Annotated in this window: 53 protein-coding genes and 1 pseudogene (2 of these 54 cut by a window edge); 31 read left to right on the top strand and 23 right to left on the bottom strand. The window is 72.6% G+C overall.

Going from position 1 to position 57671, the window contains the following annotated elements; all coding sequences use genetic code 11:
• Nucleotides 1-1021 carry the 3' portion of a bifunctional [glutamine synthetase] adenylyltransferase/[glutamine synthetase]-adenylyl-L-tyrosine phosphorylase gene (locus ACFQ46_RS14635; RefSeq protein ID WP_380260133.1) on the top strand. The gene continues 2144 nt to the left of window position 1, outside the view, so only the last 1021 of its 3165 coding nucleotides appear in the window; its start codon lies off the left edge, out of view; its stop codon occupies nt 1019-1021.
• 1 nt (nt 1022) lies between these two features.
• Here ACFQ46_RS14635 and fgd read toward each other — a convergent pair whose 3' ends face one another.
• Nucleotides 1023-2012, bottom strand: a complete 990-nt coding sequence (fgd, locus tag ACFQ46_RS14630; RefSeq protein WP_380260132.1) for a glucose-6-phosphate dehydrogenase (coenzyme-F420) — start codon at nt 2010-2012, stop codon at nt 1023-1025.
• A 121-nt stretch (nt 2013-2133) separates the two neighbouring features.
• Here fgd and ACFQ46_RS14625 point away from each other — a divergent pair, with 121 nt between their 5' ends.
• The 3 genes from ACFQ46_RS14625 to ACFQ46_RS14615 all read left to right on the top strand — a co-directional run bounded on the left by ACFQ46_RS14625 (nt 2134) and on the right by ACFQ46_RS14615 (nt 4211).
• A complete protein-coding gene (locus ACFQ46_RS14625; protein ID WP_380260131.1) occupies nt 2134-2346 on the top strand; it encodes a hypothetical protein in 213 nt (70 codons plus the stop codon).
• Between the two features lie 72 nt (nt 2347-2418).
• Nucleotides 2419-3441, top strand: coding sequence for an acetamidase/formamidase family protein (locus ACFQ46_RS14620; RefSeq protein WP_380260130.1), 1023 nt, complete (start codon nt 2419-2421; stop codon nt 3439-3441).
• An 11-nt stretch (nt 3442-3452) separates the two neighbouring features.
• Entirely contained in the window at nt 3453-4211 is a 759-nt protein-coding gene (locus tag ACFQ46_RS14615) for an SDR family oxidoreductase (RefSeq protein WP_328295590.1), read from the top strand.
• 19 nt (nt 4212-4230) lie between these two features.
• On the opposite strand, the gene ACFQ46_RS14610 is transcribed toward ACFQ46_RS14615, so the two are convergent.
• From ACFQ46_RS14610 to glnA, 4 genes are all read right to left on the bottom strand, one after another.
• Nucleotides 4231-5085, bottom strand: coding sequence for a hypothetical protein (locus ACFQ46_RS14610; protein ID WP_380260129.1), 855 nt, complete (start codon nt 5083-5085; stop codon nt 4231-4233).
• Nucleotides 5086-5143: 58 nt separating this feature from the next.
• Complete coding sequence (locus ACFQ46_RS14605) at nt 5144-5950, bottom strand: right-handed parallel beta-helix repeat-containing protein (protein WP_380260128.1); 807 nt, start codon at nt 5948-5950, stop codon at nt 5144-5146.
• Between the two features lie 77 nt (nt 5951-6027).
• Nucleotides 6028-6921 carry a discoidin domain-containing protein gene (locus ACFQ46_RS14600; protein WP_380260127.1) on the bottom strand — a complete coding sequence of 298 codons (894 nt, stop codon included), beginning with the start codon at nt 6919-6921 and terminating at the stop codon, nt 6028-6030.
• 224 nt (nt 6922-7145) lie between these two features.
• The gene (glnA, locus tag ACFQ46_RS14595; RefSeq protein WP_380260126.1) at nt 7146-8570 is read right to left on the bottom strand and encodes a type I glutamate--ammonia ligase; all 1425 of its coding nucleotides are present in this window, start codon (nt 8568-8570) and stop codon (nt 7146-7148) included.
• 162 nt (nt 8571-8732) lie between these two features.
• Here glnA and ACFQ46_RS14590 point away from each other — a divergent pair, with 162 nt between their 5' ends.
• Nucleotides 8733-9149 carry an RDD family protein gene (locus ACFQ46_RS14590; RefSeq protein ID WP_328295595.1) on the top strand — a complete coding sequence of 139 codons (417 nt, stop codon included), beginning with the start codon at nt 8733-8735 and terminating at the stop codon, nt 9147-9149.
• A gap of 89 nt (nt 9150-9238) precedes the next feature.
• Here the strand turns inward: ACFQ46_RS14590 and ACFQ46_RS14585 are convergent, their stop codons facing one another.
• From ACFQ46_RS14585 to ACFQ46_RS14575, 3 genes are read right to left on the bottom strand one after another with little or no spacing between them, the layout of a single operon-like run.
• Nucleotides 9239-9970 (bottom strand): DUF4191 domain-containing protein, encoded by a 732-nt coding sequence (locus tag ACFQ46_RS14585; protein WP_380260125.1) that lies wholly within the window; start codon nt 9968-9970, stop codon nt 9239-9241.
• 37 nt (nt 9971-10007) lie between these two features.
• Nucleotides 10008-11009, bottom strand: a complete 1002-nt coding sequence (lipA, locus tag ACFQ46_RS14580; protein WP_328295597.1) for a lipoyl synthase — start codon at nt 11007-11009, stop codon at nt 10008-10010.
• A gap of 21 nt (nt 11010-11030) precedes the next feature.
• Nucleotides 11031-12407, bottom strand: coding sequence for a serine hydrolase domain-containing protein (locus ACFQ46_RS14575; protein WP_380260124.1), 1377 nt, complete (start codon nt 12405-12407; stop codon nt 11031-11033).
• Nucleotides 12408-12457: 50 nt separating this feature from the next.
• Between ACFQ46_RS14575 and ACFQ46_RS14570 the strand changes: the two genes are divergently transcribed.
• Both ACFQ46_RS14570 and ACFQ46_RS14565 read left to right on the top strand, forming a co-directional pair.
• The gene (locus ACFQ46_RS14570) at nt 12458-13390 is read left to right on the top strand and encodes an LLM class F420-dependent oxidoreductase (RefSeq protein WP_380260123.1); all 933 of its coding nucleotides are present in this window, start codon (nt 12458-12460) and stop codon (nt 13388-13390) included.
• Nucleotides 13391-13553: 163 nt separating this feature from the next.
• Nucleotides 13554-14444 carry a glycosyltransferase family 2 protein gene (locus ACFQ46_RS14565; protein WP_380260122.1) on the top strand — a complete coding sequence of 297 codons (891 nt, stop codon included), beginning with the start codon at nt 13554-13556 and terminating at the stop codon, nt 14442-14444.
• 43 nt (nt 14445-14487) lie between these two features.
• On the opposite strand, the gene lipB is transcribed toward ACFQ46_RS14565, so the two are convergent.
• The gene (gene lipB, locus ACFQ46_RS14560; protein ID WP_380260437.1) at nt 14488-15135 is read right to left on the bottom strand and encodes a lipoyl(octanoyl) transferase LipB; all 648 of its coding nucleotides are present in this window, start codon (nt 15133-15135) and stop codon (nt 14488-14490) included.
• Between the two features lie 95 nt (nt 15136-15230).
• Here lipB and ACFQ46_RS14555 point away from each other — a divergent pair, with 95 nt between their 5' ends.
• From ACFQ46_RS14555 to ACFQ46_RS14545, 3 genes are read left to right on the top strand one after another with little or no spacing between them, the layout of a single operon-like run.
• Nucleotides 15231-16613 carry an amidohydrolase family protein gene (locus ACFQ46_RS14555; RefSeq protein WP_380260121.1) on the top strand — a complete coding sequence of 461 codons (1383 nt, stop codon included), beginning with the start codon at nt 15231-15233 and terminating at the stop codon, nt 16611-16613.
• Nucleotides 16610-17119, top strand: coding sequence for a nucleoside deaminase (locus ACFQ46_RS14550; RefSeq protein WP_380260120.1), 510 nt, complete (start codon nt 16610-16612; stop codon nt 17117-17119). The genes ACFQ46_RS14555 and ACFQ46_RS14550 overlap by 4 nt, the downstream gene beginning before the upstream one ends.
• Nucleotides 17120-17126: 7 nt before the next feature.
• Nucleotides 17127-18653, top strand: a complete 1527-nt coding sequence (locus ACFQ46_RS14545; protein ID WP_380260119.1) for a PucR family transcriptional regulator — start codon at nt 17127-17129, stop codon at nt 18651-18653.
• A gap of 192 nt (nt 18654-18845) precedes the next feature.
• Here ACFQ46_RS14545 and ACFQ46_RS14540 read toward each other — a convergent pair whose 3' ends face one another.
• The gene (locus ACFQ46_RS14540) at nt 18846-19355 is read right to left on the bottom strand and encodes a hypothetical protein (RefSeq protein ID WP_380260118.1); all 510 of its coding nucleotides are present in this window, start codon (nt 19353-19355) and stop codon (nt 18846-18848) included.
• A 116-nt stretch (nt 19356-19471) separates the two neighbouring features.
• On the opposite strand from ACFQ46_RS14540, the gene ACFQ46_RS14535 reads away from it, so the two are divergent.
• From ACFQ46_RS14535 to ACFQ46_RS14515, 5 genes are read left to right on the top strand one after another with little or no spacing between them, the layout of a single operon-like run.
• On the top strand, nt 19472-20962 hold the full coding sequence (locus ACFQ46_RS14535; protein WP_380260117.1) for an aldehyde dehydrogenase family protein: 1491 nt from the start codon (nt 19472-19474) through the stop codon (nt 20960-20962).
• Nucleotides 20959-22392, top strand: a complete 1434-nt coding sequence (locus tag ACFQ46_RS14530; RefSeq protein WP_380260116.1) for an NtaA/DmoA family FMN-dependent monooxygenase — start codon at nt 20959-20961, stop codon at nt 22390-22392. Before ACFQ46_RS14535 ends, ACFQ46_RS14530 begins: the two co-directional genes overlap by 4 nt.
• On the top strand, nt 22389-22889 hold the full coding sequence (locus ACFQ46_RS14525; protein WP_380260115.1) for a thiamine pyrophosphate-binding protein: 501 nt from the start codon (nt 22389-22391) through the stop codon (nt 22887-22889). The genes ACFQ46_RS14530 and ACFQ46_RS14525 overlap by 4 nt, the downstream gene beginning before the upstream one ends.
• On the top strand, nt 22886-23518 hold the full coding sequence (locus ACFQ46_RS14520) for a thiamine pyrophosphate-dependent enzyme (protein WP_380260114.1): 633 nt from the start codon (nt 22886-22888) through the stop codon (nt 23516-23518). Before ACFQ46_RS14525 ends, ACFQ46_RS14520 begins: the two co-directional genes overlap by 4 nt.
• A gap of 1 nt (nt 23519) precedes the next feature.
• Nucleotides 23520-25061: a GMC family oxidoreductase gene (locus ACFQ46_RS14515; protein ID WP_380260113.1), complete on the top strand. Its 1542-nt coding sequence runs from the start codon at nt 23520-23522 to the stop codon at nt 25059-25061.
• 43 nt (nt 25062-25104) lie between these two features.
• On the opposite strand, the gene ACFQ46_RS14510 is transcribed toward ACFQ46_RS14515, so the two are convergent.
• Nucleotides 25105-25833, bottom strand: coding sequence for a Type 1 glutamine amidotransferase-like domain-containing protein (locus ACFQ46_RS14510; RefSeq protein WP_380260112.1), 729 nt, complete (start codon nt 25831-25833; stop codon nt 25105-25107).
• Complete coding sequence (locus tag ACFQ46_RS14505) at nt 25823-27178, bottom strand: NAD(P)/FAD-dependent oxidoreductase (RefSeq protein ID WP_380260111.1); 1356 nt, start codon at nt 27176-27178, stop codon at nt 25823-25825. The genes ACFQ46_RS14510 and ACFQ46_RS14505 overlap by 11 nt, the downstream gene beginning before the upstream one ends.
• A gap of 66 nt (nt 27179-27244) precedes the next feature.
• Here ACFQ46_RS14505 and ACFQ46_RS14500 point away from each other — a divergent pair, with 66 nt between their 5' ends.
• Nucleotides 27245-28963, top strand: coding sequence for a protein kinase (locus tag ACFQ46_RS14500; RefSeq protein ID WP_380260110.1), 1719 nt, complete (start codon nt 27245-27247; stop codon nt 28961-28963).
• Nucleotides 28964-28966: 3 nt separating this feature from the next.
• Here the strand turns inward: ACFQ46_RS14500 and ACFQ46_RS14495 are convergent, their stop codons facing one another.
• From ACFQ46_RS14495 to ACFQ46_RS14475, 5 genes are all read right to left on the bottom strand, one after another.
• A complete protein-coding gene (locus ACFQ46_RS14495; protein WP_380260109.1) occupies nt 28967-29857 on the bottom strand; it encodes a TIGR01777 family oxidoreductase in 891 nt (296 codons plus the stop codon).
• A 76-nt stretch (nt 29858-29933) separates the two neighbouring features.
• The gene (gene sucB / locus ACFQ46_RS14490) at nt 29934-31748 is read right to left on the bottom strand and encodes a 2-oxoglutarate dehydrogenase, E2 component, dihydrolipoamide succinyltransferase (protein WP_380260436.1); all 1815 of its coding nucleotides are present in this window, start codon (nt 31746-31748) and stop codon (nt 29934-29936) included.
• A gap of 64 nt (nt 31749-31812) precedes the next feature.
• Nucleotides 31813-33192, bottom strand: coding sequence for a dihydrolipoyl dehydrogenase (gene lpdA / locus ACFQ46_RS14485; RefSeq protein WP_380260108.1), 1380 nt, complete (start codon nt 33190-33192; stop codon nt 31813-31815).
• A 203-nt stretch (nt 33193-33395) separates the two neighbouring features.
• A complete protein-coding gene (locus ACFQ46_RS14480) occupies nt 33396-33806 on the bottom strand; it encodes a hypothetical protein (protein ID WP_380260107.1) in 411 nt (136 codons plus the stop codon).
• A gap of 334 nt (nt 33807-34140) precedes the next feature.
• Nucleotides 34141-35640, bottom strand: coding sequence for a leucyl aminopeptidase (locus tag ACFQ46_RS14475; RefSeq protein WP_380260106.1), 1500 nt, complete (start codon nt 35638-35640; stop codon nt 34141-34143).
• Between the two features lie 22 nt (nt 35641-35662).
• On the opposite strand from ACFQ46_RS14475, the pseudogene ACFQ46_RS14470 reads away from it, so the two are divergent.
• A pseudogene (locus tag ACFQ46_RS14470) lies at nt 35663-36265 on the top strand (GNAT family N-acetyltransferase); the annotation flags it as partial.
• A gap of 29 nt (nt 36266-36294) precedes the next feature.
• On the opposite strand, the gene ACFQ46_RS14465 reads toward ACFQ46_RS14470, so the two are convergent.
• Nucleotides 36295-37545: a nicotinate-nucleotide--dimethylbenzimidazole phosphoribosyltransferase gene (locus ACFQ46_RS14465; protein WP_380260105.1), complete on the bottom strand. Its 1251-nt coding sequence runs from the start codon at nt 37543-37545 to the stop codon at nt 36295-36297.
• 199 nt (nt 37546-37744) lie between these two features.
• Here ACFQ46_RS14465 and ACFQ46_RS14460 point away from each other — a divergent pair, with 199 nt between their 5' ends.
• The 8 genes from ACFQ46_RS14460 to ACFQ46_RS14425 all read left to right on the top strand — a co-directional run bounded on the left by ACFQ46_RS14460 (nt 37745) and on the right by ACFQ46_RS14425 (nt 46634).
• Complete coding sequence (locus ACFQ46_RS14460; RefSeq protein ID WP_380260104.1) at nt 37745-39004, top strand: GAF domain-containing protein; 1260 nt, start codon at nt 37745-37747, stop codon at nt 39002-39004.
• Nucleotides 39005-39096: 92 nt separating this feature from the next.
• Nucleotides 39097-40620, top strand: a complete 1524-nt coding sequence (locus ACFQ46_RS14455; RefSeq protein ID WP_380260103.1) for an aldehyde dehydrogenase family protein — start codon at nt 39097-39099, stop codon at nt 40618-40620.
• A 114-nt stretch (nt 40621-40734) separates the two neighbouring features.
• Nucleotides 40735-41091, top strand: a complete 357-nt coding sequence (locus ACFQ46_RS14450) for a DUF779 domain-containing protein (protein WP_380260102.1) — start codon at nt 40735-40737, stop codon at nt 41089-41091.
• Nucleotides 41092-41149: 58 nt separating this feature from the next.
• Complete coding sequence (locus ACFQ46_RS14445; protein ID WP_380260101.1) at nt 41150-42196, top strand: Gfo/Idh/MocA family oxidoreductase; 1047 nt, start codon at nt 41150-41152, stop codon at nt 42194-42196.
• Between the two features lie 167 nt (nt 42197-42363).
• Complete coding sequence (locus tag ACFQ46_RS14440; protein ID WP_380260100.1) at nt 42364-43668, top strand: MFS transporter; 1305 nt, start codon at nt 42364-42366, stop codon at nt 43666-43668.
• An 87-nt stretch (nt 43669-43755) separates the two neighbouring features.
• A complete protein-coding gene (locus tag ACFQ46_RS14435) occupies nt 43756-44856 on the top strand; it encodes a quinone-dependent dihydroorotate dehydrogenase (protein WP_380260435.1) in 1101 nt (366 codons plus the stop codon).
• Nucleotides 44857-44893: 37 nt separating this feature from the next.
• The gene (locus ACFQ46_RS14430) at nt 44894-46414 is read left to right on the top strand and encodes an MFS transporter (RefSeq protein ID WP_380260099.1); all 1521 of its coding nucleotides are present in this window, start codon (nt 44894-44896) and stop codon (nt 46412-46414) included.
• A 10-nt stretch (nt 46415-46424) separates the two neighbouring features.
• A complete protein-coding gene (locus tag ACFQ46_RS14425) occupies nt 46425-46634 on the top strand; it encodes a hypothetical protein (RefSeq protein WP_380260098.1) in 210 nt (69 codons plus the stop codon).
• 46 nt (nt 46635-46680) lie between these two features.
• On the opposite strand, the gene ACFQ46_RS14420 is transcribed toward ACFQ46_RS14425, so the two are convergent.
• The 3 genes from ACFQ46_RS14420 to ACFQ46_RS14410 are packed head-to-tail and all read right to left on the bottom strand — an operon-like array spanning nt 46681 to nt 49226.
• Entirely contained in the window at nt 46681-47691 is a 1011-nt protein-coding gene (locus ACFQ46_RS14420; protein ID WP_380260097.1) for an aldo/keto reductase family protein, read from the bottom strand.
• A gap of 25 nt (nt 47692-47716) precedes the next feature.
• Nucleotides 47717-48613 carry a heme A synthase gene (locus tag ACFQ46_RS14415; RefSeq protein ID WP_380260096.1) on the bottom strand — a complete coding sequence of 299 codons (897 nt, stop codon included), beginning with the start codon at nt 48611-48613 and terminating at the stop codon, nt 47717-47719.
• A 13-nt stretch (nt 48614-48626) separates the two neighbouring features.
• Nucleotides 48627-49226 carry a DUF3043 domain-containing protein gene (locus ACFQ46_RS14410; RefSeq protein ID WP_380260095.1) on the bottom strand — a complete coding sequence of 200 codons (600 nt, stop codon included), beginning with the start codon at nt 49224-49226 and terminating at the stop codon, nt 48627-48629.
• 74 nt (nt 49227-49300) lie between these two features.
• Here ACFQ46_RS14410 and ACFQ46_RS14405 point away from each other — a divergent pair, with 74 nt between their 5' ends.
• From ACFQ46_RS14405 to ACFQ46_RS14380, 6 genes are all read left to right on the top strand, one after another.
• A complete protein-coding gene (locus ACFQ46_RS14405; RefSeq protein WP_380260094.1) occupies nt 49301-50713 on the top strand; it encodes a dipeptidase in 1413 nt (470 codons plus the stop codon).
• A 90-nt stretch (nt 50714-50803) separates the two neighbouring features.
• On the top strand, nt 50804-51175 hold the full coding sequence (locus ACFQ46_RS14400) for an iron-sulfur cluster assembly accessory protein (protein WP_328295632.1): 372 nt from the start codon (nt 50804-50806) through the stop codon (nt 51173-51175).
• A complete protein-coding gene (gene aat, locus ACFQ46_RS14395) occupies nt 51159-52022 on the top strand; it encodes a leucyl/phenylalanyl-tRNA--protein transferase (protein ID WP_380260093.1) in 864 nt (287 codons plus the stop codon). The genes ACFQ46_RS14400 and aat overlap by 17 nt, the downstream gene beginning before the upstream one ends.
• A gap of 91 nt (nt 52023-52113) precedes the next feature.
• Entirely contained in the window at nt 52114-53073 is a 960-nt protein-coding gene (gene coxB / locus ACFQ46_RS14390; RefSeq protein ID WP_380260092.1) for a cytochrome c oxidase subunit II, read from the top strand.
• Nucleotides 53073-54839 (top strand): cytochrome c oxidase subunit I, encoded by a 1767-nt coding sequence (ctaD, locus tag ACFQ46_RS14385; RefSeq protein WP_328295635.1) that lies wholly within the window; start codon nt 53073-53075, stop codon nt 54837-54839. The genes coxB and ctaD overlap by 1 nt, the downstream gene beginning before the upstream one ends.
• 2 nt (nt 54840-54841) lie before the next feature.
• Nucleotides 54842-55243: a cytochrome c oxidase subunit 4 gene (locus tag ACFQ46_RS14380; RefSeq protein ID WP_328295636.1), complete on the top strand. Its 402-nt coding sequence runs from the start codon at nt 54842-54844 to the stop codon at nt 55241-55243.
• Nucleotides 55244-55338: 95 nt separating this feature from the next.
• Here the strand turns inward: ACFQ46_RS14380 and ACFQ46_RS14375 are convergent, their stop codons facing one another.
• Together ACFQ46_RS14375 and ACFQ46_RS14370 are read right to left on the bottom strand one after the other, a co-directional pair.
• Nucleotides 55339-56352 carry an ABC transporter permease gene (locus tag ACFQ46_RS14375; protein ID WP_380260091.1) on the bottom strand — a complete coding sequence of 338 codons (1014 nt, stop codon included), beginning with the start codon at nt 56350-56352 and terminating at the stop codon, nt 55339-55341.
• Nucleotides 56349-57671, bottom strand: partial view of a sugar ABC transporter ATP-binding protein gene (locus ACFQ46_RS14370; protein ID WP_380260090.1) — the 3' portion only. The gene runs 273 nt beyond the window's last position; 1323 of the gene's 1596 nt are visible here — the last part of the coding sequence; its start codon lies off the right edge, out of view — the gene reads right to left on this strand; the stop codon is at nt 56349-56351. The genes ACFQ46_RS14375 and ACFQ46_RS14370 overlap by 4 nt, the downstream gene beginning before the upstream one ends.

Genomic DNA, 57671 nt, shown 5'->3' with positions numbered 1-57671 from the left:
GCAGTTCCGCACCGTCGTGGCCGACCTCGTCGGGGTCCGCGACCTCGCGGGCGTCGGGCAGGCGCTGAGCGACGCCGACCAGGCCGTCCTCGAGGTGGCGCTCGGGTTGAGCGTGCGGGCGGTGGAACGCCGGCGCGGTGAGCCGCTGCCGACGAAGGTCGTCGTCGTCGGGATGGGCCGTCTCGGCGCGGGGGAGACCGGCTACGGCAGCGACGCGGACGTGCTGTTCGTGCACGACCCGCTGCCCGGTGCGGACGAGACGAAGGCCCAGCAGGCCGCCACCGAGGTCGTGGGGGAACTGCGCAGATCGCTCGGGGCGCCGGGCCCGGAACCCGCCCTCGAGGTCGACGCGGACCTGCGCCCGGAAGGCCGCAACGGTCCGCTCGTGCGGTCGTTGTCGAGCTACCGCGCCTACTACGAACGCTGGTCCCTGTCGTGGGAGGCGCAGGCGCTGCTGCGCGCGCGTCCCGTCGCCGGGGACGCCGACCTCGGCGAGGCCTTCCTCGAGCTCATCGACCCGTTGCGCTGGCCCGCAGGCGGTCTGGCCGAGGCCGACGTGCGCGAGGTCCGGCGCATCAAGGCCCGCGTCGAGGCGGAACGCCTGCCCCGCGGGGCCGACCCGTCGCGGCACCTGAAGCTGGGCCGCGGGGGGATCTCCGACGTCGAGTGGACCGCTCAACTGCTGCAGCTGCAGCACGCCGGGGAGCACGAGGGGCTGCGGACGACGTCGACGCCCCGGGCGTTGCGGGCCGCCGTCCAGGCCGGTCTCCTCGCCGCCGGCGACGCCGACGTGCTGCTCACCGCCTGGGACCTCGCGTCCCGCGCGCGCAACGCCGTCGCCCTGTGGCGGGGGAAGTCCGGGGACTCCCTGCCCACCCAGGCCCGCGACCTCGACGGCGTCGCCCGCATGTTCGGGTTCGAACCCGGCAGTTCCCGGGAGTTCGAGGAGCTGTACCTGCGGACGACCCGTCGCTGCCGCGCCGTCGTCGAACGCGTCTTCTACGGCCGCGAGGAGTCCTGACTCAGGGACGCAGGAGGGGCACGACGTCGGCGCTGAACTGGGTCAGGAACCGCGACTGGTCCTGGCCGGGGGCGTGGAAGACGAGGTGGGTGAACCCGGCGTCGACGTAACCCTGCACGGCGGCGGCGACCTCGGCGGGGTCGGAGGAGACGATCCAGCGCTTGGCGACCTGCTCGATGGGCAGTTCGTCGGCGAGGCGGGCCATCTCGATGGGGTCGTGGACGGAGGCCTTCTGCTCCTGCGTCAAGGACAACGGAGCCCAGAACCGGGTGTTCTCCAGCGCCCGGGCGGGGTCCTCGTCGAAGGACAGCTTGATCTCGATGGTCCGGTCGATCTGCTGCTCGGTGCGACCCGAGGCCTCCAGACCCTCCTTCAGCGCGGGCAGGAGGGTCTCGGAGTAGAGGTCCATGCCCTTGCCGGAGGTGCAGATGTAGCCGTCACCCGCGCGGCCGGCGTACTTCGTGACGCCGGGGCCGCCGCCGGCGATGTAGATCGGGACGGGCTGCTCGGGACGGTCGTAGACCGTCGCGTCGCGCAGGGTGTAGTAGTCGCCCTCGAAGGTGACGCGTTCCTCGCTCCAGAGCTTCTTGATGAGACGGACGGCTTCGCGCATCCGGGCGAAGCGTTCCTTGATCTCGGGGAAGTCCGCCCCCACGGCGGTCTCGTTGAGGGCCTCACCCGTGCCGATGCCGAGGATCGCGCGGCCCGGGGCGAGGCAGCCCAGCGTCGCGAAGGCCTGCGCGATGACGGCCGGGTTGTAGCGCAGCGTCGGGGTCAGGACGCTGGTGCCGAGCTGGACGCGGGACGTCTTCGCCGCGACCCACGGCAGCCAGACGAGGGCGGCGGGGGCGTGGCCGTCGACGTGGCGCCACGGCTGGAAGTGGTCGGAGATCCACACCGAGTCCAGACCCTGCTCCTCGGCCTGGACGGCGAAGTCGGCGAGCTCGCCGGGCGCGAACTGCTCCGCGGACGCCTTGTAACCCAGCTTCAAGGGTTGACCGTGCGTGTCCACCGTCTGGCTCACCGTGTTCCCACCTCTCGTCGTCCGGACGACACCTCCGCGCGTCCGTGCGGACCCAACCTAATCCGCCCCCGGGGCGACGCCCGTCCGGGTGGTGATCCGCGCGAACGTCCGCCGCGGGCGCTCCGGCGGCGCCAGGGTCCCACCGCCCGCCTCCGGGCCCCCGCCGCCGACACCCCGGGACGTCGCCGCCGACCACGACGCGAGCCTCGATCAGGAACTCGCCCGGGTCGACACCGAGTTCGACGAGGCCGTGCGCCGCTCCGAGGCGCGCTCGGAGGGCACCCGGCCTCCCGAGTCGTGAGTCGAGGTCTTCCGTCGGGACGGCAAGTGCGGTAGAAGATCATCGACCGCAACCGTTTCCGAGTGGAGGACCGTGCACCCCGACGTCGAGATCGTGGAGTTCACCCCGACCCCCGAGCAGTACGCCTGGACGTTCGGCGGCGTCGCGCCGGTGATGACCGTGCGTCCCGGGACGGCCCTGCGGTTGTGGAGCGACGACGCCTTCTGCGGGAGGCTGCGTTCCGTCGCGGACCTGCCCGGCGCCTCGCTGCAGATGCCGTTCGTCAACCCGCAGACCGGGCCGTTCTTCGTCGAGGGCGCCGAACCGGGCGACACCCTGGTCCTGCACCTGGCCGAACTGACGCCGGCCCGGACCTGGGGCGCCTCGGCGCTCATCCCGTTCTTCGGGGGGCTCACCGGCACCGACCGCACGGCCACCCTGCAGCCGCCGTTGCCCGAGCGGACCTGGATCTACCAGCTCGACTCCGCGGCCGGCACCGTCGCGTTCGAGGCCTCCGCGGGGGACTTCCGCGTCGCGCTGCCGCTCGAACCCATGCTCGGCACCATCGGGGTGGCCCCGGCGGCCGGGGAGGTCCGTTCGTCGCTGGTCCCGGACTCCTTCGGCGGCAACATGGACACCCCCGAGGCGAAGGCCGGCACGACGGTCTACCTGCGGGTCAACGTCCCCGGGGCGCTGTTCTCCCTGGGCGACGGGCACTACCGCCAGGGCGAGGGCGAGTCCTGCGGAACGGCCGTGGAGGGCGCGATGAACTCGCTCGTCCTGGTCGACCTCGTCAAGGGTTCCGCCGGTTTCCCCGCCCCGGCCTGGCCGCGGATGGAGTCCGACACCCACTGGACGGTCGTGGGTTCCTCCCGCCCGCTCGAGGACGCCTGGCGCATCGGCCAGGTCGAGGCGGTCGGCTGGCTCGAGGAGCTCTACGGACTGGAGACCCTCGACGCCTACCAGTTGCTCTCCCAGATCAGCGAGGTCCCGCTGGCCAACGCCGTCGACGTGAACTACAGCGTGCCGACGAAGCTCCCGAAACGCCTGCTGCCCACGCCGAAGCCCGCCTACGACGGCGCCCACGACCGGTTGCGCGCTCTCGCGCGCGGCTGAGAGGAGAACTGGTGGACCTGCAGCTGGACGGTGCCCGCGTCCTGGTGACCGGCGGGACGAAGGGGATCGGCGCGGCCATCGTCGCGGAGTTCCTGGCCGAGGGGGCCGACGTCGCGATGTGCGCGCGGACGGCCGACGACGTCGAGGCGGCCGTCGCGGCCGCGGGCGGACCGGGGACCCTGCGCGGTGCCGTCGTGGACGTCGCCCACCGGGACGAGGTGTTCGCCTGGGTGGACGACGTCGTCGCCGAACTCGGCGGGATCGACGCCGTCGTCGCGAACGTCAGCGCCATCGCCGCGGCCAACGACCAGGAGTCCTGGCGGTTGTCGCTCGACGTCGACCTCATGGGCACCGTCGCGCTCGTGGACGCCTCCCTGCCGCACCTGCGCCGCGGTGGTGGGGGGTCCATCGTGACGATCGGCAGCGTCTCCGGCCGCGAGGTCGACGCCTTCGCCGGCCCCTACGGGACGGTCAAGGCCGCGCTCGTCGCCTACACCCAGGGCCTCGCCCACCAGTTCGCCGCGGAGGGGGTGCGGGCGAACACCGTCTCGCCGGGCAACACCTACTTCGAGGGTGGGGTGTGGCAGCTGACCGAACGCAACGACCCGCAGTTCTTCGCCGAGGCCCTCGCCCTGAACCCCACCGGCCGGATGGCGACCCCCGAGGAGATCGCCCGGCCGGTGGTGTTCCTGTCCAGCCCCGCGGCCAGCTTCGTCACCGGGACGAACCTCGTGGTGGACGGTGCCCTCACCCGCGGCGTGCAGTTGTAGGGCTGCGCAGTCGCAGCGCTCAGAAGCAGGGTGCCTTCGGGAAGTCCGGGGCGGGGCCGCCCAGCACGAACACCGTGCAGCCGACGGTGGGGAGCTGGTCGGGGAACCCCTCACTGGCGACGTGCTGGTCGTTGTGGCTGAAGAACGACCGGACGACCGAGGAGCCACCGCAGACGAAGTAGTCGATCCCGGTGCTGTTGTCGGCGACGACGGAGTCGGCGACGAACACCGCGCTCTCCGAGCAACCCGCCGCGGTGCCGTTGCGGCGCAACAACGACTTCTCCACCCGAACGGGCCCACCTTCGAGGGCCTGCAGGCCGAGGCCGTTGCCGGTGACCTCGCTGGCGGCCACCCGGAGTTCTCCGCCGTACTCGGCCCGGGCGCCGATGTCGTTGCCCACGAGGGCGGAGCCGGTCAGCGTCGTGGCGCTACCGGCGACCTCGAGACCGAGGTCGCCGTTCCGGTCGATCTCCAGGCGGTCCAGCACCACCGTGGCCTGGGGACCCTGGTCGTCGGTGGGGGGCAGGTCCGGCAGGTCGAAACCGCCGGCGTACTCGTACTCGTTCTCCGGCGTGCCGGTGTAGACGCCGACGGGGAACCCGACGACCTCGCCGTCGGAGACGGTGACCCCGTCGGCGGTCACGGAGACGCCGATCCCCGCGCTGCCGACGATGGAGTGCCCGCCGAGGTCGAGGGTGACCCCCGGGGTGTCGATGCGCAGTCCCGGACCATCCTCGCAGTACAGGGACCCGGTGAGCCGGGTGTTCGTGGTGAGGGCGTCCCCGCAGGCCACCGGGTCGTTCGCCGCGGCGGCGGTCCCGGCCCCGGCGAACAGCAGGGCGGGGACGAGCAAGGTGGTGGCGAGCAGTCGCACGGGGTGGTCCTCTCTCGGGTCCTCACGAGTGGTCACGGGGCGGGGAACGGTCGCGACCTCAGGGGCAGGGCACGGAGGCGGGAGCCGAGCGCCCGTCGAGGAAGCGCGTGCAGGAGAAGGCGATCTGACGGGTCGCCAGGGCGGGATCCACGACCTGCACGTCGTTGTGGACGAAGAGGCTCCCCGCCACCGACGAACCGGTGCACCCGCTCACGCGCACCGCGGTCCCGCTGTCGAGGACGACCGAGCGCCGTACGTGCAGCGTCCCGGCGTCGCAGTCCAGCGCCCACTGGTTGCTGCGGACCGTGGAGTCCGTGATGCGTACCTCGCCACCGTCGTAGGCGGAGACCGCGGTCGGGTTGCGGGCCAGGTCGGAGCCCTCGACCGAGACGACGCCGTCACCTTCGGCGAGGACGCCCCGGGAGTTGGCTCGCACCTGCGAGTCGCGCAGGACCGCCTCGCCGTCGCTGTCGATCCCGGTGATGTTGCGCAGCAACGTGACCCGCTCGACGGTCGCCGAGGCGCCGCCCAGCACGGAGATCCCCTCGCCGAAGGCGGTGACGGTCCCGCCACGCACGACGACGTCACGTCCCTGGACGAGGACCCCGGACCAGCCGCCGCCGACGATGCGGTGCCCCGCCAGGTCGAGGACGACGCCGTTCCCTCGGACGACGAGTCCGTTCCCCGCGTCGGGACAGACCAGGTCCTCGGTCAGCGTGGTGTCGACGGTGAGTCCGGCGCCGCAGGTCAGGTGGGCGGCTGCGTGGGCCGGAGCCGCCGAGAGGGACAGCGCCCCGAGGGCGAGGACGAAACCCGCGGTCCGCAGGCTCCGGGTCCGAGAACCCTGGCCGGTGCGTCGTCGCACGGTGTCCCACCTCCACGTCGCAGCGTTGTGAGTACTGACAGTACCCACAACACCACACGCCGTGGAGTTCTACGAGATCAGGCGTTGACGAACTGCACGTCGCTGATGGCCGTGCGGTCGAAGCGCCCACCCGCGCCCGGCCGGGTCACGGAGTCGACGGTGAGGGCCACGGAACTCGCCTCCACCGCGGGGACCGGCACGCGTTGCAGGGTGCGGTCGCCGTCGCGCAACTGTTGCTGCACCGTCACGGGTCCGGTCGGGGTTGTGAGCGTCCAGGTCACCGCGAGGACGCGCCGACCCTGCGTGTAGCGGTCGGTACCGTCGTGGGGGTCGACCTTCGCGAAGCCGTTCACCAGCCCGACCTCGGTGATGCGCACGGGGGAGTCGAAGGCGAACTCCAGCGTCGAACCCGAGGCGTTGCCCTCGGTGCGCCACGCCGTGCTCGGGTCGCCGTCCAGGACGTTCGCGGCCCGGTAGGTGGTCGTGCGTCCGGCGGAGTCCGCGGAGTCCGGTGACGTGCTCGGTGCGGTGACCTCCGCCGGCACGAGCACACCGGTGGGGTACTGGACGGTGGGGGTGGCCTCGGCCGTCGTGGGGGGAGCGCTCACCGGCACCGGGTCCGTGGAGGGGGTGGCCGCGGGGGTGGAGGCGGCAGCGGAGCGCGTCGGCGAAGCCTGCACCGTCGTCGTGGTGTCCTCGTCGGGTTTCAGCAGCCACCACGCGGCGATCCCCACGGCCGCGACGAGGGCGACGGAGAACACCGCGATGATCTGCCCGGACTGGCGCCGGGAAGGACCCCGACCCTGGGACCGGGCGGCCCGGCGCGTCGGGTCCGGTCGGTGGACGACCTCGAGCCGGTCCGGCGCGGCCGCCCCGACGGCCCCGTCGCGCGGGGATCCGCACGTCCAGCAGAAGGTGTCGGCCTCACGCATGCCTGCGCGGCAGGCCGGGCAGATGGTCGTCGTCGGCACGTCGGAAAACCCCCGTCCTTGGGTGTTCTGGGCAACTGGCACGGCGACGTCCTGTCCCCGGGAGATCACAAGATACCCCCGGCCAGGGTCCAGGGTCAGCCCCCGGGCCGGGGTGGTCGCCGAGGACGGCCGGGGTGGAGCGGAACGGACGGAGCCCCCGTCCCGACGCGGTCGGCGTCGGGACGGGGGCTCCGGGAACTCACTGCGAGATCGTGGTCCGAGGATCAGATGTCGTAGTAGAGCTCGAACTCGTGCGGGTGCGGACGCAACCGGATCGGGTCGATCTCGTTGGTGCGCTTGTAGTCGATCCACGTCTCGATGAGGTCGGGCGTGAACACGCCGCCCTCGAGGAGGTACTCGTGGTCGGCTTCGAGCGCGTCGAGCACGGAACCCAGGTCGTAGGGGACCGTCTTGATGTTCGCGTGCTCCTCGGGCGGGAGCTCGTAGAGGTCCTTGTCGACCGGGTCGGCCGGTTCGATGCGGTTCTTGATGCCGTCGAGGCCGGCCATCAGCTGCGCTGCGAACGCCAGGTACGGGTTCGCCGACGGGTCCGGCACGCGGAACTCGATGCGCTTGGCCTTGGGCGAGTTCCCCGTGATCGGGATGCGGATGCAGGCCGAGCGGTTGCGGGCCGAGTACACCAGGTTCACCGGCGCCTCGTAGCCCGGGACCAGGCGGTGGTAGGAGTTCACCGTCGGGTTGGTGAAGGCCAGCAGCGACGGCGCGTGGTGCAGCAGACCGCCGATGTACCAGCGCGCGAGGTCGGAGAGACCGCCGTAGCCCTTCTCGTCGTAGAAGAGGGGCTCGCCGTCCTTCCAGAGCGACTGGTGGCAGTGCATGCCGGAACCGTTGTCACCGAACAGCGGCTTGGGCATGAAGGTCACGGTGTGACCGTTGCGCAGCGCCACGTTCTTGATGATGTACTTGAAGAGCAGCAGCTGGTCGCCGGCGTTCTTCAGGGTGTCGAACCGGTAGTTGATCTCGGCCTGGCCGGCGGTGCCCACCTCGTGGTGCGCGCGCTCGACGCTGAGACCGGCCTTCTCCAGCTCCACGACCATCTCGTCCCGCAGGTCCGAGAAGTGGTCGATCGGCGCGACGGGGAAGTAGCCACCCTTGTACCGGGTCTTGTACCCGAGGTTGCCACCCTCCTCCTTGCGACCGGTGTTCCACGCGGCCTCGATGGAGTCGATGTGGTAGTACGACTCGCGCTGGTTCGTCTCGAAGCGCACGTCGTCGAAGATGTAGAACTCGGCCTCGGGGCCGAAGAAGACGGTGTCGGCGATGCCGGTCGTCTTCAGGTACGCCTCGGCCTTGGCCGCGACGTTGCGCGGGTCCCGGCTGTACGCCTCGTTCGTGAACGGGTCCACGATCGAGTGGTTGATGACGAGGGTCTTCTCCTTGCGGAACGGGTCCAGGAAGGCCGACGTCGGGTCCGCGATGAGCTTCATGTCCGACTCGTGGATGGCCTGGAAGCCGCGGATCGAGGACCCGTCGAACATCTGGCCCTCGGAGAGCGCGTCGAGGTCGAGCGTCTTCGCGGGGATGGTGAAGTGCTGCATCACGCCCGGCAGGTCGCAGAACCGGATGTCGACGAACTTCACGTCCTCGCTCGCGATGTAGTCGAGGACCTCTTGGGCGTTGCTGAACATCCAACCTCCAGAAACGGATCCGGCCCGGATGTCGAGCCGCCGCGGACGCGCTGACCGTAGGGGCACGATGTTTCGTGCTTGTTACGACCGCGTTTCCGGCAGCTTACCCAGGTCGTGGAGGTGGGGACAGGGAGACCCGCCGGGTCCACGTACGCTGGCCGGGTGGCCGAGCGATCGATCGAGAACACGCCCCCGCAACCCGCCGGGGTCCGGCTCGGACTGCCCGTCGAGGGCCGCGGCTCCGTGGCCGGCTGGGGACGTCGCTTCCTCGGGGTGCTCGTCGACTGGGTGATCGCGAGCCTCATCGCCCGCGCCTTCCTCACGTCCCTGGGGGCCCAGTTCGGCCCGCTCCTGGTCTTCTTCGTCATGCACCTGCTGCTGGTGTCCACGATCGGGATGACTATCGGCCACGCCGTGGTCGGGATCGCGGTGCGGCGCCTGGACGGGCGTCCCGTCGGCTTCGTCGCTGGCTTCGCCCGCGCCCTGCTGCTGAGCATCGTCATACCCGCGGTCATCACCGACCCCGACCGCCGCGGGCTGCACGACAAGGCCGCCCAGGTGGTCGTCGTGCGGCGCTGACCGCCCCGCGCACGACGAAGCCCGCCGCTCTGCGCGACCTCGACGGTCGGGCGAACGGCGGGCTTCCCCGTCGCGGTGCGGGTGGGCGGTCAGCGACCGCGCATGGCCCGACGGTCCGGGCGGGCGCGCATCGGGTCGATGCCCTTGGGCACCGGGGGACGGATGCCGCCGAGGGCCTTGAGGCGCTTCTGCACGGTGGCCACCTCGTCCTTGGTCAGCTGCGGCTTGAGGCGCTGGACGCGCGACGCCAGCTTGCGCAGCGGCACCTCGTTCTCACCGCCACCGTCGCCGACGGTGAACAGGTGCACCGGGACGTTCGGCGCGATCCGGTTGACCTTGCGGCGTTCGGCCTCGAGCAGCTTCTTGACCCGGGTCGGCGGGCCGTCCCCGACGAGGACGATCCCGGCGCGACCGGTCGCGCGGAAGACCATGTCCTGGCTGCGGGCCTCGGCGGCGACGGGTTCCTGCTCGATCGTCCAGCCGCGGCGGATGGAGCTCAGGGCCGCGCCGGCGGCACCCTTCTGCCCGTCGAGGTTCATGTAGGCGGCGCGTTCGGCGCGCCGGCCGAGCAGGAACATCGCGAGCAGGACGCCGATCATGACGCCGAGGATCGTGAAGTAGATCGGGTGGTCCACGAGCAGGCCCAGGACGAGACCCACCACGATCGGCCCCAGCAGGGCCGCCAGCAGCACCCACTTCGCGCCCGGGTCGACCCGGACGGTCATGTCGTAGACCTGCTTCAGCTGGCGGGTCCGGGCGAACCGCTGCTTCTTCGGCTTCTGTGCCGGGGTCGCGCCCGCAGGCTTCTCACGTCGTGCCATGCGGGCAAGGATACGGCCCCGGCCGGGGAGCCCGGGATCAGCGCGCGAGCAGGCTGGAGGCCTCCTGTGCGGCAGGGCTCTCCTTGTCCAGGTGGGCCAGCTGCTCGGGGAGGGCGACACCGCGCTTCTTCATCGCCTGCGCCCACAGGCGGCCCGCCCGGTAGGACGAGCGCACCAGCGGACCGGCCATGACCCCGGAGAAGCCGAGGCGCTCGGCCGCCTCGGAGAACTCCACGAACTTCTCCGGCTTCACCCACCGCGCCACGGGGTGGTGGCGCGGGGTCGGCCGCAGGTACTGGGTGATGGTGATGATGTCGCAGCCCGCACCGTGCAGGTCGGCGAGCGCCTCGAGGACCTCCTCGTCGGTCTCACCCATGCCGAGGATGAGGTTCGACTTCGTCACCAGGCCGGCGTCGCGGCCCTGGGTGATGACGTCGAGGGAACGGTCGTAGCGGAACGCCGGGCGGATGCTCTTGAAGATGCGCGGGACGGTCTCGACGTTGTGCGCGAACACCTCGGGCCGGGCGTCGAACACCTGCTGGAGCAGGTCCGGGCGGCCGTTGAAGTCCGGGACGAGGATCTCCACGCCCGTGCCCTCGTTGTGCGCGTGGGTCTGGCGGATCGTCTCGGCGTAGAGCCACGCGCCGCCGTCGGCCAGGTCGTCACGGGCGACGCCGGTGATCGTGGCGTAGCGCAGCCCCATCGTCGCGATCGACTCCGCGACGCGGCGCGGTTCGTCGCGGTCCAGCGGCGAGGGCTTGCCGGTGTCGATCTGGCAGAAGTCGCAGCGCCGGGTGCACTCGGAGCCCCCGATGAGGAAGGTGGCCTCGCGGTCCTCCCAGCACTCGTAGATGTTGGGGCAGCCCGCCTCCTCGCACACCGTGTGCAGTCCGCCGGACTTCACCAGGCCCTTGAGCTCGGTGTACTCCGGACCGGTGCGGGCCTTCGTGCGGATCCACGACGGCTTCCGCTCGATCGGCGTCTCGGCGTTGCGCGCTTCGATGCGCAGCATCCGCCGTCCTTCCGGTGCGAGAGTCACGCCCACCAGCCTACGTCGGCCTCACCCGCGAGGCGCCCACCCCCGGGGGTCGACCCCGCCGGGGACGTCGGCCCCGGGGTCGTAGGGGGTGCGGGTGAGGCGGAAGCTGGCCAGGTCCAGGTGGCCGACGGCGCCGTCGGCCCCGCGGACCGGACGCAGCAGTTCGCCCGCGTAGTAGTTGTCCAGCCCGCGCCAGGTCCCGGGTTCGCCGGCGGGGACGAAGCGGGACGCCCGCCCGCGCCCGGTCATGCCCCCCAGCTCGAAGCCGTCGCTCGTGGCGCGGACCAGCAGCGGCGTGGGTCCCCAGTACCAGGGCCCGACGAGCTCGAGGACGTCGGCGGGGACCTCCCGCGGGACCCACGGTGCGGGGGAGAGCGGTTCCTGCGTCGCGAGGGTCGACAGCAACCGGCTCGGCAGGTCCCCGAACCCCGACGTCGAGTTCGTCAGGGCGATGACCGCGTCCCCGGTCTCGACGTCGACGCGCAGCATGGCCACGAACCCCGGCATCGACCCGGAGTGGCCGGCGTGGCGGCGGCCCTCGACGTTCCAGAGCTGCAACCCCAGGCCGTAGCCGACCGACCAGGGGCCCCCGCGGGCGTCGTCGACGCTCTGCGGTTCCCACATCGCCTCGACGGTGTCGCGCCGCAGCACCGGCGAGGTGCCGGCGACGACGCCCGCCCAGCGCGCGAGGTCGGCGACCGTCGACCAGATCTGCCCGGCGGGGGCCATCGCGCCGGCGTCGTGCTCGGGTTCGGGCAGGACGACGTCGGCCCACGGGTGCACGGCCAGACCGCGGGCGGCGGGGGCCTGCGGGCGCATCGAGGTGCGCGACATGCCGAGGGGGACGAGGAACTGGGTCGCGACGACGTCGCGCCACGTGCTGTCGCGGACCCGTCCCACGAGCTCGCCGAGGACGCCGAAACCGACGTTGGAGTAGTGGAAGCGGGTGCCCGGGCGGTGCCGCACGGCGGAGGCGCCGAGGATCGGGAGGAGGGAGTCCCAGTCGCCGCCCTCCGTGCGCTCCCACCAGGGCCCGTCGGTCTCGGCCTGCACGCCGCCGGCCTGGCCGAGCAGCTGGCCGACGCTCACCCGTCCCACACCGTCGGTGAGCTCGGGCAGGTGCGCGCGCACCGGGTCCTCGAGACCGACGAGACCGTCCTCGACGGCGCGCATCACCGCCGCCGCGACGAACGTCTTCGAGATCGACCCGACCCGGTACTGGGTGTCCCGTGCGCCCAGGGGGGCCTCGACCCCGGTGCTCCCGGCGGCGCCGCTCCAGACCAGGCTCCCGCCGCGCACGAGACCGGCCACCACCGAGGGCAACCGGGAACTGCTCTGCTCACGGGCGAGCAGGTGCTCGAGGGTGCGGGTGGTGCCCGGCAGCAACGTGACGTCCATGCTCCGACCCTGCCAGAGCTCGGCTCCGGGCCACCCGGCAGGATCGGGGCGTGGACCTGCGCATCTTCACCGAACCCCAGCAAGGCGCCAGCTACGAGGACCTGCGACGGGTGGCCGTGGCCGCCGAGCAGACCGGCTTCTCGGCGTTCTTCCGTTCCGACCACTACCTGACGATGGGCGGCTCCGGCCTGCCCGGTCCGACCGACGCGTGGACGACGCTGGCCGCACTGGCCCGCGACACCACCTCGATCCGCCTGGGCACGCTCGTCAGCTCCGCGACCTTCCGCCACCCCGGGGTGCTGGGCATCCAGGTGGCCCAGGTCGACGAGATGTCCGGCGGCCGTGTCGAACTCGGCCTCGGGACCGGGTGGTACGAGGAGGAGCACACCGCCTACGGCATCCCGTTCCCCTCGTTGAAGGAACGCTTCGACCGCTTCGCCGAGCAGCTCGCCCTCATCACCGGGTCCTGGGCGACGCCCGTGGGGGAGACGTTCGACTTCGCCGGTGAGCACTACCGGCTGACGGGCTCGCCGGCGCTGCCCAAACCCGTCCAGTCGCCGCCGCCCATCATCGTCGGCGGGGCCGGGAAGAAGCGCGGTGCGGCGCTGGCGGCGCAGTACGCGGCCGAGTTCAACTCCGGGTTCTCCTCGCCGGCCGACACGGCCGCCGCCTTCGGCCGGGTGCGCGAGGCGTGCTCGCTCGTGGGGCGCGACCCCGCCTCGCTGGCCTACTCCTCCGCCCTCGTCGTGTGCTGCGGCCGGGACGAGGAGGAGGTGGCCCGCCGGGCGCGGCGCATCGGCTCGGAGGGCCGCGACCCCGACGAACTGCGGCAGAACGGGCTCGCCGGAACGCCCGCGGAGGTCGTCGACGCGATCGGTCGCTACGCCGAGGCCGGGGTCGAACGGATCTACCTGCAGATCTGGGACCTGGACGACCTCGACCACCTCGAGCTCATCGCCGCCGAGGTCGCACCCCAGCTCTGACCCCCCGGTGTCGTCCCTCCCCCACACGGCGGGAGGGATGACGCACGGTCCGCCCGGGGTGACGGTGTCACCCCAGGTGAGAGTTGTGGTGGCGGTCCCGGCCGGTGCACCCTCGCAGCAGTCGACACCGAGTTCCGGGGTCGGGTCACGGTGGGAGGGCACAGTGCGGGAGCACGAACGTGCGGATGCGCCCACGGTCAGCGTCGGCGTCCCCGTCTACAACGGCGAGGCGTACCTCGAGCAGACCCTCGAGGCCCTGCTGGACCAGTCGTACACCGACTTCGAGCTCATCGTCTGCGACAACGCCTCGACCGACCGCACGCGCGAGATCGCGGAGGGGTTCGCCGCCCGCGACGACCGCGTCCGCTACCTGCGCAACCCGAGGAACATCGGTCTCGCGAAGAACTTCAACCGGGTGTTCCAGCTCTCCCGCGGGAAGTACTTCCGCTGGGCGATGGCCGACGACCTCGTCGACCGCACCAACCTCGCGGACTGCGTCGCCGCCCTCGAGGCGGATCCCGGGGTGGTGCTCGCCGTGCCGACCTGGGACCTCATCGACGCCGAGGGGCGCCCCGCCCGCGGTGGCCGGGAACTGGCCTCGTTCAGCTGGGACGAGGACCCGGGTCGCCGGATGGCGCAGTTCCTCGACATGATCAACGGCCGCTCCTCGATCGCGGTGCTGGCCTACCTGTCCGGGCTGATCCGCAGCGAGGCCGTCTGGGGGACCGACCAGCTCGGCAGCTACCCGTGCTCGGACCAGGTCCTCCTCGGGCAACTGCTGCTGCGTGGCCGGTTCGTGGAGGTGGCGACCCCGTCCCTGCACGTCCGGTTGCACGAGGCCTCGGCCGGTCACGGGATCGGCACCGGTGACTACGCCGCCGTCCACCGCACGTTCTTCCCCGACAACCCGCCGGCGAACCTGTTGCGCTGGAGGGCGACCCGCTACCGCAAGATGTGGGACGTCCTGCGCGACGCCGCGAGCTCGTCCTCGCAGCGTCTCGCGCTGCAGGCCCGCTACGCCAAGGGTTCGGCCATCCAGCTGCTCCCCATCTGAGCCCCGGTCCGAGCCCCCGGTCCGAGCCCGTCGCCGGGGTCCCTCAGCCGGGGAGGTGTGCGGCGGGGAGGAGTTCCTCGACGACGTCCGCGGCGTCGAGGACGCCGACGCGGCGCCCCGACCGGGCGCTCAGCGACGCTGCCCCGGCGTCGGGCAGACCGCAGGGGACGATGTGGCTGAAACCCCGCAGGTCGGTGTCGCAGTTCAGGGCGAAACCGTGCATCGTCACCCCCTTCGCGACCCGCACCCCGATCGCGGCGAGCTTGCCCTCCGAACGCCACCCGGGAGCCAGCGGTTCGGCTCCCGTCCAGACGCCGGTGCGGTCCACCACGCGGTAGCCCTCGACACCGAACCGCGCGGAGACCGCGATGAGGAGTTCCTCGAGGCGGCGCACGTACCCCACGACGTCCAGCGCCCCGTGCAGCCGCACGATCGGGTACCCCACGAGTTGTCCCGGTCCGTGCCAGGTGATCCGCCCACCGCGGTCGACGTCGACGACGGGGGTTCCGTCGTCGGGGCGTTCCCAGGAGTTCGTCCGCTTGCCGGCGGTGTAGACGGGGGCGTGCTCCAGCAGGAGGACGGTGTCCGGTCGATCACCCGCGACGACCTCGGCGTGCCGGGTCCGCTGCAGGTCCCAGGCTTCGCGGTAGTCGACCGGGTGCGACCCCAGGGCGACCCGCTCGACCTGCAGCGCCGCCACCCCGAGCTCCGGTCCCCGCACCGGGCCAGCGTACGACGCGCGGTCCCGGGGTCCCCGCCCGCCGGCGGTTCTGGGACCCTGTGCCCGTGCCCCTCACCACCACCTACACCGCCGACGTCGTGGTGCCGCTCGCGGGCGCCGGTCTCGAGCGGCACCGCATCCTCGCCCCCGGGGCCGTTGCCGTCAGCGGCCGGACGATCGTGGCGGTCGGGACGCCCGAGGACGTGCAGGCCGCTCACCCCGACGCCACGGTGGAGCACCTGCCCGGTCGGGTCCTCATGCCCGGTCTGGTCAACGCCCACCACCACTCCGGTCTGCTGCGCGGTACCGCCGAGCACCTGCCGGTCTGGGAGTGGCTCCGGCTGCACATCGACCCGATGCACCGGGTGCTGCGCCCCGAGGAGGCCGAGGCGGCCGCGTGGCTCTGCTACGCCGAGGGCCTGCTCTCCGGCACGACGACCGTCGTCGACATGTGGCGCTACCTCGACGGCGCCGCCCGGGCCGCCACGCAGCTGGGGAACCGCCTCGTCACCGTGAACTACGTCGGGGCCCACCCCGAGCACGACTACTTCGACACCCTCGACGACAACGAGCGCATGCTGCGCGAGTGGGCCGGTGCCGCCGACGGCCGCATCGTGCCGTGGGTCGGTCTCGAACACCCCTTCTACGCCGACGAGGCCGGTCAGCGCCGCGCCATCGCCCTGGCCAACGAGTACGGCACGGGGCTCTACACGCACTGCTCCGAGGCGGAGGTCGAGATCGAGCAGTTCCAGCAGCGCTACGGCGCCCGGCCGGTGCACGCCCTCGACCGGTTGGGTTTCTTCGACACCCCGCGCACGGTCCTGGCCCACGCCGTCTGGCTGGACCCGTCCGAGATCGAACTCCTCGCCGCCCGCGGTGGTGGCGTCTCGCACAACCCGGTCAGCAACATGAAGCTCGCGAGCGGTTTCGCCCCCGTCGCCGAACTCCTCGAGGCGGGGGTGGCCGTCGGGATCGGCAGCGACGGCGAGAAGGAGAACAACAACCTCGACCTGTTCGAGGAGATGAAGGTGGCGTCCCTGCTCGGGAAGCTGCGCACGCTCGACGCGGCGGCCATGGACTCCTGGCAGGTCCTCGAGATGGCGACCCGCGGCGGTGCCCGCGCCATGGGGCTCGACGAGACCACGGGATCGCTGGAACCGGGCAAGCAGGCCGACGTCATCGCCGTGCGCCTCGACACCCCGCGGATGACGCCGCTGTTCACCGCGGGTCCCTACACCAACGTCCACCACAACCTCGTCCACGCCGTCCGGGGGTCCGACGTCGACCTGACGATGGTCGCCGGGGAGGTCGTCGTCCGCGGCGGGGAACTCCTCACGGCGGACCTGCACGAGGTCATCGCCCGGGCGAACACCGCCGTCCCCGGACTCTTCGCCCGCCGCAGCGCCTGGCTCGCGGAGAACGGCGAGCCGGAAGGAGTCGTGCCGTGAGCACCGCTGCTCCTGGGACCCCCGAGACCCCGGTCACCGGGACCGACCTCGCGCGTCTGCGCGACGCCATCGCGGTGTCGCGCCGGGCCCGCGAGAACGGCCAGCACCCCTTCGGGGCCGTGCTCGTCGACCCGTCCGGAGCCGTCGTCCTGGAGTCGGAGAACAGCGTCCCCGCCGACGGCGACTGCACCGCGCACGCCGAGCTGAAGCTCGCCCGCGCCGCGTTCCAGGCCTTCGGCTCCGCCGCGCTGGCGGAGTTCACGCTCTACACCAGCGCCGAGGCCTGCGCGATGTGCTCCGGGGCGATCTACTGGTCGGGCATCGGCCGGGTCGTGCACGCCCTGAGCGAGGCGCGGCTGGGCGAACTCACCGGGGACCACGAAGAGAACCCGACCATGGCCCTCTCCAGCGCCGCCGTGCTCAACGCCGGGCAGCGTGTCGTGCGCGTGGCCGGCCCGGCGCTCGCCGACGAGGCCGCCGCGGTGCACGAGGGTTTCTGGGTCTGAGCCTCCCGTGAAGCTGTCGGAGCTGGTCGGGGTACGCGCCCTCGGGCTGCGCGTCGTCGTCGGCGGCGGCACCGCGGGAGAACTCCCGGTCACCGGCGCGTTCATCACCGACCTGCCCGATCCGTCGCGGTTCCTCGGTCCGGGGACCGTCGTCCTCTCCAACGGTCTCTGGGTGGAACGCCCCGACGGCGTGGAGCGGTTCGTCCGCGCCCTGGTGGGCGCCCGCGCGACCGCACTGGTCCTGGGGCTGGTGGAACTCGGGGAGGTCCCGCCCGAACTCGTCGAGGTCGCCCGGCGCGAGGGGCTCGTCGTCGCGACCCTGCCCGAGGGCGCCTCCTTCGGTTCCGTCGTGCAGGCCGTCGTCGAGGGGGTCGGCGGTCCACCGGCGGCGACGTCGCCCGCGGCGGAACTCGCGGCGCGGATCCAGCAGACCGTCGCGGACGGGGCGCTGGACGGGGGACTGGCCCTCGTGCGGGACCGGTTCGGGGTGGACTGCTGGGTGGTCGACGACGACGGCACCGTGCCGGTGGTCGCGGGTGACCTCGACGCCGGGCTCGTCGTCGCCGTCTGGGCCGGGAAGGCCCCGTCCGTCGGAGTGACGTCGTGGCCGCTCGGGCCGCCGCGCTCGCGGGCCCGGCTGGTGGCCCACCACCCCGGTGCGGACCTCGTCCCGGAGGCGGCCCGGGCCTTCGACACGCTCGCCGCGGTGCTCCGCCCGGAACTGCGCTTCGCCCACCGGTCCCGCACGGCGCGCTGGGAGCGGACCTCCGGGCTCCTCGCCGCCGCCACCGACGAGTCCCTGCCCCGGGGGGAGGTCGCCGCGCTGTCCCGGCTGGCCGCGCTCGACCCGCAGGAACCTCTGCGGGTCCTGCTCGCCCGCACCTCCGGAGCGGAGTTCCCGGTCGAGGCCCTCGTCGAACTGCTGGGACGGGTCGGTGCGGGCGACGGTGTGCGGATCGCCGTCGGGCTGCACGCGGGCACCGCCACCGCCGTGCTCTCGGAACCTCCCGCCGCACCCGGCCTGGGGGTGCGCCTGACGCAGGCGCTGCCCGAACCCCTCGACCTGCTCGGCGGGCGGACCCTCGTCGTGGCCACCAGCGACCCGGTGACCGGGGTCGGGGGGTTGGCGAGCGCGCTGGCCGTCGCCACCGAGCGCCTCGGGGAGTTCGACGCCCGCCCCGGGCCGGTGGACGGAACCGTCGTGCTGCTGGACTCCTCGGCCGGCGGCGACCACCGGTCGCTGCTGCGGATGCTCCCCGCCTCCGCCCGGGCGGCCTTCGCCGTGGGCGTCCTGGGCGAGCTCGAGGACTACGACCGCCGCCACGGCGCCGACCTGGTGAGCACCGTGCAGGTCTTCCTCGACCACGGCGGGTCCTGGCAGGACGCCGCCCGGGCGCTGCACGTGCACCCCAACACCCTGCGCTACCGCATCGCCCGGATCGAGGAGGTCACCGGCCGCGACCTCTCCACGATCCGGGACCGCGTCGACGTGTTCCTGGCGCTGCAGTGCCGTCCTGCCCCCGGGGACGGCTGAACTCCGCACGCGGCTCGTCGCAACGCCGACGAAACACCGCGGAAACCTGGTGGTCGCAGGCACCGGGAGGGTGGGCCCGTGGCCCGGTGGTTTCGTCCGATCGCACGTGGCCGAACCCGCGTGCCGGGGAGTTCACTGGTGGTACCCCCACCCGTGGACAGGAGCACCGTGTCGAACAGCCCGACGTCGCCCTCAGGTCGTGGTGCCGTCGTCGGTCCCGCCACTCGTCCCGTCCGTGGTCCCGTCGGTGGTCCCGTCCAGCTGCCCGCCCGAGCTGTCGCTCAGGTCCGGCGGTGCACCGAACTGACCGGTGGAACCGTCGAGCTGTCCGGGGAACTGCCCGGTCGTGCCGGGGAGGAGCTGGCCCGTCTGCGACGTCGCCACACCGCCCGCGTTCGCGTGCCCGATGGCGTAGCCGCCCGCCCCGCCGCCGAGGAGGAGGACCAGTCCGGCACCGGTGAGCGCGAACGGCATCCAGCGCCTGCGACGGGTGGGGGCCGCGCCGCCGGGAGCGAGCGGCGTCGCGGCCCAGTAGCTCTGCGGCCAGACCGGCGCGGTCGAGGGACCGGTCGAGGGACCGGTCGCGGCCAGGGCGGGGGAGCCGGTGAAACCGATCGGGCTCGTACCGCTGGGGACCACGGTGCCCTCGACGGGCTGGTCGCGGCGGTGGTCGTCCTGCGGGCCACCGGGGGTGTGGTTCATCGCGCGTCCTCCTCGGATCGGGTGAGAACCCCACTGTGGGCGGCCTCCCCCCGAGAACACCCTGGCGCGACTGTGCGTGCTCTGTGCTTCTCCGTCCCCCTCCGGAAGGACCGTCCGTGACCGTTCCCGCCCCCGGTACCCGCACCCGGGAGTTCCTCGACCGATCTCCGCACGGACTGCTCATCGACGGCGCCTTCTGGCCCGCGGCCGACGGCCGGACGTTCAGCACGACGGACCCCGCCACCGGTGCGGTCCTGGGAGAGCTCGCGCGGGCCGGTGCCGGCGACGTCGACGCCGCCGTGGCCGCGGCCCGCACCGCGCTGGAGGGAGCGGCCTGGACCGGGACGACCCCGGCCGAGCGCGCCAAGCTGTTGTGGCGCCTCGCCGACCTCCTGGAGGCCGACCTCCAGCAGCTCGCCGAGCTGGAGGTCCTCGACCAGGGCAAGAACCTGCGCACCGCGCGGTTCGGGGAGGTGCCCGCCGCGATCAACCAGTTCCGCTACTACTCCGGCTGGGCCACGAAGATCCTCGGCCAGACGATCCCCACCTCGCTCTCGCGCACCCCCGTCGGGCGCGAGGTCCTCGCCTACACCCGCCGCGAACCGGTGGGCGTCGTCGCGGCCATCGTGCCGTGGAACTCACCGCTGCTCATGGCGAGCATGAAACTGGCGCCCGCGCTGGCCGCCGGCTGCACCGTGGTCCTCAAACCCGCCGAGAACACCCCGCTCACCGCGGTGCGCCTCGCGGAGCTCGTCCTCGAGGCCGGGTTCCCGGCCGGTGTCGTCAACGTCCTCACCGGCTACGGGCACGAGGCGGGCCAGGCGCTGGCCGGGCACCCCGGCGTCGACAAGGTGGCCTTCACCGGGTCCACCGCCGTCGGCAAGCGGCTGCTCCGTGCCGCCGAGGGGAACCTCAAACGCCTCACCCTGGAACTCGGCGGCAAGTCACCCGCCATCGTGCTGCCCGACGCCGACCTCACCGAGGCGGTCGAAGGGATCTCCCGCGGCATCTTCGACAACGGCGGCCAGGTCTGCGTCGCGAGTTCCCGGGTCTACGCCCACCGCGACGTGCACGACCGGCTCGTCGAGGGGATGGCCGCGTTCGGCCGGGGGTTGCGGCTGGGGCACGGCCTCGACCCCGAGGCCGACCTCGGGCCGCTGGTCAGCACCGCTCAGGCCGAACGCGTCGAGGGCTACCTGCGCGAGGACGGTCTCGAGGTCGTCAGCGGCGGACGGCGCAGCGGCGCGCTCGGGACGTTCGTGGAACCCACCGTCGTGACCGGCGTCGCGCAGGACCACCGGATCGTGCGCGAGGAGGTCTTCGGGCCCGTCGTCACCGTCACGCCCTACGACGACCTCGACGAGGTCCTCGCCTGGGCCAACGACAGCCGCTACGGCCTCGCCGCCAGCGTGTGGACGCAGGGTTTCAGCTCCGCGCACCGGGTGGCGCACCGGATCCGGTCCGGGACGGTCTGGATCAACTGCCACTCCTACCTCGGCCCCGAACTGCCCAAGGGCGGGCACAAGGAGTCCGGCTGGGGGTACGAGAACGGGCCGCAGGGCCTGGAGAACTACCTGGAGACCAAGACCGTGGTGGGGCTGCTGTGACCCCGCGACGCAAGCGCATCGCCCTCGGGGTGTTCGAGATGATCAACCCCAGCAACGGCATGCCGACCTGGACCCACCCGGGCGGTCGCGGTGACGACTGGGACGACCTGGGCTACTGGATCCGGCTCGCCCGGACGCTGGACCGGGCGGGGTTCGACTTCCTCTTCTTCGCCGACACCTACGGCTACCCGACGATCGAGGGATCGCTGCCTGCGGAGGTCGCGGCGCACGGCCTGCAGTTCCCCGCGCTCGACGCCATGCTCGCGATCCCGGCGCTGGCGATGGCGACGGAGCGGCTGGGTTTCGTCGTGACCTCCCCGACGACGGTCGAGCACCCCTACGCGACGGCCCGGCGGTTCGCGTCACTGGACCACTACACCCGCGGGCGGATCGGCTGGAACGTCGTGACCGGCTCGTCGCAGTCCACGACGGACGGGTTGTTCGGCGTGGCCGCGTCGGGGACGCACGACTCGCGCTACGACGTCGCCGACGAGTTCGTCGACGTGTGCCTGCAGTTGTGGCAGGGCGGCTGGGAGGACGGTGCGGAACTCCGGGACCGTGGCGCCAACGTGTACGCCGACCCGGCCCGGCTGCACCGCACCGAGCACTCCGGGAACGCGTTCCGGGTGTCGGGGCAGTTCGCCGTCGCCCCCTCCGCGCAGCGCACCCCCGTCCTGTTCCAGGCCGGGACCTCGGCCCGCGGCCGGGCGTTCGCCGCGCGCAACGCCGAGGCCGTCCTCATCCAGGGCCAGACGATCGCGCAGGCCGGGGCGCACGTCGCCGACATCCGCGCCCAGGCCGTCCGGCACGGTCGGCGGCCCGACGATGTGAAGGTCGTCACCGGGGTGACCGTGACCGTGGCGGAGAACTCCGCCGCCGCGCGGGAGAAGCGCGCCGAGCTCGACGCCTGCTTCGCCGTGCGGGACGCGGCCGTCGTGTTCGCCGGTTTCACCGGCCTCGACCTCCGCGAGGTCGACCCCACGACCCCGCTGACGGCGTTGCCGCCCAGCGACTCCGGGCAGACCCTGGTCAACCGCTTCGTCCGGCCCGGCGAACCCGTCCCGACCGTCGGGCACGTCCTCGACGACTTCCGGCGGAAGGCGATCCGCGGGTTCCAGGTCACCGGTTCCCCCACGGAGGTCGCCGACGAGCTGACCGCCATCGTCACCGGCAGCGACGTCGACGGGTTGATGCTCGAACCGACGTTCGGCGGGCAGGAGTGCTACGAGGAGTTCATCGAGCTCGTCCAGCCGTTGCTGCGCGACCGCGGTCTGCTCGGCGAGTCTTCCGGCCCCACGACGACAGGAGCCTCCGGTCCCACGCTCCGCGAGAGGCTGTCCGGTCGTCCCGGTGGCCGGCTCGCACCGACCCACCCGGGGAGCCGGTTCTCGCTCCCCGGCCCCCCGAAGACCGAGGAGACGAGCGCATGACCCCCGAAGCCGTCGAGGCGGTGATCGCCGGGCTGAAGAAGGCCGGCGTCAGCGTCGTCGCGTACCTGCCCGACTCCCTGCTCAAGGAGCTCTACCCGGCCCTGGACGCCGACCCGGACATCCGGACCATCCAGGTGACCAACGAGGGGGAGGGGGCCGCGATCTGCGGCGGGGTGTTCCTCTCCGGCAAGCGCGCCGCCCTGGTCATGGAGAACTCCGGGCTGCGGGCCGCGACGGAGCACCTCGCGCGGATGGGCCTCGGTGCCGGGATCCCCGTCATCATGCTCATGAGCTACCGCGGGGAACTCGGCGAGAACAACTGGTGGGCCATCCCGCACGGGATCACCATGGAACCGCTGCTCGACGCCCTGCGCACCCCCTACCGGATCGTGCGGGAGGTCGGCGAGATCGAACGCGCGATCACCGACTCCTACGACTGGTCCTACAACGCCTACTACCACTCGGCCGTCGTGCTGGGCGGAGGGATCGTCCGATGAGCGCCACGACGACGGCCAAGATGTCCCGCTACCAGTGCATGGCCCGGCTGGGTGCCCGCCTGCAGGACGAACTCGTCGTCCTGTCCCTCGGTGGGGCGGTCGACGAGTGGTACGACGCGGCCCCGCACATGCGCAGCGCCAGCCTCTTCCAGCAGCAGCTCGGGTGCGTCACCCCCGAGGCGTTCGGCCTCGCCGTCGGGCTGCCGCACCGGCGGGTCGTGTCCCTGGACACCGATGGGGGGTTGCTGTTCAACCTCGGCATCCTCGCCACCCTGGGCAACGAGCAGCCGAAGAACCTCTTCGTCGTGGTGTGGGACAACGAGCAGTACCAGTCCATCGGCGGTCCGAGGACGCACACCGCCAGCGGTCGCGTGGACCTCGCCGCGATCGCCCGCGGGTGCGGGGTGGAGAAGGCGTTCGTCACCAGCGACCTCGACGAGTTCGACGCCCACTGCGCCGCGGGACTCGCGGCCGACGAACCCTACGTGCTCGTCGCCAAGACCGACGGGATCCTGCAACCGGGGATCAAGCGCAAGCACTCCGACGGCCGGGAGGACAAGTACGTCTTCGTCCGCCACGTCGAGGCGACCGAGGGCATCACCATCATGGGCCCGAGCGAGCACAACTGAGATGACCTACGACTACGTGGTGGTCGGTGGCGGCGCGGCCGGCTGCGTCCTGGCGAACCGGTTGTCGGCCGACCCGGCTTCCCGGGTGCTGCTGCTGGAGACCGGCCCCGACCACCGCGGGCTGGCCGACGTCCTCGACGCCGGTCGCTGGGTGTCCTTGCTCGGTGGGGACCTGGACCACCGCCACGTCCACGCGCCCACCGACCTCGTCGACGGGCGGACGATCCCGATCCCGCGCGGCCGGGTGCTCGGCGGGTCCTCCAGCATCAACGCGATGCTCTGGTACCGCGGGCACCCGAGCGACTACGACGACTGGGAACGTCGCGGAGCGAGCGGCTGGAACTGGGCGTCGCTGTTGCCGTACTTCAGGCGCAGCGAGGACTGGGAGGGCGGGGCGAGCGAGTTCCGCGGAGCCGGTGGCCCGGTGCGGATCGAGACCTCGAAGGACCCGCACCCCGTCGCGTCGGCGCTGCTGAGCGGTGCGGGCGAACTCGGGCTGCCCGTGATCGAGGACGCCAACGCCGCCGACAACCTCGGGGCGTCGCTGGCGAACTTCAACGCCCGCCGCCGCGCGGACGGTGTCCTGGAACGCTGGAGCACGGCGCGGGGCTACCTCGAACCGGCGCTGGAGCGGCCGAACCTGCACGTGCTCACCGGCTCCCCGGTGCACCGCGTCGTGTTCGAGGGCCTGCGCGCCGTCGGGGTGGAGCACGTCGTGGACGGTGGACTGCGGACGACCCGGGCGGAGCGGGTGGTGCTGTCCGCCGGTGCCCTGGAGACCCCGCGGCTGCTCTCGCTGTCCGGGATCGGGGACCCCGCGGAACTGTCCCGGCTCGGGCTCGCGACGCGGGTCGCGCTGCCGGGGGTGGGGGACCGCTACGCCGACCACCCGCTGCTCATGGGCATGGTGTTCCGGGCCCGCGAACCGCTGGGCCCGGTGCGGGACAACGGAGGTGGCACGATGCTGAACTGGCGCAGTTCCGTGGCCGGGGTGGGCCCGGACCTGCACGCGTTCGTCGTGCAGGGGCCGCACGCCGGTCCCGAGGTGCGCGCCGCCCACGACGTGTCCGGCGACGTCTTCGCCGTGTCGCCCGGGCTGATGGGCTCGCGCAGCACCGGTGCGGTGCGGCTGACCTCGGCGGAGCCCGGCGCTCCGCTGCACGTCCAGCCGAACTACCTCGCCGAACCCGACGACCTGCAGGCGCTGGTCGAGTCGATCGACACCGTCTTCGACCTGATGGCGACCTCGGGGTACCGGGCGCTGAGTTCCGGAGCGGCGGCGCCGGACCGTCGCCCGCGCGACCGGGCGGAGGCCGTGGCCTTCGTGCGCCGCAGCGTCGACACGTTCTTCCACTCCAGCGGCACCGCCGCGATGGGGACCGACGAGCGGTCGGTGGTCGGGCCGGACCTCGCGGTGCACGGGGTGGAGGGGTTGTTCGTCTGCGACGCGTCGGTGTTCCCGTCGATCCCGACCTGCAACACCCAGGCCCCCGTCGTCGCCGTCGCCGAACGCGCCGCGGACCTGTTCATCGCCCGTCCCTGACCCGCGCTCCTGCGGGGAGACCCGGCGAGATCGCGGGTGGGGGTCAGAGGGGGCGGGGGTCGACGCGGGTCTCGACGACGCCGTCCTCGCCCCGCCGGACGATGTAGGCGCCCTTGCCGGGGACCTCGGTGACGGCCTCGACGAGTTCGGTGTCCTGGTAGACCAGTCCCACTCCGTCGTCGCTGCAGTGCGTCTCGCCCAGGACCCCGGAACCCACGAGTTCGTGGACCAGCGGACGTCGACGGGCCTCGGAGTCGTAGTGGACGCCGTTGCCGTAGGGGAGCAGGTCCAGTCCGTTCGTCACGGCGCGCAGTTCCGTCCCGAAGGAGTCGGTCGTGCCGCCCTGGAACCAGCAGATCGACCCCGCGCTCACCCCGCCGAGGACGACCCCCGCCTGCCACGCGGCGCGGAACGCCTCGTCGAGCTCGTGGACGCGCCAGACGGCGAGGAGGTTCGCGACCGAACCCCCGCCGACCCAGACGACGTCGGAACCCAGCAACTGCGCGGCCGGGTCCTCCACGCTGGGCATCGGGAACAGGTCGAGCACGGTGGTGGAGAACCCGGCCCGTTCACCGGCGGCGTGCACCTCGGCGGCCCAGGTCCGCTGGTCGCCACCGGCGGTGCCCAGGTAGGTGAGCCGGGGACGCCGGCTCGTGGGGACCTTCGCGAGGTCCACGGCGAGGTGCGCCGTTCCCGCCCAGTCCAGCCCGCCGCGCTCACGGCGGGTGAAACCGCCCGACGTCGCGACGATGGTCGGGCGGTCAGCCGGCACGGCGGATCCCGTTGCGGCCGAACACACTCGACACCACGGCGTCCGCGGCGCGCCGACCGGACACGAGCGCGCCCTGCAGGGAGGAGTTCTCGCGGTGGTCCCCGGCGACGAACACGCCGTCGCCCACCTCGACCGGCTGCGGCCCCTCGAAGGGCGGCGCGACCACGGGCAGCGCGTGCGGGATGGAGTGCGCGGTGACCAGCGCCCAGGCACCGGTGTTCACGCCGTAGACCCGGCCGAGCTGCTCGCGGACGCGCTGCTCCGTCTCGGCGCTGGTGTCGGTACCGAGGGTCTGGGCGCTGACGAGCGCGCGGTGGTCGCTGCCGGCCAGCACGTAGCCGGGGGCCACCGACGACACGACGGCGGAGTTCACGACGGGGCCCGACCGGTCGCCGTCGAGGTGCAGCAGCTTCTCCCGCGACTGCGGCGCGGGGGAGGTCGCGGCGGCGAACCAGAACGTCGACAGCCCGTTGCTGTCGGGCACCGAGAGTTCGGGGACCAGGTGGGCGGCGGTGTGCGCGTCGGTCGCGACGACGATCCGCTCGCAGTTCACCCCGCCCGCCACGGTCTGGACGACCAGCGAACGCGGTGCGAGACCGATGTGGCGCACCTCCGTCCCGAGGACGACCGACCCGGCGGGGAGCCCGGCCGCCAGCTGGTCGGGGACCGCCTGCATGCCCCGGGCGGGCAGGCCCGGGGTCCCGCGCAGGAAGCTCCGGACGAGCAGGTCGACGAAGCGGCGCGACGTGGTCCCGTCGACCTCGCCCAGCACCCCCGCCAGGAACGGCTCGAGGATCGACCAGCGCAGTTCGCCGTGGACGTCGGCCGCGTCCAGCGCGTCCGACCAGCCCGTGTCGGGGTCCTTGAGGTCGCCGGCGGAGGTGACCTTCAGGACCCAGCGCGCGAGGGCGGCCTTCTCCTTCACCGAACCGAGCGGGAAGCGCAGGGCGTCCAGCACGGCCGTCGGGTGGCGCCGGGGGTCGCGCAGCGTGCTGACCCGGCCACCGCGGTGCACGGCGACTCCGGCGTCGAAGGACTGCAGGTCGAGGGCGTCCACGTCGAGGACCTTCGGGACCTCGGGGTAGGCGGGGTTCAGCAGCTGGAACCCGCGGTCGACGCGGAAGCTGCCCACCGTCTCCGTGCGCACCCGGCCACCGACGGCGTCGGCGGAGTCCACCACCATCACGTCGAGCCCGGCGGCGCTGAGGTGCTTGGCGCACGCGAGGCCGGCGAGCCCGGCGCCGATGACGACGACCTCGGCCGAGGAGCGCAGCCCCGAGCCGTGCGGGGACTCCGTCCCGTACGGGCTGAGGGAGGAGGCATCGGAAGTGGTGCTGACGGTCACCCGCAGAGCCTATCGAGCCTGTGGACAACCGGCACGGCAGTCCCCGGCGTAGCGCACCCTTGAGACGTGGAGCGCACAGGACCCGGAACGCAGACGGCCCCCGCCCGGCAGTGGCGGCGGGAGGCGCTGGCCGCGCTCGGGGACGATCCCCGCCGCCGCGCCCCCGTGGTGGACGGCTACCGCATCGATCGGCTGCTGGGCGCCGGCGGTTCCAGCGTCGTCTGGGCGGGCACCGGCGTCGACGACGTCGAACGTGCGCTGAAGGTCCTGCACCCCGGGGGTTCCGGGGACCTCCTCGCCGAGCTCTCCATGCTGCGCCGGGTCCGCCACCCTCGGGTCGTGGCGGTGCACGACATCTCCACCGACGCCGAGGGACGACCGGTCCTGGTCCTCGACCTCGCGGTCGGCGGGTCGCTCGCGGCCCTGGTGGCGCAGCGCCGGCGCCTCAGCGCCGGTGAGGTCTCCGGGCTGCTCTCGGTGCTCGGCCCGGCCCTGGAGGACCTGCACGCGGCCGGTGTGGTGCACGGGGACATCGCCCCCGGCAACGTCCTGCTCGACGCCCGCGGTGAACCGCTGCTGGCCGACCTCGGGGTCTCGCGGGCTCTGGGTCGCCAGCACGGCAGCGTCCTGGGGACACCCGGTTTCGCCGACCCCACCGCTCTGGGCGGCGGTGGTGTCGGTGCGGCTTCGGACGTCTACGGGCTCGCCGCGCTGGGGTGGTGGGCGCTGACGGGTGAGGTGGCGACCCGCGCCGGAACGCTCGGCGCGCGGTCGGCCGTCCGGCGGGCGGCCGCGGACCTGCCGCCCGGATCCTCCGCCGTCGTGCTCGCGGCGTTGCAGGAAGGACTGCACCGCAGCCAGTCCCGTCGTCCGACGCCCGGTGAGCTGGCCGCGGCGGTGTCCGCGGCGTCCCGTCCGCGGGCGGTCCGGGGTCTGACGCCGAGCGCTGCACCCGTCGCGCCCCGGCGGGTTCCGGGCACCCCGGCACCCGTGGTCCCGCCCCCGCCGGGAGCCACCCGGCAGCTGTCCGTCGCGGCCCCGCCGCCGGTCAGCGCGCGCCCGAGCCCCGCGACGCCCACCGTTCGACGCCGGGCGGTTCCTGCGAGGCCGCCCCGGCGCCGGGCGGGCGGTGGGACCCGCGGCCCGCGGCTCCCCCTCGTGGCCGGGAGTGTCGTGCTCGTCGTGGGCGCGGGGGCGTTCGCCCTCTCGCTGCGCGGCGACGGTTCCGGGCCCTCAGCGCCCGCCTCCCCGGTCGCGTCCGCCTCGGCGCCCGACCTCGCGGCACCCGCTCCTGCGGCGCCCGACGTCGCGGCGCCGGTCGTGGGGGAGACCCCGGCAGCGCCCGTGGGGGAGGCCCCGGCAGCGCCCGTGGGGGAGGCCCCCGCGGTGATCGCCGGCGCCGACGTCCTCCGGGGGGTCGATCCCGTCGCCGTCGTGACCGAACTCGCCGACCGCCGGGCGAGCGCGCTCTCCTCGGGGGAGGCAGGTGCGCTCGACCGGGTGGACGTCCCCGGGTCGTCCGCCGCCGCGGCGGACCGGGCGGTGCTCGACGACCTCGCCCGGGCGGGGACCACCCTGACAGGACTCGGGTTCGCGGTGAGCGACGTGCGGGTCGAGAGCGGGACGGGGGAGCAGTGGGCCCTGAGTGCCGACGTCGTCACGTCGGCGCACGAGACCGTCGCCGCGGACGGTGCTCGGACGAGCGTCCCGCAGAGCGCGCCGCGCACGTCCCGGTTGACCCTGGACCGGGTCGAGGGGGAGTGGCGGATCAGCGCGGTCGGGTGACGCTCAGGCGTTCGCCAGCCAGCCGGTGACCGAGGCGACGTCGGGGTGGCGGAAGGTGAACCCCGCCTCCAGCAGAGCGGTCGGGACCACCCGCTGGCTCGCGGTGATCTGCTCGGCGAACTCGCCCAGCACCATCCGCAGCGCGAACGACGGGACGGGCAGCAGGGCGGGGCGGTGCAGAGCCGCCCCCAGGGCGCTCACGACAGCGGTGTTCGTCGCGGGTTCCGGGGTGGCGAGGTTCACCGGCCCGGGAACGGGGTGGGTGAGCAGGAACTCCAACGCCGCGAGTTCGTCCGGCATGGAGATGAGGCTCCACCACTGGCGGCCGTCGCCCATCGGTCCGCCCAGACCGAGGCGGAACAGCGTCAGCAACTGTCCGAAGGCGCCGCCGACGGGGTTGGCGAGCAGGGCGGTGCGGGCCAGGCTGACCCGGATCCCCGCTGCGGCAGCGGGTTCGGTCGCCTCTTCCCACTCCCGCACGACCTCGGCGAGGAAGTCCCCGCCGCGGGGGGCGGCCTCGGTGAGCACGGTGTCGCCGCCGTCGCCGTAGGCCCCGATCGCCGACGCGTTCACCAGGACCTCGGGGCGTTCGTCCAGGGCCACGAGTGCGCGCACCAGGGTGGACGTCGTCTCGGTGCGGGAACGGAGGATGAGTTCCTTGTACTTCGGGGTCCACCGCTTGTCGCCGACACCGGCCCCGGACAGGTTGACGGCGGCGTCGATCCGGCCGAGGCGGGCCGGGTCGAGGTCTCCGGTGGCCGGGTCCCAGCGCAGCTCGGACGGTTCGCGTTCGGGGCGACGGACCAGCACCACGACCTCGTGACCGCCGTTGCGCAACTTCGCGACGAGGTGACGGCCGATGAGCCCGCTGGCTCCGCTGACGAGGATGCGCACGGTGGAACTCCAGGTTCTCGGAAAGGAACAACCCCGTTCCCGCCGGGCGGGAACGGGGTTGTCGGAACGGGTCGGGTCAGAGACCGAGGTCGCCCTCGAACTCGCCGGCCTCGATGCGCTTCTTCACGGTCTGCAGGTAGCGGGCCGCGTCCGCACCGTCCACGACCTGGTGGTCGTAGGACAGCGCCAGGTACATCATCGAGCGGATCGCGATGGTCTCCTGCCCCTCGGCGTCGGTGAGGACGACCGGACGCTTGACGATCGCGCCCGTCCCGAGGATCGCGACCTGCGGGGCGTTGAGGATCGGGGTGTCGAAGAGCGCCCCGATGCTGCCCGTGTTGGTGATGGTGAACGTGCCGCCGGACAGGTCGTCCGGGGTGATCTTGTTCGACCGGGTGCGGGCGGCGAGGTCGGCGATCTTGCGGGCCAGGCCGCCGAGGTTGAGGTCCCCGGCGTCCTTGATCACCGGGGTGATCAGGCCCTTGGGGGTGTCCACGGCCATCGAGACGTTCTCGGTGCCGTGGTAGACGATGTTCTCGCCGTCGATGCTGGCGTTGAGCGAGGGGTGCTGCTTGAGCCCTTCGACCGCCGCCTTCACGAAGAACGGCAGGAACGTCAGCTTCGCACCCTCGGTCGCGGCGAAGTTGTCCTTCGCCCGCGCCCGCAGCCGGGCGACCCGGGTGACGTCGACCTCGATGACCGTCGTCAGCTGCGCGGAGTTCTGCAGCGAGTCCTTCATGCGCTGGGCGATGACCTTGCGCAGGCGCGACATCTTCTCGGTGGTGCCGCGCTTGGCGGACACCTCCACCGTCGCGGCGGGCTTGGCTGCGGGCTTCTCGGCCGCAGGGGCCGGGGCCGCGGCGGCCTTCGCGGCGGCCGCCGCCTTGTCCGCGGCCTCCTGCACGTCCTGCTTGCGCACGCGGCCACCGACACCGGTGCCGGTGAGGGAGGAGAGGTCCACCCCGAGGTCCTTGGCCATCTTGCGCACCAACGGGGTCACGTAGGTGCTGCCGCCGGTGGCCTCGGCGGCGGCCGGAGCCGCCGGCTTCTCCGGAGCGGGAGCGGGGGTGGGTGCCGGAGCGGATTCCTGGGCGGGAGCGGCCTCGGGTTCCTTGGCGGCCGGCGTCGAGGGCTGGGTGGCCTGCTCGGCCTGCGACCGCGCGGTCTCGCGCTCCGCGACCTCGTCGGCCAGGGACTCCTCCTGCGGCGACTCCTGCGGCGCGGGGGTCTCCTCCTGCGGGGCCGAGGACTGCGCGGAGGCGTCGCCGATGCGGGCGAGGTCGGCGCCGACGTCGGCGGTCTCGTCCTCGCCGACGAGGATCTCCAGCAGGGTGCCCGCGATCGGGGAGGGGATCTCGGTGTCGACCTTGTCGGTCGAGACCTCGAGGAGCGGTTCGTCGACCTCGACGCTGTCCCCGACGGCCTTGAGCCAGCGGGTCACGGTGCCCTCGGTGACGGACTCGCCGAGCGCGGGCATCTTGACGGGCTCGCCACCACCGGAGCCGGCGGAAGGCGCAGCGGCCTGGGGCGCGGCAGACGGAGCCGGGGCGGACGGAGCCGGTGCGGACGCAGCCGCGGGTTCGGGCTCCGGCGCGGGTTCCGGGGTCGACTCCTCCTGCGGCGCGGGCGCGGACTCCCCACCGCCCTGCTCGCTCGCCTCACCGATGCGGGCCAGGTCGGCGCCGACGTCGGCGGTCTCGTCCTCGGGCACGAGGATCTCCAGCAGGACACCGGCGATCGGCGAGGGGATCTCGGTGTCGACCTTGTCGGTGGACACCTCCAGCAGCGGTTCGTCCACCTCGACGGTGTCACCGACCGACTTCAGCCACCGCGTGACGGTGCCCTCGGTCACGCTCTCACCGAGAGCGGGCATCTGCACCGAGTTCGACATGTCTTCGGTTCTCCTCACGGACGTTCTCCGGCGCCCGGAGGACGCCGCGGGTTTCAGGTTCGGGTCAGGAGTGGGAGTGCAGCGGTTTCCCGGCCAGGGCCAGGAACGCCTCTCCGACGGCCTCGTTCTGGGTGGGGTGGGTGTGCACGAGGGCGGCGACGTCCTCGGGGTAGGCCTCCCAGTTCACGATGAGCTGCGCCTCGCCGACCTGTTCGCTCATGCGGGAGCCGACCATGTGGACGCCCACGACGGGGCCGTCCTTCTGCCGGACCAGCTTGACGAAACCGGTGGTGCCGAGGATCTGGCTCTTGCCGTTGCCCCCGAGGTTGTACTCGAGGACGTCGACGTCACCGAACTTCTCCCGGGCCTTGGCCTCGGTGAGGCCGACGGAGGCGACCTCGGGCTCGCAGTAGGTCACCTTCGGGATGCCGAGCTCGTCGACCGGTTTCGGGTCGAGGCCGGCGATCTCCTCGGCGACGAAGATGCCCTGGGCGAACCCGCGGTGGGCCAGTTGCAGGCCGGGGACGATGTCGCCGACGGCGTAGACGCCGGCGACGTTGGTCGCGAGGCGCTCGTCGGTGAGGACGAACCCGCGGTCCATCGTGATGCCCTGTTCCTCGTAACCGAGGCCGGCGGTGTTCGGACCGCGACCGACGGCCACGAGCATGAGGTCGGCGTCGAAGGTCTTGCCGTCCTCGAGGGTGACGACGACGCTGGAGTCGGTCTGCTCGACCCCCTTGAAGCGGACGCCGAGGGAGAACTTGATGCCGCGCTTGCGGAACGCGCGCTCGAGGGCCTTGCTGGCCGCCTCGTCCTCGAGGGGGACCAGGTGCGGGAGGGCCTCGACGATCGTCACGTCGGCGCCGAAGGAACGCCACACGCTCGCGAACTCGACCCCGATGACCCCGCCGCCGAGGACGATGACCTTCTCGGGCACCGAGTCCAGGCCGAGGGCCGTCTCGCTGGTCATGATCCGGCCGCCGATCTCGAGGCCGGGCAGGCTGCGGGAGTAGGAACCCGACGCCAGGACGACGGATTGGCCCGTGTAGCGCTGACCGTCGACCTCGACGGTGTTCTTCGCGACGAGCTTGCCGGTCCCGGAGATCAGGTCGATCTTGCGGGACTTCACGAGCCCCTGCAGACCCTTGTAGAGACGCGCGATGACGCCGTCCTTGTACTTGTTGACGCCCGCCATGTCGATGGACTCGAAGGAGGCGCGGACCCCGAAGGTCTCCGACTCCCTGGTCGTGTCGGCGACCTCGGCGGCGTGCAGGAGGGCCTTGGTCGGGATGCACCCGCGGTGCAGGCAGGTCCCTCCCAGGAGGTCCTTCTCCACCAGGGCCACCTTCAGGCCCAGCTCGGCGGAACGCAGCGCGGCGGCATAGCCCCCGCTGCCTCCCCCGAGGATGACGACGTCGTACTGCTGCTCGGCGGCACCTGCCACGAAATGCTCCTGAGGTCGGCTGTGCTGGCGACTGCTCCGTCGCGATCCTCTCACCACGCCCCGCACGCAGCGCGAGGGGGTGTGTGAGCGAGCGGTGACGCTGGGACGCAGGGCTGGACGCACGACAGCGCCCGGTCCCGGGGGAGCAGGCGCTGTGTGCGGGGGGTTCGGTTCGTCTGGACCGGCCGGTCTGGAGGAGCGGGTCAGCGCTCCTTCTCGGAGGTGACCGATTCCTTGCGGTCCACCGCGGACTCCTTGCGGGCGACCGTGGATTCCTTGCGCTGGGTGGTCGATTCCTTGCGGGCGACCGTGGATTCCTTGCGCTGGGTGGTCGATTCCTTGCGGGCGACCGTGGATTCCTTGCGCTGGGTCGCGGACTCCTTGCGCTCGACCGTGGATTCCTTGCGCTGGGTGGCCGATTCCTTGCGCTCGACCGTCGAGGTCGCCTTCAGTCCGGGAGCCACCTTGACGGCCGTGAGGGTCGCGGACGGTGCAGCCGACGCGACGGCCGCCGACGCCAGACCGCCACCGGCCAGGACGGCGGTGGCCGCGAGACCCGCGGCGAGACGCGCGAGGCGGCGGGAGGAGCGGGACGGGGTGGCGGTGCTGGACATGGTGCCTCCGTGACGAGTGCCCCGGTGCACACCGGGGAGCTTTGTGATGTACCGAACCGGTCGGCGTGGTGACGCCCCCGAACTAGGCCGTCACCGAGAGCATATAGCTAGTTGCAGAGAGTGCACGAGCTGTCTCGAAAATGATCACTCGATCAATGGGTCGCGGCATCTTCGATCATGGAAATCGTCGGTGAACAGCCTCTGACGCAGAGGTTCCCGTTCCCAGAACGTTTCACGACGAGGATCGGGCCGAGAAGCACCGGAATGCCTGACCCGGGCCGCACCCCCTTTCCGGGGAACGGCCCCGCAGCTGCGTCCCGGGCCCCGGCCGGGCTCAGCGCCCGGCGTGGTCCTCGGCCAGCGCGACCAGGGTCCGCACCGCGACACCCGTCCCGCCGCGGTGGGTGTACCCCCACGGCTCACCCGTGGCGAAGGCCGGACCGGCGATGTCCAGGTGCGCCCAGGGGATCGCGGTCCCCGCGGCGGAGTCGCCGACGAACTCGCGCAGGAAGACCGCCGCCACGAGCATCCCGCCCGCCCGGTCGCCGATGTTGGCCAGGTCGGCCACGGGGGAGTCCAGCGTCGCCCGCAGCTCGTCGGGCAACGGCATGGGCCAGAACGACTCCCCGGCCCGTTCGGCCGCGGCGAGGACCGCGCTGCGGAACTCCTCATCGTTGCCCATGATCCCCGAGACCCGGTTCCCCAGGGCGACGACCTGGGCGCCGGTCAGGGTGGCCACGTCGACGATGGCGTCAGGACGTTCGGCCGAGGCGGCGTCGAGCGCGTCACCGAGGACGAGCCGCCCCTCGGCGTCGGTGTTCAGGACCTCCACCGTCGTCCCGCCGTGCATCGTCAGCACGTCGGAGGGGCGGATCGCGGTGCCGGAGGGCATGTTCTCCGCGATGGCCAGCCAGCCGGTGACCTTGACGGGGAGCTTCAGGTCGGCGACCGCCCGGACCGCGGCCAGCACGGCCGCGGCACCGGACATGTCGCTCTTCATCGTCTCCATGCCGCCCGCGGGCTTCAGCGAGAGACCGCCGGAGTCGAAGGTGATGCCCTTGCCGACGAACGCGAGGTGGCCCTTGGCCTTGGCCGGTGCGTGCTCCACGACGACCAGGCGCGGGGGACGCGAGGACCCCTGGCCCACGCCGAGGATGCCGCCGAAGCCGCCGTCGGCCAGCGCCTGCTCGTCCAGCACGCGGACGGTGAGCGAGGTTCCCGCCGCGGCCTGCACCGCCGCCGCGGCGAGGTCGGCCGGTGCGAGGTCGGCCGGTGCCGTGTTGATGAGGTCGCGAGCCGTCGCGACGGCCCGGGAGAGGACCTCGGCCCGCTCGACCGCGGCGCGGAAGGTCTTGTCGCGGGGCTTGTCGACCAGCAGCGTGACCTCGGCGACCGGTTCACGCTCGGCGGCCTTGTACCGGGTGAAGGCGTAGGCACCGAGCCCGGCGCCCTCGGCGACGGCGGCCAGCGTGGCCGCGTCGGGGGTGGGCAGCGCGAACGCGACCCGGCCCTTGCCGGCGAGGGCGCGCACGGCCTGACCCGCGGCGCGGCGCAGGGTCTCGTGGTCCGGCGCGGCGCCGACCCCGACCAGCGCCACCAACGGCGTCGCGAGCCCGGCCGTCCCGGGGACCAGGTGCACCGAACCCGGTTTGCCGTTCGCGCCCAGGGCGACGGCGGCCTCGGCCAGCGCGGAACGCGTCGCGCGAGGGAGGTCGTCACCCCCCAGGACCTCGGGGGCACCGGGACGCTTGCCGGTCGCGGGAGCCAGTCCCAGGACCAGCGCGTCGACCGAGACGCTCTTGACGGACTTGCTGCTGAGCAGGAGACGCGACACCACGGCACCCTAACGTGGGGGCGTGATCCAGCCACCTGCGCCGCACCCGGACCCCGACGTCAGCGCCGGCCGGCACGAGCTCCGCCCCGGCCTGTGGTGGCGTCAGGTCAGCGTGGCCGACGTCCCCGCGCTGCAGGAGATCTGCCTGCGCACCGGTGACGCGGGTCGCGATGCGAGCGCGCGCACGGCCTTCCCCGAACTGCTCGCCGACGTCTACGCGACGCCGTACGCCCACCACGAGGCCCGGTTCGGGACCGTCGTCGAGGACGCCGACGGCGTCGCCGGGTACCTCCTCGGCTGCCGGGACACCGCCGCGTTCGAACGCTGGCGCGAGGCGGAGTGGTGGCCGCCGCTGCGGGCGCGCTACCCCCGCCCGGAGGACGTGCAGGGCTTCGACGCCGGGCCGTTGCGGACCGTCCACGGCGGCGTGGCCCCCGAGCCGGTCTGGGCCACGCATCCCTCGCACCTGCACGTCGACCTGCTGCCCCGGTTGCAGGGCAAGGGGATCGGTCGGGCGCTGGTGGAGCGGGTCTGCGCCCAGCTGGCGGCCGACGGGTCGCCGGGGGTCCACCTCGGGGTGTCGGGCGCCAACCCCGGCGCCGTCGCGTTCTACCGGCGCGCGGGGTTGGTGGAGCTCGCCGCGACGGCGCGGGGCTACACGTTCGGGCGATCGTTCGGGTCGGCGGGTCCTTCCGCGACGGGTTCCACCGCGACGGGTTCCACCGCGACGGGTTCCACCGCGACGGGTTCCACCGCGACGGGTTCCACCGCGACGGGTTCCACCGAAACGGTTCCGGCCTCCTGAACCGGGGCCTCCGGCTCGGGCTCGGGCTCCGGCTCGGGTTCCGGGTCGGGCAGCGGGGGGAGCGCCGCCTCGTCCGCTGCGGCCAGGGCCTGCGCGGCCCGCAGCACACCGAGGGCGGTGAGCGCGCCCGACCCGCCCCCGCGACCGGCACCGAGGTCCAGCACCGGCACCATCTTCAGCCGGTCCGCGGCGAGGGCCTGCGCCGGTTCCGCGCTCGCCGCGCCGACCTGCCACCACTTCTCCGCCCCCGGCACCCCGCGCGAGGCGAGCAGCGCGGCGGCGACCCCGACGACCCCGTCCAGCAGCACCGGGGTCCGGCGGGCCGCGGCCCGCAGCAGGAACCCGACCGCCGCGGCCAGGTCGGCGCTCGCGACGGCCTGCAGGACGGCGGTGGGTCGGGTCGCGAGCTTGCGCGAGCGGCGGACGGCGTCGCGCACGGCGGCCGTCTTGCGCATCCACGCGTCGTCGTCGACACCGCTGCCGCGCCCGACCACGTCGACCGCGCCCTTGCGCAGGCAGGCGGCCACCAGCGTCGCGGCGACGGTCGTCGCCCCGGCGCCCAGGTCCCCGAGCAGCAGCAGGTCCACCCCGGCGTCGACCTCGGCGTCGGCGATCGCCGCCCCGGCACGGACCGCGACCTCGACCTCCTCGGCGCTCAGCGCGTCCCCGGAGGCGATGTCCCCGGAGGGTCGGAGCGCGTGCTCGAGCACGGCGGCGGGCACACCGTCGGGGCCCTGCTCGCCCCAGTCCACGCCCAGGGCGTGCACGGCCACGGGGACCCCGACCGCCGCGGCGAGGGCGGCGAAGGCCCCCCGGCCGGCGACGAGTTCGCGCACGGCCTGCGCCGTCCACCCCGGCTCCAGCCGGGAGATCCCCCGGGCGGCGACACCGTGGTCACCCGCGAAGACGACCAGGCGCACCCGCTCCAGCGGAGCCGGCACGTCACGGTCCTGCGTCCCGGCGAGCCAGGACGCCAGCCCGTCGGCGCGTGAGGCCGGACGCAGCGGCGCCACCAGCCGGGGGCGCGCGAGCGGGGTGTGCGGCGAGCGCAGACCCTCGGCGATCTCACGCAGGTTCAACGGCCGCGGGCCGTCGGTCATCGGTGCTCCTCGGGGGACGGGTGGGACGGGTGGGACGGGTCTCGCAGCGTGCCACGGAAACCGCGCACGGCCGCGTGCCCCGCATGGTCGCACCCCCGGGCGCCCCGGCGGGCGGGCCGTCCCTTGTCGCTCGTCGCCGCCCGGCCTACCGTTCTCCCACCCGGGTCCGACGGAGGGCCCGAGGGGGAGGGACGAGCGGGTGTCGGCACGGTTGTCCCGATCGCGCGAGGACTGGCTGGCGTCCTGCGAGAGCGGTCCCGCGGGGACGCCGTTGCCCGGTGCCCGCGACGTCGTGTCCTCCTCGTGGTGGCGAGCGCGCAGCACCGGCCTCGACCCCGACCGCGTCCTGCCCCCGGTTCTGCTCGAGGGGACCGACCTGCTCGAGCGTCGCGACGCCCACCCCCTCGCCGGTGTCCTGCCCACCGCCCGCCGGTTGCTGCTCGAGGAACCGCTCGGGGTGCCCGTCCTGATGGCCGTCAGCGACGTCGACGGGACGTTGCTGTGGGTCGAGGGCGACCCGGGACTGCGCCGGGCGGCCGAACAGATGGCCTTCACCGCCGGGGCGCGCTGGAGCGAGGACGTCGCCGGCCTCAACGCCCCGGGGACGGCCCTCGCCCTCGGCCGTCCCGTCCGGGTCCGGGCCGAGGAGCACTACGCGACGGCCGTCTCCCGCTGGAGCTGCTCCGCCGCCCCGGTGCGCGACCCCTCCTCCGGGGAGGTGCTCGGCGTCCTCGACCTCACCGGCGGGGACGACCTCGGCCGGGAACGGGCCCTGCAGTTCGTGCGCGCCGCCGTCGGGGCGCTCGAGGGGGAGCTGCGGGTCTCCGCGCTGCGCCGGGGCCTCGGGGGGATGCCCGTCGCGCTCCCGCCCCCCGCTCTCCGGCTGTCGGTGCTGGGGGCCGCCGCGCACCTCGGGGTCGCCGCCGACGTCCGCTCGTTGTCGTTGCGCCACAGCGAGATCCTGCTCACGCTGCTCACCGGCCCGGAGGGTGGGCAGTCCGCGGCCCGGCTGGCCGCCGAGCTCGACGAACGCCACCTCGCCCCCGTGTCGGTGCGCGCCGAGGTGCACCGGCTGCGTTCGGTGCTCGGGGAACGCACCCGTGGTCTCGTCGCGCTGTCGCCCGCGCCCTACCGGCTGGTCGGACCGCTCGGCTGCGACGCCCTCGAGGTCCGGGACGCGCTGCGGGCCGGCCGGGTGCGGGACGCGGTCCGGGGCTGGACCGGTGACCTGCTGCCCGCCTCCGACGCCCCCGGGATCCGGGAACTGCGCGAGGAACTGCGCGCCGGGCTGCGCGCCGCCGTCCTCGAGGGGGAGGACGACCAGGCCCTGCTGGAGTTCTCCCGGACCGGCATCGGTCGCGACGACCCCGTCGTGGCCCACGACCTCGTCCGACGCCTCGCCCCCGGGGACCCCGGGCGGGCCGAGGCGCTGGCCCGGGAGGTCCGCCTCCGCGGGTGAGCCCCGCCTGCAACGGGGTTGCAACGCAGCACGGCGCACTCTGGCGGGCAGCGACGGAGCAGTCGCTGTTCTCCTTCACCACGGAGGTCTCCATGACGGTCTACGAAGCCCCCGGACGCACCGGCAGCGTGGTTGAGTACGCCGACCGCTACGACCACTGGATCGGTGGCGAACGCGTGGCGCCCGCCGAGGGCGGCTACTTCGAGAACCCCAGCCCCGTGAACGGGCAGACCTTCACCGAGGTGGCCCGCGGCACCGCGGCCGACGTCGAACGGGCCCTCGACGCCGCCCACGCCGCGGCCCCCGCCTGGGGCCGCACCTCGGTCGCCGAACGTGCCCTCGTCCTGAACCGGATCGCCGACCGCATCGAGGCCAACCTCGAGAAGATCGCCGTCGCCGAGACCTGGGACAACGGCAAACCCGTCCGCGAGTGCCTCGCCGCCGACATCCCGCTCGTCGTGGACCACCTGCGGTACTTCGCGGGCGTCGTCCGCGCCCAGGAGGGCGGGATCTCGCAGATCGACGAGGACACCGTCGCCTACCACTTCCACGAACCCCTCGGCGTCGTCGGGCAGATCATCCCCTGGAACTTCCCGCTGCTGATGGCGATCTGGAAGCTGGCCCCGGCGCTCGCGGCGGGCAACTGCGTCGTCCTGAAGCCGGCGGAACAGACCCCGGCCTCGATCATGTTCCTGATGGACCTCATCGGCGACCTGCTGCCGCCGGGGGTGGTGAACGTCGTCAACGGGTTCGGGGCCGAGGCCGGGAAACCCCTCGCCAGCAACCCGCGCATCCGCAAGATCGCCTTCACCGGTGAGACGACCACCGGCCGCCTGATCATGCAGTACGCGAGCCAGAACCTCATCCCGGTCACGCTGGAACTGGGCGGCAAGAGCCCGAACATCTTCTTCGACGACGTGGCGAGCGCGCACGACGACTTCTACGACAAGTCCCTCGAGGGTTTCACGATGTTCGCCCTCAACCAGGGCGAGGTCTGCACCTGCCCGTCGCGCGCCCTGATCCAGAACGGGATCTACGAGTCGTTCCTGGCCGATGCCGTGGAACGCACCCGGGCCATCAAGCAGGGGAACCCGCTGGACACCGAGACGATGATCGGCGCCCAGGCCAGCAACGACCAGCTCGAGAAGATCCTCTCCTACATCGACATCGGCAAGCAGGAGGGCGCCAAGCTCCTCATCGGCGGCGACCGGGCCGACCTCGGGGGCGACCTCGCCGGTGGGTACTACGTGAACCCGACGATCTTCGAGGGCGACAACTCGATGCGCATCTTCCAGGAGGAGATCTTCGGGCCCGTGGTCTCGGTGACCCGCTTCGAGGGCCCGGACGACGCGCTGAAGATCGCCAACGACACCCTCTACGGTCTCGGGGCCGGGGTGTGGTCCCGCGACATCCACCTCGCCTACCGCATGGGTCGGGGGATCCAGGCCGGGCGGGTGTGGACGAACAACTACCACGCCTACCCCGCGCACGCCGCGTTCGGCGGGTACAAGAGCTCGGGCATCGGGCGGGAGAACCACAAGATGATGCTCGACCACTACCAGCAGACGAAGAACCTCCTCGTCAGCTACTCCACGAGCAAGCTCGGCTTCTTCTGAGCCACCGCCCGCGTTCGCCCCTCCCGACGAGAAGGAGTCCGACGATGACCCTGCAGGACGAACCGCCCGGCGCCCGTGTCCGGGGCCGGTTCGCTGCGGAGCGGGGGTGAGGACGTGCCGGTAGGACTGACGGCGGAGGCGGCGGCGCAGTTGCGCCGCCTCCGCGCCCGGCACGGGGAGCTGATGTTCCACCAGTCGGGGGGCTGCTGCGACGGCAGTTCCCCGATGTGCTTCCCCGACGGCGACTTCATCCTCTCCGACGCGGACGAGTTCCTCGGGAACCTCGAGATCCCGGCCGAGGAGGCTTCCGAGGCGTTCACCGTCGGGGTGTGGATGTCGAAGGAGCAGCACCTGCGCTGGGCCCACACCGAACTGACCATCGACCTCGTCCCCGGGCGCGGGGCCGGGTTCTCGCTCGAGGCGCCGGACGGGGTGCGCTTCCTCGTCCGGTCCCGTTTGTGCCGGCTCTGAGCGGGAGGTTCCCGGTCTCCCCGGTCCTCGCGGACGACGGGTGGCTACGGTAGCCCGCGTGAGCGACGCCGACACCCGCCCTGGACCCGTGACCTTCGCCCTGCTCGGGTACGGCGGGGGTGGGCGCTTCTTCCACGCCCCGATCATCGCGGGCGCCCCCGGGGCCCGGCTGGGGGTCGTCGTGACCTCCGACCCCGAACGGGCGGCGCAGGCGAAGGCCGAGCACGGGGTCGAGGTCGCCGGATCGCTCGCCGCGGCGAAGGACCTGGGCGTGGACGCGGTCGCGATCTCCACCCCGGCGGCGACGCACACGGACCTGACGAACCAGGCGATCGACCTGGGTCTGCCCGTGGTCTGCGACAAGCCCTTCGCCCTCGACGCCCGGAGCGCGATCGAGACGGTGCAGCGCGCGGAGGCCGCCGGGGTGCTGCTGGCGCCGTACCAGAACCGGCGCTGGGACTCCGACTTCCTGACCCTGCAGCGCGTGCTGGCCGAGGGGGAGCTCGGGGACGTGGTGCGCTTCGAGTCCTCCTTCGAACGGTGGTCCGCGGGCGACCCGCCGGCGGCCGGGGGTGGCCTGGTGCGCGACTTCGGGGCGCACCTCGTCGACCAGGCGCTGCACCTCTTCGGGCCGGCGCGCAGCGTGAACGCGCAAGCCCGGGGCGTGAAGGGGAGCGAGGACGACTTCCGGATCCAGATCGAGCACGTCGGTGGGGTGCGCAGCGAACTGTCCGGGTCGTGGAAGCAGGCCCTGCCGGGACCGCGCTACCGCGTGACGGGCACCCGGGGAAGCTTCGTCGTCGAGTCCCCGATGGACGTCCAGGAGGAGGTCCTCCTCTCGGGCCGGACACCGTCCTCCGAGGGCGCGGCGTGGGGCGCGGAACCCGCGAGTCGCTGGGGGTGGCTCGCCCCCGGGGGTGGCGCGGTGCACCGGGTGCCCAGCGAGGCCGGCCGCTGGCCCGACTTCTACGCCGGGTTCGCGGCCGCGGTGCGCGGGCAGGGTCCCGTCCCCGTCGACCCGTGGGACGCGGTCGAGACCTGCACCACCGTGGACGCGGTGCACGGCAGCATCGAGCACCAGGAGGTCGTCTATCTCACGGAGTGAGACGGTCGTCTCGCTCGTTGGATGCCTCACAGCTGGGGCGTAGGATCTGCGTCACACCCGGAACGACGACGGCGACCCCGGTTGAGCGACTCCGGGTGTCACGCGCCCGCCAGGACGAACCCTGGGAACGGCCCCCGCACCCACCCGTCGTCCGAAGGTTTCCACTCATGGGTCCCGCCGACCTCAGCACCACCCGGGCCGCGCCGCCGACCAACCCCACGGGGAAGGTCGCCGCCGCCAGCCTCATCGGCACCACGATCGAGTTCTACGACTTCTACGTCTACGCGACGGCCGCCGTCCTCGTCTTCCCGCAGCTCTTCTTCCCCTCCGACAACGACACCGCCGCCGCGCTGGCGTCGCTGGCGTCCTTCGCGATCGCCTTCGTCGCGCGCCCCATCGGCTCCGTCGTGTTCGGCCACTTCGGGGACCGGATCGGCCGCAAGACGACGCTCGTCGCCGCGCTGCTCGTCATGGGCATCTCGACGGTGCTCATCGGCGTCCTGCCGACGCACGCGAGCGCCGGGACCCTCGCTCCCGTCCTGCTCTGCGTCCTGCGCTTCGGACAGGGTTTCGGCCTGGGCGGGGAGTGGGGCGGCGCGGCGCTGCTCGCGACGGAGAACGCCCCGGCGAACCGTCGTGCGCTCTACGGGATGTTCCCGCAGCTCGGTGCGCCGCTCGGCTTCATCATCGCCAACACGCTGTTCATCGTCCTGTCCTCCACCATGAGCGACGCGACGTTCACCGCGTGGGGCTGGCGGGTGCCGTTCCTGCTCAGCGCCGTGCTCGTGGTCCTGGGCCTGTGGATCCGGCTCAGCCTGGCCGAGACGCCGATCTTCGCCAAGGCGCTGTCGGAGAACCGCCAGGTGCGCGTCCCGGTCGCGGAGACCTTCCGCAGCAGCTGGCGCATCGTCGTCCTCGGCGCGTTCTCGGTGATGCTGACCTACACCCTCTTCTACCTCACCACGACCTGGTCGCTGAGCTACGGCACCAAGGCGCTGGCCTACTCCCGTCACGACTTCCTGCTGATGCTCTGCGTCGCCGTGCTCTTCATGGCCGCAGCCACCCCGCTCTCCGGGATCCTCTCCGACCGCTTCGGTCGTCGTCCGGTCCTGGCCACCGCGATGGTCGGCGGCGCGGTCGTGGGACTGCTCACCGGTCCGCTGCTGGGTTCCGGCAGCACCGCGCTGGTCATGGTGTGGTTGTGCGCCGGGTTGTTCTTCATGGGCCTGGTGTTCGGTCCGATCGGGGCGTACCTGCCCGAGCTCTTCCCGACCAACGTCCGCTACACCGGGGCCTCGCTGGCCTTCAACTGCGGCAGCATCCTCGGTGCCTCCCTCGCGCCGTACACCGCGGTGAAGCTGGCCGCGGCCCACGGTGTCGGTTGGGTCGGGTTCTACCTGGCCGGCACGGCCGTCGTCAGCCTCGTCGCGCTGTCGCTGTTGCGCGAGACCCGGACGTCCTCGATCAGCTGATCCACCGTCTATCGTGAGGCACCACGGCCGCCGGGGACGGCGGCCGTGGTGCTCGAACGCAGCGTGACGACCGGGGGAGTGCAGGACGTGGTGGCTGGATCGGGACGCGCCTACAAGACGGTGTACCGACACCTGCTGACGCGCATCGACGCCGAGGACGCCCACCGCTGGGCCTTCGCCGGGATGCGGGTCGCGAGCCGCGTTCCCGTTGCCTCGCAGGTGCTGCGCCGTGTCTTCGTCGAACCGGACCCGCGGTTGCGCACGACGGTCTTCGGCCTCGACTTCCCGACCCCGCTGGGGTTGGCCGCCGGGTTCGACAAGAACGCCACGGGGATCGCGGCGCTCGGCAACTTCGGGTTCTCCTGCGTCGAGATCGGGACCGTGACGGCCCTGCCGCAGCCGGGGAACCCCAGGCCCCGTCTGCACCGGCTCGTCGCCGACCGGGCCGTCGTGAACCGGATGGGTTTCAACAACGCCGGCGCCGAGGTCGTGGCGCGGCGGTTGCGCCAGGTGCGGGCCGTCCCGCCCGTGCACCCCGTCGTGATCGGGGTGAACATCGGCAAGAGCAAGGTCGTGGCCGAGGCCGACGCCGCCTCCGACTACGCGGTCTCGGCGCGCCTCCTCGCCCCCTACGCCGACTACCTCGTCGTCAACGTCTCCTCTCCGAACACGCCGGGTCTGCGTGACCTCCAGGCCGTCGAGAAGCTCCGGCCGGTGCTGCGCTCCGTGCGCGAGGCCGCCGACGCCGCCGCCCACCGCCACGTCCCGCTCCTGGTGAAGATCGCCCCCGACCTCTCCGACGCCGACGTCGACGCCGTCGCCGACCTCGCCCTGGAGGAGGAGCTCGACGGGATCGTCGCCACGAACACCACGATCTCGCGCGAGGGACTGCGTTCCGGCGCAGCGCTCGTCGCCGCCGCAGGTGGGGGCGGTCTCTCCGGTGCCCCGCTGAAGGAACGTTCGGTCGAGGTGCTGCGCCGGCTCGCCGCGCGCACCCACGGGCGCCTCGTGCTCATCAGCGTGGGGGGGATCGAGACGGCCGCGGACGTCCAGGAACGCCTCGACGCCGGCGCCTCGCTCGTGCAGGCCTACACCGCGTTCATCTACGAGGGCCCGGGCTGGGCGCGGCGCGTCCTGGGCGAACTGGCCGCCAGCCGCACCCGTCGTGAGGGCGACAAGCGGTTCTGAGTTGTGCCACCCGCGGACGCGGGTGAGGGTCGGACCCGTGACCGACCTGGCCCGACGACCCTCCGCTTCCTCCGACGGGCCCTCCTCCTCCGACGCGGCACCCGATCCGAACCGCTGGCGTGCCCTCGGGGTCTGCCTCGCCGTCGGGTTCATGACCCTCCTCGACGTCTCCATCGTGAACGTCGCGCTGCCCTCGATCGAGACGTCCCTGGGGGCGGGATCCAGCCAGATCCAGTGGATCGTCGCCGGCTACGCCCTCGCCTTCGGCCTGGTCCTCGTCCCCGCCGGGCGCGTCGGCGACCTCTACTCCCGGCGGCTGCTCTTCGTCGTGGGTCTCGCCGGGTTCGTCCTCACCAGCGCGGGGGCCGGGCTCGTCCAGTCCGCGACGGCGCTCTCGATCGTCCGTCTCGCGCAGGGGGTGACGGCCGGGCTGGTCAACCCCCAGGTCCTCGCCCTCATCCAGGAGCTGTTCTCCGGCGCCGAGCGGGGCAAGGCCTTCGGGCTGTTCGGAACCACCATCGGGCTCTCCACCGCCATCGGGCCGCTGCTCGGCGGCGGGATCCTCGCGGTGTTCGGCGAGGCCGAGGGCTGGCGGGGGGTCTTCCTGGTGAACGTCCCCATCGGGATCGTGCTGCTGCCGCTGGCGTGGAAGTGGCTGCCCGGCCGCGACCGGTCGCGGGCCCGCTCCAAGCTCCACCTCGACGTCCCGGGGTTGCTGCTGCTGGCCGTGGCCACGGTGTTCGGCATGCTGCCCTTCGTCCTCACCACCGGCCAGGGGGACTCACCCGCCCGCTGGTGGTTCCTGCTGCCGGGTGCGGTGCTGCTCGCCGCGTTCGTCGCCTGGGAACGCTGGGAGGGCAAGCGCGGTCGCGACCCGGTCGTGGCCGGTGAGCTGGTGCGCACGGCGTCCTTCACCGGGGGAGCCCTCGTGGGGATCGCCTACTTCGCCGGGTTCACCGGGATCTTCCTCGTCGTCACGCTCTACCTGCAGACCGGGCTGGGGTTCTCACCGCTGCAGGCCGGGCTGGTGCAGACGCCCTTCGCAGTGATGTCCGCGATCTTCGCCCAGGTCGGGGGGCGCCAGGTGAACCGGCGCGGTCGGCCGGTCGTCGTCGTCGGGCTCGTCGTCGTGGCGCTCGGGCTGGCCGGGGCCGACGTGGTGTCCGCCGCCCTGCAGGGCACCGCCGGTGCTCTCGCCCTGTCGGCGTGCCTCGCGGTCGCGGGGGCCGGCAGCGGGCTCGTGATCTCCCCGAACCAGACGCTGACGTTGGCCGAGGTGCCGCGCAGCGTCGCCGGGGTCGCGGGCGGGGTCCTGCAGACGGGACAGCGCGTGGGCTCGGCCATCGGGGTCGCGGCCACGACCGCGATCTTCTTCTCCACCGTCGCCGCGGGTCCGCGCTCGCAGGAGGTCTTCGGCGAGGCGCTCTCCGACGGGCTGCGCGTCTCGCTGGGACTCGTCGTGCTCGCGCTCGTGCTGGCGATCGTCGACCTGCGCCGCCGCGCCGCGCACCAGCACGGCGCGCACGACGCCAGCGCGGCCCGGCACCGGGTCGAGTAGGTTCGCGAAGGTGAGACCGACGCAGTGGACTTGGAAGTACGAGGACGTCGAGGGTCGTCCCCTCGACGGTGACGAGACGGTGTTCCCGACGCAGTCCGACGCCGAGGTGTGGATCGGTGAGTCGTGGCGTGAGCTGCGCGCCCGCGGCGTCGAGAACGCCCACCTGTGGGCGGACGGCGCCGAGGTCTACGGCCCGCTGTCGCTCCGCCCCGTCGACTGACGAACCGTGATCTTGCTGGGAGACCCAGCAAGATCACGGTCGGGGGTCAGGACGGGCGAGACGTGGGGGCGGTCGCGGCGGTGCGGGCGGGGTCGCGCTCGACGACCTCGCCGAGGGCGGCGTCGATCTTCTGGAGCAGCTCCGCCGGGATCGTCACGCCGGAGGCCTTGACGTTCTCGTGCACCTGCTCCGGACGCGAGGCGCCGATGATCGCGGCCGCGACGTTGTCGTTCTGCAGCACCCACGCGACGGCCAGCTGGGCCATCGAGAGCTGCAGCTCGCTCGCCACCGACTTCAGCTCCTGGACCCGCGACAGCACGTCGTCGCGCATCCAGCGGCTGATCATCTGCTTGCCACCCTTCTCGTCGGTGGCCCGGCTGCCCTCGGGCGGCGCGCCACCGGGGGTGTACTTGCCGGTCAGCACGCCCTGGGCGATGGGGGAGAACACGACCTGGGAGATGCCCAGCTCACGCGAGGTCGGGACGACCTCCTCCTCGATCACGCGGTAGAGCGCGGAGTACTGCGGCTGGTTGGAGACGAGCTGGAAACCCAGGTCCTTCGCCAGCGCGTGGCCCTGGCGGAGCTGGTCGGCGGTCCACTCGCTCACGCCGATGTAGAGCGCCTTGCCGGCGCGGACGACGTCGGCGAAGGCCTGCATCGTCTCCTCGACCGGGGTCGAGACGTCCCAGCGGTGAGCCTGGTAGACGTCGACGTGGTCGGTGCCGAGCCGCTTGAGCGACCCGTCGATGGACTCGTGGATGTGCTTGCGGGACAGGCCTGAATCGTTGTGGCCCTTGGGGCCGGTCGGGAAGAAGACCTTCGTCAGGATCTCCAGGCTCTCCCGGCGCTGGCCCTTGAGCGCGATGCCCAGGACCGTCTCGGCGGCCGTGTTCGCGTAGACGTCAGCCGTGTCGAACGTCGAGATGCCCGCGTCGAGCGCGGCGTGGACGCACGCGATCGCCGCATCGTTCTCGACCTGGGAGCCGTGGGTGAGCCAGTTGCCAAAGGTGATCTCTGAGATCTTCAGTCCGCTGCGACCGAGGTGTCGGAACTCCATGGTCGCGAACCTAACCTGTGGGCGCTCAGACGGCGAGGGCCTCGGGGGCGAGTCGGTCCATCGTGGAGCTGCGGGCGGCCAGCAGCACGCGCGTCGCACCGGACGCGGTGAGCGCGGCACCGAGGAGGTGCAGGACCACCGCGACCCCCGGGAGGCCGTCGAGGCTCTGGTAGGTCCCGAGGCCGGCCTGGAGGACGAAGAGGACCAGCAGGATCGTCGCGCGACGTCGGACCAGGTCGTCCCCGGCACGCTTCGCCACGACGACCACGACGGCCGCGAGCACCAGCGCGAGGACGGCCGAGATCCCGTGCACGACCGTGACGGCCGTCCAGCTCGCCGGGATGCGGTGGATCTCGGCGCTGTCACCGGGGTGCGGCCCGGACCCGGTGACGATCGTGCCCAGCACCACGACGACCCCGGTCACCACGACCAGCCCGCGAGCCAGCCGGCGGGTCGTCTCGGCCGGTGCGGGGATCACCGCGCGGTGGGCGATGTCGTAGCTGACCGTCGCGGAGACGAGCAGGGCGATGGCGGCGACGAAGTGGGCGGCCACGATGTAGGGGTTCAGCCCGGTGAGGACGGTGATCCCCCCGACGACGGCGTTGAGGACGACCCCGAGGAACTGCCCCCAGCCGGACCAGAGCAGCGCGCGGTGACGCGGCCGCTGCAGCAGGCAGGCGATGATCACGGCCCCGACGGCGATGCAGATGACCGTGGTGAGGAGCCGGTTGCCGAACTCGATCGCGCCGTGGATGCCCGTCGAGGCGGCGGCGGAGGTGAAGGAGTCGGCGGTGCAGCGCGGCCAGGTCGGGCAGCCGAGCCCGGAGCCGGAGACCCGGACGATCCCGCCGGTCACGATGATGAGGATGGCGACGGCCAGGGCCGCCGCGGTCGTCCAGCGGACGGCGCGGGAGTGGGTCACGGTGCGGCTCCGGTCAGCGGGGGAGGGCGCCGCGGTCCACCATCGGCACCGGTCGGCGCATCCGGCGGATCTGCAGCGCACGGGTGACGCCGTAGGAGACGAGACCGCGCTCGGGCTCGGGGAACCGGGCCTTGACCGCACGGGACACCTTGCGGCCCAGCAGGACGCTGTCGATGATCACGACGGCCAGCATCAGGTAGATGAGCAGCGTGGTGCCGAGCAGGAGCTGCGCGGAACCCAGCGGCTGGGCGATCATCGAGAGGATCAGCGAGGCACCGGCGATGATGAGGAAGTACTCACCGACGTTGCGACGGGCGTCGACGACGTCGCGGACGAAGCGCTTCTGGGCTCCGCGGTCGCGCACCGGCAGGTAGCGCTCGTCGCCCGTGAGCAACGCGGTCTGCATCTTGGCGCGCTGTTCGCGCTGGGCCTCGCGGCTCAGCTTCTGCGCGGCCTTGCGGTCGGTGGGGACCAGGGGGCGGGCGTTGCGGGCGCGGGCCTCGCTGCGCTTCGGTGTGGGACGGCCCTTGCCGCCCTCCTTGGTCAGCTCGACGAGCGACCCCTCGACGACCTGGGTCGAGGCGGCTGGCTTCTCCTTCGAGCGTCCGAACACGAGACCGAGGGTACGTCACCGCGCACGACCTCCACCTCCTCCTGCGGCGGTGGGGCCTGTGTAGCGTCGCGGTCGTGACGGACCTCACGCTGCCATCCCCCGGACCCGACCGCACCGCCGCCCTGCGGGCCGCCTCGAGCGCCCAGGACGACGCCACCCGCGCCGACCTCGAGGCCCTCGTGCGCATCCCCAGCGTCTCGGCGCGCGCCTTCGACGCCGCGCACGTCACCGCCAGCGCGCAGGCCACCGCGGAGCTGCTGCGCGCCGCCGGGATGCCGAGCGTGGAGATCGTGACGGCGTACGCCGCGACGCCCGAGGGGGACCTGGAGTCCAACCCCGCCGTGATCGCGCACCGCCCGGCCCCGGCCGGTGCCCCGACCGTCCTGCTCTACGCCCACCACGACGTGCAGCCGCCGGGGGAGGAGACCGCCTGGTCCTCGCCCGCCTTCGAGCCGACGGAACGGGACGGACGCCTCTACGGCCGCGGCGCCGCCGACGACAAGGCCGGGGTGATGGCCCACGTCCACGCCCTGCGCACGCTGCTGCCGCTGTGGGGCCCCGAGGACGGGGTCGGCGTGACCGTCTTCCTGGAGGGGGAGGAGGAGATCGGCTCGCCGACCTTCGGCGCCTTCCTCGCCCAGCACCGCGAGGCGCTGGCCGCGGACGTCATCGTCGTCGCGGACTCCGGCAACTGGCGGATCGGGATCCCGGCGATCACCACCACCCTGCGCGGTCTCGTCGACTGCGACGTCACCGTCGACGTGCTCACCCACGCCGTGCACTCCGGGGTCAACGGCGGGCCGGTGCTCGACGCCCTCACCAGCCTGGCCCGTCTGCTCGCGACGCTGCACGACGAGAACGGCGACGTGGCGGTGAAGGGGCTGCTCACCACCTCCGCCCCCGACGTCGACCTCACGGAGGAGATGTTCCGCTCCGACGCCGGCGTGCTGCCGCAGGTCCACCTCGCGGGGACGGGGACGATCGCGCAACGGCTCTGGACGAAGCCCGCCATCGCCGTCATCGGCCTGGACGCCACCCCGGTGGACCGGGCCAGCAACACCCTGGTCCCCTCCGCCCGGGCCAAGATCAGCATGCGCATCGCCCCGGGTCAGGACCCGTCGGCGGCGATGACGGCCCTGCGGCGCCACCTCCTGGCCAACGCCCCGTTCGGGGCGCGGGTCACCGTCGCCGACGGTGAGGAGGGACAGGCGTTCTCCGCCGACACCACCTCCACGGCGCACGACGTGGCCCGGGCCGCCTTCGCCGAGGCCTACGGCGCACCGACGGTCGAGATGGGCATGGGCGGGTCCATCCCGTTCGTCGCCGACCTCGCCGCGCTCTACCCCGGCGCCGCGATCCTGGTCACCGGGGTCGAGGACCCCGACTCCCGGGCCCACGGGGCCGACGAGTCGCTGCACCTGGCGGACTTCACCCACGCGTGCCTCGGCGAGGTGCTCCTGCTCGACGGTCTCTCCGCGGCGACGTAACCTCGGGGGAGGGAACATCCGCGGTCACCGCGCCGTTCCTGACGAGGACTGCACGGCAAGGCCCCGCGAGCGAATCTGGAGACGATGCTCATGACCACGACCACCGACACGACCACCACCGGGTCGACGGGTGCGAGCCACGGGGTCCTGCTGACCGACGTGGCCGCGACGAAGGTCCGCACGCTGCTCGAGCAGGAGGGCCGCGACGACCTGCGTCTGCGCATCGCCGTCCAGCCCGGTGGCTGCTCGGGCCTCATCTACCAGCTCTACTTCGACGAGCGCACGCTGGACGGGGACGCGCTGCGCGACTTCGACGGCGTCGAGGTCGTCGTGGACAAGATGAGCACCCCCTACCTCGAGGGCGCCACCATCGACTTCGCGGACACGATCGAGAAGCAGGGCTTCACGATCGACAACCCCAACGCCGGGAGCAGCTGCGCCTGCGGTGACTCCTTCAGCTGATCCGCAGCACCCCGCACTGCACCCGTCGGCCCCCGCACCCACCGGTGCGGGGGCCGACTGCGTCTGGGGGGTACCCCTGCCCGAGGGGCCGCAAGGTCGCCGACGCCGGGACCCGGGTCCGGCCCCCTTCGGGTTCGCCGACCTCGCCGTCGAGGCGGGGGAGGACCTCGTCGCCGCGGGTGGGGACCTCTCCCCGGCGACCCTCCTCGAGGCCTACCGGCACGGGTTCTTCCCGATGGGTCTGGGGGGCGGCGGCACCGGGCCGGTCGGCTGGTGGTCGCCGGATCCCCGTGGCCTCCTCGTCCCCGAGCGGGTCCACGTGTCCCGGTCGTTGCGCCGCTCGTCGCGCCGCTTCGAGGTGCGCGTCGACACCGCCTTCGAGGAGGTCGTCGCCGGCTGCGCCGACCCCGGACGCAGCGGAGCCTGGATCACCCGGGAGGTGGCCCGGGCCTACGCCCGGCTGCACCGGCTGGGCTGGGCGCACTCCGTCGAGGTCTTCCTCGACGGGGAGCTCGCCGGCGGTCTCTACGGCCTCAGCATCGGCGGGCTCTTCGCGGCGGAGTCGAAGTTCCACCGCGTCACCGACGCCTCCAAGGCGGCGGTGGTGGCGCTGGCGCAGCTGATGACCGCCGACGGCGTCCCGGGTCGCCTCGTCGACGTGCAGTGGCGCACCGACCACCTGGCCACCCTGGGGGTGGAGGAGGTCGACCGTCCGGCCTACCTGCGCCTCCTCGGCGATGCCCTGCCGCTGCCCGTGCCCCGTGCGTTCACCGCTGCGGGGGTGCCCCGCGACGAGGTGCACGACGCGGCACGCCCCGATCGGCCCATCGACTACGACAAGGGGTAGTCTCCTCACCAAAGGACGGCTCTGCTCAAGACCAACGCGTCGGGAGCACGAAACGTCCCCGTTCACCGCACGAACCGTGGGAAGGCCGACGTTGGGCACGCGAGACTCGGGCGCGACACGTCGTCGCCGTCCCCCCAAGGCACTGCTGGCAGGCGCCCTCACCGGTGGTGCGGCCCTGCTGCTGTCCGGCTGCGCCGGCGACTGGCCGGACGCTTCGGCGAGCAACTTCTTCCTGCCGGACGCCAGCATCGGCGCCACGGACATGACCGACCGGATCTCCAAGCTCTGGGACGGGTCGTGGATCGCCGCCCTGGCGGTCGGCGTCCTGGTCTGGGCCCTGACGATCTGGTGCGTCGTGGCCTACCGGCGTCGCAAGAACGACCCGGAGATGCCGCCGCAGGTCCGCTACAACATGCCGATCGAGATCCTCTACACGATCGTCCCCGTGATGATGGTCGGTGTCCTCTTCTACTACGTGGCGCGCGACCAGCAGACGATCCTCGACACGAAGAAGGCCCCGGACGTCACGATCCAGGTCGTGGGCAAGAAGTGGTCCTGGGACTTCAACTACCTCGAGGACAACTCCAAGCCGGGCGTCTACGACACCGGTCGTCAGGCCGACCTCTCGGGTGAGGCCAGCGTCGAGGACGAGCTCCCGACGCTGTACCTGCCCGTCAACGAGACGGTCCGCTTCGACCTGTACTCCCGCGACGTCATCCACTCGTTCTGGGTCCCGGCGTTCCTCATGAAGATGGACCTCATCCCGGGCAGCCCGAACGCCTTCCAGGTCACCCCCACCAAGGAGGGGACCTTCAAGGGCAAGTGCGCCGAGCTCTGCGGTGAGTACCACTCCGAGATGCTCTTCAACGTCAAGGTCGTCTCGGCGGAGGAGTACCAGCAGCACCTCGACGACCTCGACGCCGCGGGTCAGACCGGCTCGCTGCCGACGACCCTCGCCGGCGCCGAGGAGCTCGCAGGTGTCCAGGCCGACTCCGTCGGCGAGGCCCCTGAGACCGCGAAGGACAAGACCAGTGACGGGAACAACGGCTGATGGCTGCTGAGAGCTTCAACCTGCCCGGGACGGCAGCGCGCGTCACCACGCGCCAGCCCCTGGGGCAGGTCATCCCGCGCCGTCGTGGCGCGGTCATCGCCGGCTGGCTCTCCAGCACCGACCACAAGGTCATCGGCAACCTGTACTTCATCACCGCGTTCATCTGGTTCCTGCTCGCCGGGATCATGGCGCTGCTCATCCGTGCGGAGCTCTTCGAGCCCGGCATGCAGGTGTTCAACACCAAGAACGAGTACAACCAGGCGTTCACGATGCACGGCACGATCATGCTGCTGCTGTTCGCGACGCCGCTGTTCTCCGCCTTCGCGAACGCGATCATGCCGCTGCAGATCGGTGCGCCGGACGTCGCCTTCCCGCGGTTGAACATGTTCGCGTACTGGCTCTTCCTCTTCGGCGGTCTCACCGCCGCGGCCGGTTTCGTCACCCCCGGCGGCGCCGCCTCCTTCGGGTGGTTCGCCTACGCGCCGCTGAGCGACGTCGTCCACTCGCCCGGTCTGGGCGGGAACCTCTGGGTCATGGGCCTGGCGTTCTCCGGGTTCGGGACGATCCTCGGTGCGGTCAACTTCATCACCACGATCATCTGCATGCGCGCTCCCGGCATGACGATGTTCCGGATGCCGATCTTCACCTGGAACACCCTCATCACCAGCGTGCTGGTCCTCATGGCGTTCCCGGTGCTGGCCGCCGCGCTGCTCGCGCTGGCCGCGGACCGCATCCTCGGGGCCCACGTCTTCGAGGCCGCGAACGGCGGGCCGATCCTCTGGCAGCACCTGTTCTGGTTCTTCGGGCACCCGGAGGTCTACATCATCGCGTTGCCGTTCTTCGGGATCGTGACCGAGATCTTCCCCGTGTTCAGCCGCAAGCCCGTCTTCGGCTACAAGGGTCTCGTCTTCGCGACGATCTCCATCGCCGGCCTCTCGGTGACGGTGTGGGCGCACCACATGTACGTGACCGGCAAGGTCCTGCTGCCGTTCTTCTCGTTCATGACGATGCTCATCGCGGTCCCGACGGGCGTGAAGTTCTTCAACTGGATCGGCACGATGTGGCGCGGGTCGCTGACCTTCGACACCCCGATGCTCTGGGCCGTCGGCTTCCTCATCACCTTCCTCTTCGGTGGTCTGACCGGCGTCATCCTCTCCGCGCCGCCGCTGGACTTCCAGCTCTCCGACTCCTACTTCGTCGTGGCGCACTTCCACTACGTCGTCTTCGGGACCGTCGTCTTCGCGATGTTCGCCGGCTTCTACTTCTGGTGGCCGAAGCTGACCGGGAAGATGCTGCACGAGGGCTGGGGCAAGCTGCACTTCTGGCTGTTGTTCGTCGGGTTCCACACGACGTTCCTCATCCAGCACTGGCTGGGTGCGGCCGGGATGCCGCGTCGCTACGCGGACTACCTGCCGGGTGAGGGGTTCACCACCATGAACCAGATCTCCACCATCGGGTCGTTCATCCTGGGCCTGTCGTTCCTGCCCTTCCTCTGGAACGTCTACCGCACCGCCCGCCACGGCGAGCAGGTCACCGTGGACGACCCCTGGGGCTACGGCGCTTCGCTGGAGTGGGCGACGTCCTGCCCGCCGCCGCGGCACAACTTCACCTCGCTGCCCCGGATCCGCTCGGAGCGTCCGGCGTTCGACCTGCACCACCCCGAGATCGCCGCGCACGACATCCACGACGGCGGCGGCAACCTGCTGGACGCGGTGTACGGCGGCTCCGACCGCCGTGGCCGTGAAGACGTGACGGAAGGCCGCTGACGATGAAACCCGAAACCTGGCTGTTCTCCGGTGGGATCCTGTTCTTCGTCCCCGTCGCGTTCGTCTACGGGATGCTCACCCAGTGGACGGAGTGGGTCGGCTTCATCGCCCTGCTGCTCACCGGTGGTCTCGCCCTGCTGGTCGGTACCTACCTGACCATCACCGCACGGCGCATCGACGAGCGTCCCGAGGACAACCCCCGGGCCGACATCAGCGAAGGCGCGGGCGAGCAGGGCATGTTCTCCCCGCACTCCTGGTGGCCGCTGTTCCTCTCCGCCGGTGGGGCGGTGACCTTCTTCGGGGTCGCGGTCGGCTGGTGGCTCTGGTTCATCGGGGTCGTCATCTCCGTGCCGATGATCGTCGGCTGGGTCTTCGAGTACTACAAGGGCGAGCACGCTCACTGAGTCCCACCGCACGACGTCCCACCGCTTGATCGAGCTCACGACGAAGGGCCCCGCACCGGAATCCGGTGCGGGGCCCTTCGTCGTGGGGTGGGGCCTCAGCGGGTCGCGCGGTGGCGGACGTAGCGGGAGAGGCCGACGGCCACGACCAGCGCCCCGCCGTAGAAGAGCTGCTGGACGAAGCTCTGCGCGCCCAGCATCTGCAGACCGACGACCCCGGAGGAGAGGAAGTACACGGCGACGACCGTGCCGAGGGGGTTGAACTGGCCCGGGACGATCGCGGTCGCGCCGAGGTAGGCCGCGGCGAAGGCCGGCAGCAGGAACGACTGCGCCGAGGACGGGTCGGCGCCGCCGAGGGTCCCGGCGTAGACGACACCGGCGAGACCGGCGATGGTCGAGCACCCGAGGAACGCCCCCGCCCGCAGGCGCGGGACGTCGAAGCCGGACAGCTTCGCGACCTGCGGGGAACGACCGACGAAGAGCAGACGTCGTCCCAGGGGGGTGAACTCCAGGAGCGCGGCGAGCAGGACCGCGGCGGCGAGACCGTAGAAGAACTGCAGCGGCACCCCCAGCAGTCGCGTACCGACGGTCGCCTGGACGAGGTGGGGGTCGATCCCGGTCACCGTGGACTGCCCCGAGATCCACTGCACGACGCCGAGCGCGAAGGTGCCGGACCCGAGCGTCACGATGAACGACGGGATCCCGAACACGACGACGCCGAGGGCGTTGACGATGCCCACGCAGAGCGCGGAGGCGACCCCGGCCAGCACCGCCGCACCGATGCTCCAGCCGTGCTGGACGTTCATGACGGCCGTGACCATGGAGGACAGACCCAGCGCGGAGGCGACCGAGAGGTCGAACTCCCCGGTGATGAGGGGGAGCAGGACACCGAGGGAGGCGACCAGCAGGACCGCCTGGGAACCCAGGACGCCCTGCAGGTTCCCGGCGGTCGGGTAGGTCTGCGGCCGGGCGAGGGAGAACACCACCAGGACGACGACCCAGACGCCGATGAGGGCGAACCGCTCGGCGTGCGGAGCCAGTCGCCACCGGCTCCGCACACCGGCCTCCGTGGTGGGGTCGGTGGACGTGGCGGTGCGGGTGCTCGTGCTCACGAGGCCTCCCTGGTCTGGGTGGGGACGGGGAAGTGGGTGTCCAGCAGCCGGGTGCTGGACAGGACGCGGTCGGACAGCGTGGCCTGGGTCAGGTCGGCGCCGCTCAGTTCGGCGACCACGTGGCCGCGGGCCAGGACCAGGACGCGGTCGCAGACCGTGGCGAGCTGCTCGTAGTCGGAGCTGGCGAGCAGGATCGAGGCGCCCCGCTCGGCGGCCTGGCGCAGCAGGTCGAAGACGAAGGCCTTGGCGCCCACGTCGATCCCCTGGGTCGGTTCGGCGAGCAGGACGACCCGCGGGTCGATCTGCAACCACTTGGCCAGGACGGCCTTCTGCTGGTTGCCGCCGGAGAGGGTCCCGAACGCCTTGCCCGGGTCGAAGGGCCGCACGTCGTAGCGCCGGGACAGCTCCTGGGCCCGGCGCTGCAGGGCGCGGCGGTCGAGGCGGAACCGCGATCCCAGCGTCGTCATGACCGGCATCGTCATGTTCCGCTCCACCGACTCCTCGGCGATGCCGCCGTCACGGCGACGGTCGGCGGGGACCAGGACGATCCCCGCGCCGAGGGCCCGGGCGGGGGTCAGGGACGAGAGCTGGAGGGCGTCGCGGTCGACGAGGAGGTCTCCGGAGACGTCGTCCGCGGCCCCGTAGAGCGCGGGGAGGACCTCGTCGTAGCCGGAACCGGCCAACCCGGTGAGCCCGAGGACCTCGCCGCGTCCGACGTCGAAGGACACCCCGTGCAGGCGCGGCGCGACCAGGCGGGCGACCTGGACCAGGCCCTGCCCCGGGACCGGGCCCGGCTGCGGACCCGGTGCGTCCGCGTCGGCGCGCTTGCGCAGGGCCGCGGCCAGGTCGGCGCCCACGATCAGCTCGGTGAGACCGACCGGGTCCGTCGTGGCCGAGTCCACCGTCCCCGCCAGGCGACCGTCGCGCAGGACGGTGACCCGGGCGGTGTGCTCCAGGACCTCGGTGAGGTCGTGGGAGACCAGCAGGACCGAGGTCCGGCCGTCCGCGACGAGGTCGCGCACGACCCGGAACAGCAGGTCGGTGCCCTCGCGGGGGAGGAAGACCGTGGGCTCGTCGAGGATCAGCAGCGTGCGGGAGTCCCCGAGCTCGTCGACCGCGCGGAGGATCGCCACCAGCGCCCGTTCGGTGTCGCTGAGGGTGGCGACCGCGGCGGCCGGGTCGATGTCGAGGCCGTGCCGGCGCAGGGTCTCGCCCGCGAGTCGGCGTTCGGTCCGCCAGGAGACCACCGCGCGACGGGTGGCGATCCCCTGGGCGATGCGCATGTTCTCGGCCACGGACAGCTCGGGCAGCAACCCGAG

The sequence above is a fragment of the Kineococcus sp. GCM10028916 genome (assembly GCF_042674865.1).
Taxonomy (GTDB): Bacteria; Actinomycetota; Actinomycetes; order Actinomycetales; family Kineococcaceae; genus Kineococcus.
The sequence above is the reverse complement of the archived record's forward strand: the minus strand, read 5'-3'. Positions and strand labels throughout refer to the sequence as shown.

What these genes read in the sequence shown, in the direction of transcription:
- glnA (WP_380260126.1), bottom strand. Translation starts at nt 8,570, where the DNA reads ATGTTCAGCAACGCCCAAGAGGTCCTCGACTACATCGCGAGCGAGGAC.
- ACFQ46_RS14585 (WP_380260125.1), bottom strand. Translation starts at nt 9,970, where the DNA reads ATGGCACGACGTGAGAAGCCTGCGGGCGCGACCCCGGCACAGAAGCCG.
- ACFQ46_RS14575 (WP_380260124.1), bottom strand. Translation starts at nt 12,407, where the DNA reads ATGGACGTCACGTTGCTGCCGGGCACCACCCGCACCCTCGAGCACCTG.
- ACFQ46_RS14540 (WP_380260118.1), bottom strand. Translation starts at nt 19,355, where the DNA reads ATGAACCACACCCCCGGTGGCCCGCAGGACGACCACCGCCGCGACCAG.
- ACFQ46_RS14525 (WP_380260115.1), top strand. Translation starts at nt 22,389, where the DNA reads ATGACCCCCGAAGCCGTCGAGGCGGTGATCGCCGGGCTGAAGAAGGCC.
- ACFQ46_RS14520 (WP_380260114.1), top strand. Translation starts at nt 22,886, where the DNA reads ATGAGCGCCACGACGACGGCCAAGATGTCCCGCTACCAGTGCATGGCC.
- ACFQ46_RS14515 (WP_380260113.1), top strand. Translation starts at nt 23,520, where the DNA reads ATGACCTACGACTACGTGGTGGTCGGTGGCGGCGCGGCCGGCTGCGTC.
- sucB (WP_380260436.1), bottom strand. Translation starts at nt 31,748, where the DNA reads ATGTCGAACTCGGTGCAGATGCCCGCTCTCGGTGAGAGCGTGACCGAG.
- ACFQ46_RS14480 (WP_380260107.1), bottom strand. Translation starts at nt 33,806, where the DNA reads ATGTCCAGCACCGCCACCCCGTCCCGCTCCTCCCGCCGCCTCGCGCGT.
- ACFQ46_RS14465 (WP_380260105.1), bottom strand. Translation starts at nt 37,545, where the DNA reads ATGACCGACGGCCCGCGGCCGTTGAACCTGCGTGAGATCGCCGAGGGT.
- ACFQ46_RS14455 (WP_380260103.1), top strand. Translation starts at nt 39,097, where the DNA reads ATGACGGTCTACGAAGCCCCCGGACGCACCGGCAGCGTGGTTGAGTAC.
- ACFQ46_RS14440 (WP_380260100.1), top strand. Translation starts at nt 42,364, where the DNA reads ATGGGTCCCGCCGACCTCAGCACCACCCGGGCCGCGCCGCCGACCAAC.
- ACFQ46_RS14420 (WP_380260097.1), bottom strand. Translation starts at nt 47,691, where the DNA reads ATGGAGTTCCGACACCTCGGTCGCAGCGGACTGAAGATCTCAGAGATC.
- ACFQ46_RS14400 (WP_328295632.1), top strand. Translation starts at nt 50,804, where the DNA reads ATGACCACGACCACCGACACGACCACCACCGGGTCGACGGGTGCGAGC.
- ctaD (WP_328295635.1), top strand. Translation starts at nt 53,073, where the DNA reads ATGGCTGCTGAGAGCTTCAACCTGCCCGGGACGGCAGCGCGCGTCACC.
- ACFQ46_RS14380 (WP_328295636.1), top strand. Translation starts at nt 54,842, where the DNA reads ATGAAACCCGAAACCTGGCTGTTCTCCGGTGGGATCCTGTTCTTCGTC.